The organism is Carboxylicivirga mesophila, from assembly GCF_018271975.1.
GTDB classification, from domain to species: Bacteria; Bacteroidota; Bacteroidia; order Bacteroidales; family Marinilabiliaceae; genus Carboxylicivirga; species Carboxylicivirga mesophila.
The window spans coordinates 1-56,743 of sequence record NZ_JAGUCN010000032.1 but is presented as its reverse complement, the minus strand read 5'-3'; the positions used below and the strand labels follow the sequence as shown (position 1 = coordinate 56,743).

Below are 56,743 nucleotides of genomic sequence, written 5' to 3'. Positions count from 1 at the left end.
CGATAGCGCCGATGGTACTGCGTAGAAGTGGGAGAGTAGGTCGCCGCCTTTTTTTAGAAGAGTCCGATATTCGAATAGAGTATCGGACTTTTTGCGTTTAATACTTATTTTTACCGAAAAAACTGATTATGCGCTTCTATCTATTCTTTCTATTATTTATTTCTCAATTATCTATAGCTCAGGATGGCTCTATATTATCTCTTGTTTTTATGGGGGATGTTATGGGGCACGACTCACAAATAAAAAGCGCACGCATTGGAAGCAGCGATAAGTTTGACTATAACAGTTGTTTCAGGTATATAAAAGATGATATTAGGAGTGCCGACATCGCTATAGCTAATCTTGAAGTAACACTGGCCGGTCCGCCGCATAAAGGTTACCCGGCTTTTTCATCGCCAGATACTTTAGTAGATGCCTTAAAGGGAGCCGGTATTGACGCATTGGTGATGGCCAATAATCATTGCGTGGATCGGCGAAAAAAGGGCTTAAATCGCACTTGTGATATTTTGGATTTAAAAGGTATGCCGCGCACAGGTGTATTTAAAGATTCGCTTGACAGGGTAAAGCATAATCCAATGATCATTGAGAAGAAAGGATTTCGAATTGCATTTTTGAATTATACTTATGGTACAAACGGCATTCATGTTCAGCTTCCAAATATCGTCAATCATATCGACACAGTCATTATAGCAAAAGACATTCAGGTAGCCGAGGCCATGCATGTAGATGAAACTATTGTATGTATGCATTGGGGGTGGGAATATCAGACCAAGCCAAATCCTGAACAAAAGCGTTTGGCAAATTGGCTTCAGTCAAAAGGCATTAATATCATTATAGGGTCGCACCCACACGTGCTGCAACCAATGGAATTTAAAGTGCAGGATGAAAAGACGAGTCTTGTGGCCTATAGCATGGGTAATTTTATTTCTAATCAACGGCCGGCTCCTCGCGATGGATCGGCTTTATTGTTTGTTGAATTAGAAAAGAAGGATGGAATTACAAAAGTTGTTAATGCCGAGTATCAGTTAACGTGGGTTTATACACCAATAATTGGCGGAAAGAAGCATTTCTATGTAATGCCGGCAGTTCGTCACAAGAATGCAAAATGGATGCAGGAAACAGCTCGAAAGCGAATGAATGAATATGTGACAGAAGCGAGAGAGATATTGAAGTACAATAAGGCTGTTGATGAAAAGAAGTTTAATCAAACGTTAAGCAGGCTTAAGGGCTTTCAAATGGATGTTGCAAATGTACATCCTGGTGGATTGGTAAGTTTATAAAATTAAAAAAATGGTGGTTGTTGCATATTTTCTAAATTTGCATCCAACTAAAATGAAATGATGCACAATAAAAAATCAATAATTGCTATCGATGGTCACTCGTCGTGCGGGAAAAGTACAGTAGCGAAAGATTTAGCCAAAGAACTTGGGTACGTATATATTGATACAGGTGCCATGTATCGTTCTGTAACGCTTTTTGCCATGCAAAATGGCCTAATTCAGAATGGTAATATCGATGAAGCCACATTAAAAGACCGTCTTGGAGAAATCAACATTTCTTTTAAATATCAGCCGGAAGAAAAGAAGAATGAAGCATTTTTAAATGGCGTTAGTGTGGAAGATGAAATTCGTAGTCTGGAAGTAAGCAGCAACGTGAGTGCTATTAGTGCCATTGGTTTTGTCAGGAAAAAGCTGGTAGAGCTGCAGCAGGAAATGGGTAAAGAAGGTGGCATTGTTATGGATGGCCGGGATATCGGAACAGTTGTTTTCCCAAATGCCGACCTGAAATTATTTATGACTGCTTCACCTGAAATCAGGGCTCAGCGACGCTACGATGAATTAACAGCCAAGGGAGATATGGTAGAATTTGATGCTATCCTCGAGAATGTGAAGCAGCGTGATTACCTGGATAGTACACGCGAAGAGAGTCCGTTGATTCAGGCAGAGGATGCTGTTGTACTGGATAATAGCCATCTGAATAAAGAAGAACAGCTTGAATGGATCATTAAGGTGCTTAAAGAGCGTAAACTGCTATAGCTGATGATAACCGTTGATATTGATAAGTCATCTGGTTTCTGCTTTGGTGTAAAAAAAGCCATTGAAGCGGCAAGTCAACTGCTCAGTGATGGTGAAAAAGTATACTGTGTTGGCGATATTGTGCATAACGAAGCGGAATCGGCCAGGTTGAATCAACTGGGGATGCGCATCATTGAGCATAATGACTTAGAGCAACTTCAAGATGGAACAGTGTTGTTCAGGGCGCATGGCGAACCTCCGGCATCTTACGATAAAATTAATGCGTCTGGCTTGAGGCTGCAGGATGCAACCTGTCCGGTGGTACTTAAGTTACAACAACGAATCAGACAAGCCTATCTGGAACAAAAGGCGGCTGGTGGCCAGATTGTCATTTTTGGTAAACCGGGTCATGCCGAAGTGATAGGCTTAATGGGACAAACTGAAGATGAAGCGATAATTATTGAAAGCGAAACAGATATTCACCTCATAGATGCTGAACGGCCTGTTGAAATATTTGCGCAAACCACAAAGGACCCCGATAAACTGACAAGGCTGGTAAAGCTTATCCAAACCAGATGTCACAATGAAGTAAAATGGCACAATACCACTTGTAAGCAGGTAACAGGACGTGTTCCGCGGATAAAGGAGTTTGCTAAAGCTTACCCGCTTATAATTTTTGTAGGAGGAAGGAAAAGCAGTAATGCCAAGGTATTGTTTGATGCCTGTAAACAAGTGAATCCCCATAGTTTTTTTGTATCCTCAGCTGATGAAGTGAGGCCAGAGTGGTTCAATCCAGGCACTTCTGCAGTAGGTGTATGTGGTGCCACATCTACCCCCAACTGGCTAATGGAACAAGTTGCCAACTATATCAGAACAATATCAACGCCATGATGATTAATGAACTGATAGCCCTTGCCCCGATGGTAAGGGCTTTTTTCATAAACTCTAAAACCAATTAGTAATGAATTATTTTATTGCAGCATTGAAAAAGTATGCTGATTTCTCAGGAAGAGCAAGAAGAAAAGAGTATTGGATGTTTGTTTTATTCTATACACTTTTTGCGATGATTGCGGGAATTCTTGATGTCATGATCATCAGCACAGCTGGTATTTATTTCACTCCAATACTTACATTGTTTTTATTGGGAATGATTATCCCAACATTGGCAATTAGTGTGCGCCGCATGCACGATATTGGTAAAAGTGGCGCAATGATTCTGATTCCGATGGTGCCATTCATTGGCAGTATATGGTACCTTATTCTAACCGTAACAGAAGGTACGGTAGGAGATAATCAGTATGGACCCGATCCAAAAGCAACATCTTTCTAATAGGGTGATTATGCTATGATATTTACAAGTCATTTGTAATTGACTTTGCCCGGATAGAACTTCTATTCGGGCTTTTTTATTTAAAAAAGGTAAAAATTACTCGTTTTGTGATTTAACCATGTAATTTGAACACAATTATACCCTTAGGATTAAAAAGCATCTGTTATTTTTGTGGCAACCTGAAAGTATTTGGTCTTAGAGGCCGGTTTCAACACTAAAATCTTATGAATCGATCGATTATTCTGCACAGTCTAAAAGTTGCATCTTTTTTTACATTGGTAATATGTCTTACTGCTTGCCAGGCTAAATCCGGCACTGGTACCTACGAAACCTACGTGGTTGATAAAGGCAATATTGAAACATGGGAGTCAACAGCAGGTTTTGTTGAGCCTGCTAATGAAGTATTGCTGCTCAGTCCAACTGCCAGTATTATCACCAGTATTCTTAAGGAGCCTGGCCAGGAAGTGAAAGAGGGTGAAACAATATTGGTGTTAAACACCAAAGAAGTGGAAGATAAAATAGAACAGCTCAATGATAATTTGGCTGTTATGCAGAATAACCTTGAAAAAACCCGTTTGGCAGCGCGCAGCAATAAAGCCGATCTGTCACACAACCTCGAAACAAAGAAACTTAAGATATCATCAATCAAAGCCACCTTGGCCGACCAGGAACAGCTGCTTGAAGTTGGAGGAATTTCACCTGCTAAGTTCGATGAAACAAAGCAACAACTGGTTTTAGCCGAGAAAGAGTTACAACTGGTACAGCAGAAGAGTGCTATTAAATTACAGCAACTGGAAGCCGACGAAAAAGGATTGTTGCTGCAAATTGATATTAAGCAGAAGGAAATCCAGCATCAACTTGAACTTTTGCAAAATCTGCAAGTTAAAGCACCTTCAGATGGCATAATATTGGCCATACATGGAAAAAAAGGAGAGAAGATTCAAGGGGATAAATTGTTGGTTAGCCTGTCGGATTTAACCTGTTTTAAAATACAGGCTACGATAGATGGTAAATTCCGCGACATGGTAAAAACAGGTAAGCGCGCATATGTGGTTGTTGATAATACTAGGCTTGAAGGGCGTATTGGTACCATCATGCCCCAGCTAAAAGATGGTAATTTAGAGTTCTCGGTTCATCTGACCAATAGCCAGCATCCAAAGCTTATTCCTAATCAAAAGGTAGACATTCAAATAGTAAAACGTGCCCGATACGACGTGCTTCGAATAAAGAAAGGAGCCATGATCAGCAACAAAAAAGTGCAGCAGGTATATGTTGTTAACGGCGATAGTGCCAATCAAAAAGAGTTGAAACTTGGTCTGGCAACCGATGATTACATTGAAGTGCAGGAAGGACTGGAAGAGGGTGATGAAGTGGTGATATCCACTGTATCGGCCATTGGAAAAGAGAAATCGGTAAGTTTAGAAAAATTAAAAAAATAGAAGGATGAGACGTGTTGGAATACTATTGCTGGCTGTCTTTATCGTTAACAACAGCAGGGCGCAGTCAGAGGAGAAGGATACATTTAGCTTAACACTACAAAATGTGGTTGATTTAGCCATCAATCAATCATCATCAGTAAAATATGCTCAAAACCGCTATGAAAATTACTATTGGCGGTGGAAGAACTTTCAGGCACAGTTCAGGCCACAACTGGTGGTAGAAGGTAATTTGCCCAACTATTATGAAGGCACAGAGCCGGTAAAGCAAGGGGATGGTAGTATTGAGTTTAGAGAAGTGGGCCGATTCAATAATAACGTGGCGCTTTCGGTCAATCAATCAATTCCTCAAACAGGCACAAGAATATATGCCAGCAGTTCGGTCATCCGAAATCAGGATTTACTTAAAGATGAAGTCAGTTTCTCAGGAGACCCCTATAAAATTGGATTCACACAACCGGTTTTTGCCTATAACTGGATGAAGTGGGCACTAAAAACAGAGCCAATGGTGTACAATGAGGCTCAGAAAGATTTTGTTGAGACCATTGAAGAAATATCCCGCAATGCCACCTGGCGATTCTTTAAGTATTTAAGGGTACAGACCAATTATAAACTTGCCGAAAATAACTTGGCGAACAGTAAGGACAATTTGCGTATTGCAGAGACAAAGCGTAAGCTGGGAACTATCTCTGAGAATGATTATTCCCGCATTCGGCTGTCTGTGCTAACTGCTCAAAAGTCACTGACACAGGCTAGTATGGATTTAAAGAATGCTGACTTTGAACTGAAGTCCTACATAGGTCTGGACCAGCATACCCAGATTGAATTGGTGATGCCCCTGAATATGTTTTTATTCCAGGTCGATCCCGATATGGCATTAAGTGAAGCACTCGAAAACCGTAAGGAAACTACCCAATATAAACGTCGCCTGGTGGAAGCTGAGCGTGAATTGACCAAAGCTAAGCGGGGGAATGGTTTATCCGCGACCCTTCATGGTAGTTACGGAACGTCAAACATAGCCTACGACTGGCCTGGTGTGTATGATGAACCGGCCAACCAGAAGTATCTGCGATTATCATTCTCCATTCCGATTCTAGATTGGGGCAAATCATCATCCAATGTTAAATTGGCAGAAAGCAGACGCGACCTGGTGGTATTTGATGTGGAGCGCGACAGAGAAAATTTTGAGCGGACCGTTGTGGTGCAGGTCGAGCAATTTAGCCTGCTGAAGGCACAGTTAGAAATTGCAGAAGAAGCTGATTTGGTTGCTGATAATGGCTATAAGATTGCGCTTAAAAAGTTTCAGAATGGAGAGATAAGTATTGCGGATCTGAATATTTCACTGTCGGAGCGGGAGAAGGCTAAGCGTGACTATATAAACTCGTTGGAAACCTATTGGGTGGCCTATTACCGATTACGAGAACTAACCCTTTATGATTTCGAGAAAGGGCAGAAAATCATGTATGATAATCCGCTTCTGGGAGGATTGCTCAAAAAGGCAAAACCAGTCGATGAAATATAATAACGCAGCTCATGGATGGCCGATATAGAACTAACATCAAGCCGGGAGACAATGTAAGTATTGTTCTCAAACAGCACCAGCGAACAGGTCAGTTGACCGAGGGTGTTGTCAAGAATTTATTAACCAAAAGCAGCTTTCATCCACATGGTATAAAAGTACGTTTAGAAGATGGCCAGGTGGGAAGGGTGAAAAAGATTGTATCAATCAGCTAAACTTTAACCACTTGAAGCCTCACAAACTCTTCCATCACGGGCAGGTCAGCATCTGCCCAATTGAGTGACTTTAGTTCTTCAGGGGAGAACCAGCTAACCTTTTCGTGTTCTACCGCAGTAACGGTGCCTTCTGTTATTGAACAGATAAACGGGATTAGTTTAATTGTTTTATCCGGGTAGGAGTGAATAGTTGGAGTAAGCGACTCATTAACTGTGATAAGGATATTTAACTCCTCCTTAATTTCCCGGATGACACATTCTTCCGCAGTTTCGCCTTTATCAATCTTGCCGCCAGGGAATTCCCATTTCCAGCTTTGACTCATTTGCCTGCTGCGTAAAGCAGCCAGTATTCTGCCATTATCAACAATAATAGCACAGGTTACCTGTATTAACTCATTTGTAGTAGAACTCATTTCCAATAGCAATATGCTAACCTTCAATAAATGAAGATTTGTGTGTTTTGGGTTTAGACGGGCATAAAAGTAATAAAACTCATTAAACCTGCAAGTGCATAGTTAATTAGTCATAAAGATTGATATTGAATAGCTTTAGTGCTCAAAAAGGGAAAAGTCGCATCAAATTGCTCAAGCAACATTACCTGCTAATAAGTATGCAGAATCGGATAATTAAGATTTGTTAAGTCGCATAAAAAGGTAGGAAATGGTAAAAATTAAAAATAAATTTGGACAAATGCAGCCAGGTGAATGGCCGCTCATAATGTTAAAAACATGCTATTACTTTTTGTTTATTTATTTCTGGCACTGTTCATTTCCTTCCTCTGTTCAATTATGGAAGCAGTGCTGCTATCAACACCCCAATCTTTTTTATTTGTCAAAAGTGGCGAAGGTAAATCCTGGGCAGCTTATTTTGCCGGATTGAAGAGTAACATTGATAAGCCACTCTCAGCTATACTATCGCTAAATACAGTTGCGCATACTGTTGGAGCAGCCGGTGTGGGTGCCCAGGCCATTAAAGTGTTTGGTGAAGCTTCATTTGGCATTGTTTCGGCCATATTAACCATCCTTATACTGGTTATTACGGAGATTATTCCAAAAACCATTGGGGCTAATTACTGGCGAAATCTGGCCAGGTTTTCGGCGATAGTCATTAAGGCCATGATGTTTGTGACCTATCCTTTGGTGGTGATGTCTGCTGTAATTACCCGTGCCTTATCTGGCAATAAGGATGAAAAAACCACCAGTAGAGAAGAGATTGCAGCATTGGCTACCATTGGTGCCGACGAAGGTATTTTTAATGCCAAAGAGCACAAAATAATCCAAAACCTGCTGAAGCTGAGAAATATAAAGGTGAAGGAAATCATGACGCCACGGATTGTAGTGGCTATTGCCAATGAGGAGATGCTGCTACAGGATTTTCTTAATAACAAGGAATACCTCAATTTTTCGCGTATACCTGTGTATTCAGGTCACGATGAAAACATCACTGGCTATGTTTTCAGGCAGGAAGTGTTCGAAAATCTGGCTGAAGATCATCATGAGTTAAAGCTAAAAGATATCAGGCGAGATATTGTTATGGTGGCTTATTCTACTGTATTGTTCGAAATATGGGAGAAGCTGATGAAACAAAAAGAACACATTGCTTTGGTGGTTGATGAATACGGTGGTATGGATGGCATCGTAACTATGGAAGACATTATTGAAACGCTTCTGGGGCTTGAAATTGTTGATGAAAAAGACACAGTAGCTGATATGCAGGAATATGCCCGTCAGCGATGGAAAGCCCGTATGGCTAAATACCAGCAGGCGGGTAATCAAAATAAGAGCAATGAGCCCCAATAATGGCCATTATCTGTTTGTGTACGGCACCCTGTTAAATAATTCGGATCACCCAATGGCTACCTATTTGAATCAACAGGCAAAGTTTACCACATCGGGCTTTTTAGTGGGCAAATTATACAAAGTGGATGACTATCCGGGAGCTATCGTTACCCAACAAATTGATGAAAGGGTGTATGGCCAGATCTACAGCCTGCAAAATGAAGAACAAGTGCTGAATGAGTTGGATAAATATGAGGAGACAGGAGTTGATTTTTCTGAGCCCTGTGAGTACATTAGGGAGGTAGTCGAGGTATTTGATGACTTTGGAAAAGTATTCAACTGTTGGGTGTATCTGTATAACTGGCCGGTTGACGACTTGGTTCATATCCCATCAGGTAATTATCAGGCATATCTTACCCAGACTTTATAAGCAATTTGTATTGAATTATTGCGATGAATTATACCGAGTTTGCATTAAGGTTGGTAATAGCACTGGGAGCCGGATTTCTCATTGGTTTTGAGCGAAGTTGGCACCATAAGTCAGCTGGTTTAAGAACTATTACGCTGGTGACGATAGGTTCTGCTTTGTATGTGATGTTGTCTATTTATATAACACAAACCGAAGGTGATGTTACCCGTATTATCGCACAAGTGGTTTCTGGCATCGGGTTTTTGGGTGCGGGCATTATATTTAAAGAAGGCGTTAATGTACATGGTCTGACGACCGCTGCAACAGTCTGGTGCAGCTCAGCTATTGGTTGCCTGGCCGGTGCAGGCTATCACATCGAAGCAATTGTTTCTACCGTATTGGTTTTGGCTATTAACTCAGTGATGTTAATACTCGATAAACACCTTGCAAGCAGGGGAGAGGGAGAAAAAGAATAGGGGTATAACCTAAAAGATAATACCCCTTTGATATTTTATTCTGCAAGCTCGTTGTAAGTTTTCCGTACTAAATTATCCAGCCAGGTATATACCTCTTTTATTTCTTTGATGGTTGGTGCGCTGGTGCGCCATTGCTCCAGTTTCTGCTTTGTTGTTGAAAAAACGGATGCTTCAACTCTCTCAAGTTGTTGAATAATGCCACTTCCCTCACTGTTAATTAATTCAGAAACATTGAGGTATTTATAGCCGGCTGAGCGCTCAATGGGATAGCATCGCTTTTTAAGTTGAAGCGATAGCTCATTCAATTCGCAGTTGGCTTCACCCGCTGCTGTTAGTATGGCAGGTAAGTTATTTCCTCCTTTCACCCAAACTGGTAGAGACAGACAGGTGTTTGGAAATCCAACCATGGTCCATATGGTTGATAAATCAGGTACTTCTCCTTTGGTCACCCCCTCTATTAAAATGGCTGATGAGGATCCATGGCGTGTGATCATATCTCCTGAATTTACAAAGTGCTGACCTTTGGGAACTGCCGAGTATTGTTGACGATAATCCACATCCAGAACCGCATGCTTGAGACAGCGCGAAAAATCCTGTAAGATGGTTTGGGAAGTTAGCTCTCCCATTGATTCGGCCTTATAGAAGATATCCTGAGCCGTTTGGTAACGAATAAAACCATAGCCAACATCTTTTTTACCGGTGAAAGAGTAATTGGTGCGAATGATATAGCCGTTTGGTGCCTGGGCAGGATCGTTGGCATCAAATTTTGTATAGTTGTAATTATTCACTTCATAAAACGCTACGCCCCCTTTGGCATCCAATACGCCAAAATGCGCAGCCAATCCTTTAGGTGCTGGTCTCTCATTAATGAGTGCTTCAAAATCTTCCAAACTGGCACATTTTTGCAATGCCTCTTTCATAAAGTAGCCTTCCTGATCTTTAAATGAAGTGGTATCATCGAGGTTGACGTTAAAGGATGCACTATTCATAATGGCAAATCCAGCGGCATTTGAGCCACCCCATACTTGCTCACCGTTGGCATCAGATGAGTTTATCAAACCGATGTAATCGTATTTTCCATCACTAAAGTAGCGTAACTTGTTCTCAAATGTTTCAGTATCACGCAGCTTCCAGATGATTGGGCGGCCATTAGCTGTGTATTTGCCGGATACAATTGCGGTGGTACAGGCATTAACTGAAAGATGCCCGATGAGCAGAGCCATCAGGGCAGTGAGTAGCTGTTTCATAGATTTGTTGTTGGATTTAGAAAAGCAAGTAAGCTCTTTGCAATTAATAAAACAAAGAGCTTTGTCAGTATCAGCTAAGTCAACTAATTGTAGTGGCTAATGTGTGTGACATACCCGGTTGAATCACAATTGTATCATCAAGGCTGTTGGCAGCTTCCACGCATAGCATGTTTTTATAGTGTTCAGCCAAATCGCCCATTTGCATGGCTAACTCAGCACCGGGATTCCAAACCACTGTTATGCCACTACCTGACTTTTTCACACTGATATCGCGCTTGGAATCATGAATAATGGCCTTTCCCGACGTACGATAGCGTCGATCGGTACGTTGACCAAAAGAAAGCAATTTAGCTGTTTGATGTCCATTTGCATTAGTTACGTCATCCAGGTAATTGACACCGGATAGCCCTTCAAGCGTAACAGTGTCAATATCAGAAATATTAAAGTAACTGTGTAAGGCCGCGCTTACCTCAAAAGGTTTGTTGTCGCTATTCCTGGTTGTCAGTTCAACTGTTAGCTCTTTACTCAATTTTATGAGGAGACTGGCTTCAAATTGATAGGGCCAGAGCCGCATGGTTTCGGCATTGGAGGTAAGGCCTAACTCAATGCTTACTTCTTCATCGCTGGCTGAAGTGTTGATTACGGCCCAGTTGGAGATGCGCGCGAAGCCATGTGATGGTAGCGAGCTATCTACCGGATGAGGACCAAACCAGGGCCAACATACAGGAATACCGCCACGGATCGCTTTTTCATCCTTATATATGGCTTTGGGGCTTACAAAGAGTACATCATCCTGGTCCTTCGGGATGAAGCTTAATACATGAGCTCCATATAACGATACTTTTGCTGTTGCAAACTTGCTTTGTAGCTCAGCTGCAATGGAGTGCTCAAATGGCTGAAAAGTTATTTTACCGGCGATGCCAAATTGTTTGTTTAATAATTCTGGATTCATTGCTTGTGTTTTGATAAACACAAAAATACCGAATATGCAGGGATAACAAAAAGGGCCCACGCATTAAATGCGCAGACCCACGGCTGTATTTAATAATCCAAATGTTTAGTTGACAGACAAAACACCTTTAATGCTATCCTCGAAGGCTGACAGTGCCGCTTTGGAACCTTCACCCATGGCAATAACGATTTGTTTGTAGGGAACAATAGATACATCGCCTGCTGCATATACACCTTTTACGTTGGTACGGCAATGTGCGTCAATCTCAATTTCACCCATACGGTTAGTGGGTACCATGTCAGCAAATACTTTGCTGTTCGCCTGCAGACCAATCTGCACAAATACTCCATCGGTTTGTATGGCTTCCTCTTGTTCTGTTGCTCTGTGTTTAAGTGTTAATCCATTAACCTGACTACCATCGCCATCCACACTTAGTGTTTGGGCATTGGTAATAATCTTCACGTTGGAAAGTTGTTGCAGCTTATCCTGCAACACCTGATCACCTTTCAGGCTATCCATAAACTCCAGAACAGTTACCTCTGAAGCAATTGTAGAAAGGTCAATAGCAGCTTCCAAACCAGAGTTACCACCACCTACGACTACTACTCTTTTGCCTTTGTAGAACGGACCATCGCAATGTGTACAAAATGCCACACCATTTCCAATGTAATCACTTTCACCTGGTACACCCAGTTTACGCCAACTGGCTCCGGTGGCTATGATCAATGCCGGAGTAATAAGTGTTTCTCCAAGTGAGGTGGTTAAATGTTTTTTACCATCAATTAGTTCTGTTTTCTCAACCAGTCTGTTTTCCAAAATATCAATCGGATAATCGTTTAAGTGACTCATCAGATTGGCTGATAGCTCGGCACCAGTTGTTTTTGGCACCGATATCATGTTCTCAATAGATACGGTTTCAGTAACCTGGCCGCCTACTTTTTCAGCCACCAATGCTACAGAAAAGCCTTTACGGGCAGAGTAAATGGCTGCTGAAACGCCGGCCGGCCCGCCACCAACTACCACTACATCGTATGTCTTCGATTCTGATGCTCCTGGTTTAAATGTGCTACCTAGCTGCTTTTCAATCTTGGTCAGCAATTCACCTAATGATGAGCGCCCCACATGCAGCTGCTGGCCATTGGCGTAAACGGAAGGTACTGCCTGAATATTTAGAGCGTCTACTTCTTCTTTATTGATGGCCCCGTCAATTATTTCATGTCTGATGTTGGGATTCAGAAATGCCATGATGTTAAGTGCCTGAACAACATCGGGACAGTTGGTGCAGCTAAGTGAAATATAGCTTTTCAGCTCAACCTTCTGATTAATGCCTTTGATGCGCTTTGTTAGCATCTCGTCGGGCAGGTTTTTACCAATACCATCCAGGTTAAGAATTGCCAATAGTAAGGTTGTAAATTCATGGCCGGTTGGCACAGCCCTAAAAGTTACATTGCTTGGTTCGCCATTTTTAAGGATGGTAAAGCTAAGGTTTGGCCCAACAGTAACCTCTGTTGTAATACTATTGGAACAAGCTGCAACGTCTTCAAGCAAGCCTGTTAATTCGTTTTTGTTAGGGTGGTTGTCGGCTATTGCCACCTGAAATGTAAACTGACTTTTCAGGTTGGAGAATACCTGGGTTACTTGATCTTTAATAGCTTGTTCTAACATGTTTGTCTGTTTTAAAAGTGCGGATTGAGAGAGAAGAGAGGTAAGTCAGAAGACCTTAAGGATGGCCTTCTGACTTTTGGTGCCTGATTATTAAATTTTACCTACAAGGTCAATATTTGGCTTCAGTGTTTCGTTGCCTTCCTTCCATTTAGCCGGACACACTTCAGATGGGTGTTCCGCAACAAACTGCAAGGCTTTTAATTTGCGTAACAGCTCATCGGCATTTCGGCCAACATTACCTGCTACCACTTCGTACGATACGATTTCACCCTGAGGGTTCACAATAAATGTTCCGCGTTCTGCCAGACCAACTTCTTCAATCATTACGTCAAATCCGCGAGATAATACACCTGTAGGATCGGCCAACATTGGGTATTTAATTTTCTTGATTGTATCAGAAGTGTCGTGCCATGCTTTGTGTACAAAATGTGTATCGGTCGATACAGAATAGATTTCGGCACCGGTTGCTTTGAACTCATCATATGAGTTGGCTAAATCTTCCAGTTCGGTTGGGCATACAAAAGTAAAATCTGCAGGGTAGAAGAAAAAGACTGACCATTTGCCTAATACATCTTCTTTTTTTACTGCTTTGAAATCATCGTTTACGTATGCTTGTACTTCAAAATCTACAATCTGTTTTCCAATCTGTGACATAGTTATAATGTTTAAATGTTAATATATTTTGTTGTTTGATTTTTACAGAAGCAAAACTACATACTGCGATAACATCAATCAAATAGATAGTAATTATCCATAAGATAGATGCAGACTATAATGACAGAATATGAGTTAATTATATGGCATGTGCATGATTGCTGGATAGGAGAAAAAATATATTGGAATACTTAACGATCAAATAAAGTGCTGTTTGTGTGCAGTGAAACCATCCTTCACTACCTTTCCTGAATTAGTGTGAATAGGTCTTACCAAGAGCTTATACACAAATCATTTTTACTTATCTTTAATCCCTGTGGATTGATAATTATTCGTAATTGTGCTGTTGATAGAGGAGATGAAAGAATTATTTATTGCTAACCGATAGATTTTATATGCCCATACTGAGTTCAATTATATCACTGGTTAATGCCCGGAGACTATCTCAAATAGATCACTTTAAGAAAAACCCTGAAGAGGTGCAGCAAGCAGAGTTACGTCGTTTGCTCGATTCGGCCAAGCATACAACCATAGGGAAAGAATTTGAGTTTAAAAGTATAGCAGGCTATGGTACTTTTGCAGAACGTGTGCCTGTTCAGGACTATGAAGGTTTACGTCCTTATGTTGAGCGATTAAGAGAGGGGGAGAGTAATTTGCTGTGGCCCGGTGATATTAAGTGGTTTGCCAAGAGTTCCGGCACCACCTCTACCAAAAGCAAATTTATTCCGGTGACCAAAGAAACACTGGAAGATTGCCATTTTAGGGGAGGTAAAGATGTACTGGCATTGTACCTGCAAAATAATCCTGATTCGGATATGTTTAGTGGTAAATGCCTGACGTTGGGGGGTAGTCATCAGATCAATAATTTCAGTAATGAAAGTTATTACGGCGATTTATCAGCTATCTTGATTGAGAACCTGCCATTTTGGACGCACTTTGCCCGCACGCCCGAACAATCCATTGCACTAATGGATGAATGGGAGGCCAAGCTGGAGAAGATTACCGAGACAACCATTAAGGATAATGTAACCTCGCTGGCGGGTGTACCCAGTTGGTTTCTGGTGCTGATTAAGCATTTGCTCAAGCAAACCGGAAAATCCAATTTATTGGAAATATGGCCAAATCTGGAGTTGTTTATGCATGGAGGAATTAATTTTACACCTTATCGTAAGCAATACAAAGAATTGATACCAACGGATAAGATGAATTACTTGGAGACCTATAATGCTTCAGAAGGATTCTTCGGTATTCAGGATGATCTGAATGATCCGGGTATGCTGCTGATGCTTGATTATGGTGTGTTTTACGAGTTTATTCCCTTAAATCAGATAACCAGTCCTCATCCGGATGCCAGAACCATTGAGGATGTGGAAATAGGCGTTGATTATGCCATGGTGATTACAACCAATAGCGGATTATGGCGTTATATGATTGGCGATACGGTGCGGTTCACCTCATTGCGCCCCCATAAAATCATCATCACCGGCAGAACCAAGCATTACATTAATGCTTTTGGCGAAGAGTTGATGATTGAAAATGCAGAGCGCGCCCTGGAAAAAGCTTGTGCAGCCACAAATGCGGTTATTAAAGAGTATACCGCAGCGCCAGTTTTTATGGGTGAAGAAACTAAGGGTGCCCACGAGTGGTTAATTGAATTTGATACCATGCCTGTGTCGCTTGAAAACTTTACCGAACTGCTTGATAAAACATTGCAGGAAGTGAATAGCGATTATGAGGCTAAGCGTTACAAAAACATCACGCTTGAAGGACCAAAGGTGACCGTGGCCAGACACCATTTATTTATGGATTGGCTAAAGAGTAAGAATAAACTGGGCGGGCAGAATAAAATACCTCGTCTGGCCAATAACAGAGAATATATTGATGAATTATTGAAGTTAAACCACTAGAAACGAAAAGATATGCACATTGCGGTAGCAGGGAATATTGGATCAGGTAAAACATCGTTAACCGAATTGTTAGCCCACCATTTTGGATGGGAAGCGCACTTTGAAGATGTGGATGAAAATCCTTATTTACCAGATTTTTATGAAGATATGACACGCTGGTCCTTCAATTTGCAAATCTATTTTCTAAAGAGTCGTTTTTCATCGGTACAGGAAATTCGTAATGCCGGGAAAACGGTTATTCAGGATAGAACTATCTACGAAGATGCCTACATCTTTGCACCCAACCTGTTTGATATGGGCTTGATGAGCCGTCGAGATTTTGAAAACTATGAATCGTTATTTGAGTTAATGAGTAGTTTGGTACAGCCACCTGATCTATTGATTTACCTGCGCGCTTCAATTCCTACTTTGGTCAACCAGATTCAGTTACGCGGACGGAATTACGAGAACAATATACGTCTCGAATACCTCAAGCGACTCAACGAGCGTTACGAAGCATGGATTGAAAAATACAATAAGGGCAAACTGCTTATTATTGATGCTAATGAAATTGATTTCATTAAAAATAAGGCTGATCTGAGCATGATCATTGATAAGGTAAATGCTCAGTTACATGGCTTGTTTTAAAGGCCGAATAATAGACCAACATTGATACTTATCTGGTTCTGCTTCTCATGCGGATTCTCCGTGTAATCTGGTTCAGCATCCGGATAGTAAATGGCTTGCATGTTAGTGATGATATCCATTTGCACATGAATATCCAGCATCGTCTTTTTAGTTAATTCAACCAGAAGACCAAGTTGTGGTGCTACACCTGGCTTCCATACTTTTGCAGTGTATTTCACCGACTGGTTAGTGAGTCCATTCGAGGCAAAATCAATGGTGTTAATCATATAGTAAGCGCCAAATGATAAACCAATGTAAGGCCGCACTTCATCGTGACTAAAATAATAGGTCCCATTGGCCAGCAAACGAATAGTCTGGTACGAAGCGCTTACTTCGCCATATTGCTGAACATCCCAAAAGTCGCTGCCATCCTGAAGCTGATAGCCAAAATCGCAACCCAAAGAAAGACGTTCGTTGTAAAACCATCTGCCCATAACTGCAGCCTGCCATCCATTTTCAGCGACATCCTTAAAGCCTAATTCATCCGATGAACGACCAATGTTTGTTGGAAATGAATAGCCAATTTTTCCACCAAGAAAATAATCCTGAGCCACAGAATGACTGATGAACAAAATAAAAAGTAACAGAATAGCTGATATTCGCATAACGTCGTTTGAAGCATTAGCTGTGAAAATAAAAAATGTTTATTAGTTTTAGTCAATATTATAACTAAAAACCTAAGGGATTCACTAATTGAATCCCGAATTAAATCTTTAACCTATGTCAGTTTTAGGAAATATCATCTGGCTGCTGTTTGGAGGCCTGTTAACAGCTATTGAATATTTTGTGTCTAGTCTAATATTGATGCTCACCATTATAGGTATCCCTTTCGGATTACAAACCATGAAGTTGGGTATTCTGGCACTTTGGCCATTTGGCAGTCAGGTAGTGGATAGGCCACATGCCAGCGGGTGCTTAAATACACTTATGAATGTCATCTGGATTTTTATAGGTGGCATCTGGATATCTATATCTCACCTGATTTTCGGAATTCTATTAGCTATCACCATTATTGGCATTCCATTTGCGCGCCAGCACTTTAAACTGGCCCATATTGCACTGGTGCCGTTTGGCAAGGAGGTGAGGTAAACATTCTAATACTAGAGACTACATTGGTGTGGCATGCAATCGGCATTGTGTGCTGGATTATTGCGCTTCAGAGATTGATGCTATTGAAGATTATGAAATACTGTATAAAGAAAAGTTTATTACTGGGCTGTTTAGGTTTGAGCATATTTGCTTGTAAGGTTTTTAAGATGGAACAGGTGCCCGATAGTTTTGCCTATATATATCAAAGTGAGCAGGAAAAACCATTGTATGCAGGTCAGACGGAGATAGAAGTGGAGCCAGATGCTTTTTCTATACGGTTTGTGTGTGGCAGATTTGATGAAGTGGAGCAGCAGTTTTATAGTATGCGTATAGCGGCTTTTTTAAGCGAAAGCCAAATGCCCTGCATATATCCAGGCATACCTGCAGATTCGCTGCCCTGTTTTGGGGCTGGTACAGGAATGGCTCCGTCGCAAAACGGGAAGTATAAAGTGCTAAACATTAACTCCAATGCACATCATTATCTTTTTTATCAGGATGAAACCAGTAACAGAGTTAAGCTTCTTTCAGTGAAGGACGAGCAGCTTATGCTCGAATTTGAAGTGGATTCATTAGGCTTTTGGGGGCATAATGAGGAAATGTCGCAAGCTCGTTTGAGCGAGTTTTATTTATTGCTGTATAAGGATGCGAACCTCAACAGGCGAATTGACGAAGGAGAGTGGAGTAAGGTAACCATTCGTTTAAAGGGTAATTACCGGGGGTGGAGTCAGCCATTCTGGAATCAGCAGGATAGTTTGGGACAAACGCCGCTGCATCATTTGTTTTTATTGAATCAATGGGCTGATTGTGGTGATAGGCAAAGGCTCACTATACTTGAGCAGGCTTGTGGGTTGCCTGAAGTCAATCTGAATTTACAGGATGCATATGGTAATACAGCTTTGCACTATGCGGTTGGGAACTATTATATGCATGATGCGGAAACAGGCAGACGCCATAATAGAGGGCATGACTTAAGACTTATTCAGGCTTTACTTCATTACCAAGGATGCGATGTGAACCGCACCAATTACTACTATGGCAATAATCCTTTACAAGAGTATCTGATGGCTTATGAAACTGGGGTTAATCGCATAAGCCCGAGAGGTATTCAGCTGATTAAGCTTTTTCTGCAACGAGAAGATTTAAACCTCATTCATCAAAACAATGTGCTTTTTACTGCTTATGACTATGCCGAACGTAAGAATTGGCTGGATGATGTCAATGATGAGCTTATTGAGCAGCTTCAAGCGGATAAGGCTTTTCATAACGGGGCAACGTATGAGTTGTGGATGATGCTTAATCAGGTTAATTTTAACGTAACGGAATTAGATACTGCATTTTTTACTGAAAATATACAGCTTTGTTTGGATTACAAGGCCAATCCTAATGGACGGCAAGATGCATCAACACCATTGACGGCACTTTGCGATACCCGTCACAGGCCCTATGGCTATGATGAAAATGAAATTGCGTCTAACATGCGATTACGAGCCGTGTTAATCAAGCAACTCATGAATGCAACCGGATGTGATGTTAATGCCCATGATGGAGAAGGACTAACAGCTTTGCACCATGCTGTAAGAAATGATAATGCAGAGCTGGTTAAAACGCTCGTTGAGAATAGCAATACAGACCTGAATGCTCAAAATACTTTGGGTAATACCCCCTTGATGGATGCTTTACAAAATCTGCGTTTTCGATTGAGTGATGCTGAGCAAACAAAGGTTTGTATAAGGTATCTGGCGAATGAGCTGGAGCGCACTAATTTGCATTTAATCAACTATAAAGGTCAAACTTTAAGTGATTTGCTGAAAAGTCAGGTTGTTGATAATGCCAAAGTTAGCTCTACCTTATATCCTGAATTGCATCAACTCTTAGTTGATTTAAATGAGAAATTTGCACGATTATTATAATCAACAAAAAGGGCACTCGTTGAGCGCCCTTTTTTAGTATTGTATAGCTGTAGCAACAGAATTTACTCTATCACCTTTAGTTCTTTACCAATCTTAATGAAAGCCGCAATGGCTTTGTCAAGATGGTGCTGTTCGTGAGCTGCTGACAGCTGAATGCGGATACGAGCCTGTCCTTTTGGTACAACAGGGTAGTAGAAGCCGATGACATAAATACCTTCTTCTAACAGACGCACAGCAAATTCTTGCGACAATTTTGCATCGTAAAGCATCAATGCAACAATAGCTGATTCGGTTGGCTTGATGTCAAAACCGGCCTCAACAATCTTCGATTTGAAGTATTCAGCATTTGAAATTACTTTGTCGCGTAATTCTGTTGACTCCGTCAGCATATCAAAGATCTCTAATGCTGCACCAATAATTGATGGCGCCAATGAGTTAGAGAATAAATATGGACGTGAGCGCTGACGCAGCATGTCGATGATCTCTTTCTTACCGGTTGTGTATCCACCCAATGCTCCACCTAATGCTTTACCAAGTGTACCAGTAATGATGTCAACACGATCCATGCAGTTATGGTATTCATGAGTTCCACGACCTGTTTTGCCGATGAAACCTGATGAGTGACTGTCATCAACCATTACCAGAGCATCGTATTTGTCGGCTAAATCACAAATCTGATTCAGTTTGGCAATATCACCGTCCATTGAGAATACCCCGTCGGTAACAATGATGCGGAAGCGTTGCGCCTGAGCAGCTTTTAATTGCTCTTCCAAATCAGCCATATCGGCATGCTTGTAACGGTAACGGGCTGCCTTACACAAACGCACACCATCAATGATAGACGCGTGGTTCAGTTCGTCTGAAATAATAGCATCTTCAGATGTAAATAATGGCTCAAATACACCACCATTAGCATCAAAGCAGGCTGCATACAAAATGGTGTCTTCCATGCCAAAAAATTCGGCAATCTTTCCTTCCAGCTGTTTGTGGATATCTTGTGTACCACAAATAAAGCGTACCGATGACATACCATAACCGTGTGTGTCTAATGCTTTCTGAGCAGCTTTTACAACACGCGGATGAGAGGACAGTCCAAGGTAGTTGTTGGCACAAAAGTTAAGTACCGGCTCACCGCCCTGAACATTAATCTCGGCACCCTGAGGCGTAGTAATAATGCGTTCGTTCTTATACAGACCAGATTCCTTGATGGCTTCAATTTCCTTGGTCAGAAAATCCTGAAATTTACCGTACATGACTATCGTTTTTCGTGTGATTAATCGATTTTAATTTTCAAAAGTACGGGCATTGAAACTAAAGAACAATGACTAAAAGCACTTTTTTGCTTACGAATTAATTTAATTCGTCTTTTATAAGCTTTTGAATGTTAGTCCATGTGCTTTCATTCATTTTCGGTCCGATTACCTCAATAACATGTCCCGAAAGGATAGAACCGATTTTACCACATTTTTCCAAGGGTAATTCCTGGATAAGACCGAATAAAAAACCAGCGGCATATAAGTCACCAGCCCCGGTTGTGTCAATGCTTTTAGCGGGTATAATACCTACTTTAACTATTTCGTTGGAGCGTTTAATCATTGAGCCTTCTTTGCCAAGCTTAAGAATGGCTACCTGCGTGCCTTGCGCCAGTTGCAGAAGTGCCTCTTCACCTTCTTTACCTGTATAGGCTTTGGCTTCCTCTTCGTTGGCAAATACAATATCCACATAGTTATGGATGAGGTTAGTCAGAAACTCCAGATTATCCTCAACTACATTGAAACTTGCTAAATCGATGCTGGTAATTAAGCCATTGGCTTTGGCCAGTTGGTAAGCTTTTTCAATCAGTGCTTTGTTCTGCACCAGGTAGCCTTCTACATGAAAGTATTTATAACCTTTGAACAGGTCCTCGGCCAAATCATCCTGCGATAATTCAACAGCGGCACCCAGGTAGGTGGCAAAGGTGCGTTCAGAGTCAGGACTTATCAGCGCATTGGCGTGTCCGCTTTGTGTATCTGATTCCAGCAAGTGAGGAGTAATGTTATGGGCTGTCATGTCGGCTTTAAATACCTGCCCCAGCTCATCTTTACCTATCTTACCAATGAAGCCGGTTTTTACACCCAGGCTGGCCAGACCATGAATAGTATTAGCAGCAGAACCACCACTAGCCAAATCTTTTTTAATATGAGAGGTTGCTTCCTTCACTTTTAGGGCTGCAGCTTCATCTACTAACTGCATACTTCCCTTTGGTAAATTCAATTCATCTAATAATTGGTCGTTTTCCAGTATTGCCAGCACATCCACCAACGCATTTCCTAATCCTAATACACTGCTCATCCTTAATCGTTTAATATTTTCGGGTAAATTTATTCTAAAAATTTTCGACAAAGATATTGCATATTTTGAAGATTCCTTATAGTTTTGCAACGCATTTGACGAAAATGCCTCCTCAAGAAAGGAGTTCAAGAGATCTTGAAATTCAAATTCCCTAGTAGCTCAGTTGGTTAGAGCGGCGGACTGTTAATCCGTAGGTCGTAGGTTCAAGTCCTACCTGGGGAGCTTTAAGAAGCTTAAACGAAAGCTTTGTTTCAAAATATTTTCCCTAGTAGCTCAGTTGGTTAGAGCGGCGGACTGTTAATCCGTAGGTCGTAGGTTCAAGTCCTACCTGGGGAGCTGAAAAGCCATCTCAATAGAGGTGGCTTTTTTGTATAAGTATATTTAGGTTGTAATTAAATGAAGTTGTCTTAATCTATGGCATTTCTGGCAAAGGAAAAACATTGCATTCACGAGCTTTATCAATAGCATGCTTTGGATGTATTAGTTTTATGCCCTCTTCAGATGTTGATGATGTAGATGTTATAATATCAATCACTTCTGGGGGACTTAATTTAGGATTGATGCTGAGCATTTTTGCTGCCAGATTTGTCACTTGGGGTGAAGCCATTGAGGTTCCTGAAAATGCAATTACATCTCCGCCAGGCACTACACTTTCCACTTCATATCCATTGGCATATACATCAACGCTTTTACCTTCTGTGGTAAATGAGGTTTTATTGCCTGCTTTATCCACAGCCCCAACAGTAATAAGGTTGGGGTAGTTTAAGCTGGAAGGAAAATCTGCAGTGAAGTCAACATCATTGTTACTGTTTCCAGCAGCACAGATAAAAAGTATATCCGGATTTGAGGCTACAGCTTCCATAAATGCTTTTCTTTGGATTTCAAATAATTTCTGACCATAGGTTTTTCGCTCTTCATCGCTTTCTCCATACCCATGCATTTCAAGGGGTTCAATAAATTCCTGATTAAGGTCAATGCCCCAACTCATATTTACCACTCTTACATTGTTTGTTTTAAAATATTGGATTGTCTCAGTATACATTTGCGCCCAATTCAATGTTTTTTCTTCGCTTGGCATTTCTGGCATAAGCTTATGGTCAAAGGTTAATCGGGCAGAAAGTACTTTTGCTGCAGGATTGCCATCAACTGCAATTCCGGCCACATGTGTCCCATGTGCATAATTGGAGTACAGTATAAGTTGTTCGAAGTAGGCCTCAAACTCTTCAGGAGGCACCGATGAGAATTCCTTTTTCAATGCGATTGCTTCATCAGACGATATATTGGCAAAAATATCCATAAGCCCTTTCAGTGATGCTTTTGACTGTTCTTTATTGGCTGTATTATGGCCTTGTGAGTGCAGTATAGATGTAGATTTTTCTCCGTTAAGATCATAAGCTATCCCATAAACATCATCAATAAAACCATTGTTGTCGTTGTCTATATTGTCTGTCTTCTCATTTGTATTTGTCCATCGCTTGTTCTCTGGCATAGCATTCATGTCTACACCTGTATCCCATATACCTATTGTTACACTATGGTTGTTTGCACTGCCATTTAAAGACACATTTCTGTCTGTCCAGATGTCAGCCATCACCGCTTTGGTTCCGTACTTTTCCAAATTGCTTGTATAGTTTGTGTAAATAATGTCCTTGTAAGGAAAGAAATAGTTTAGGTCAGCATACGCACCAATTAAAGCAAAAGCAATTTCTTGAGGAACATTACCTTTGTTTTTGTTCAGTGCTGTTTGAACCGTTCCTTTTAGTGGCGCTATAGCAATATTTTTACTCCATATCTCAAGGATGCCCTTAAATTCTTCCACATCTTCCTGAACAACCTCAAAGTTGATGGTTTGGAAAAAATCATTAAGAAACAGATTGATAGATTTTTCGCAGGCTTCAAGGTCTTTTGCTTCGTTTGTAAGCATGGCATTGGCTATGGCCTCCATGCTTTTAGCTCTAATAAGTTTTGCAGACTCTTTGTCAGAATATGTTCTTTCTCTTTTTATATATTCAATGACAGTTTTATAATCATTTTCAATTAATGCGATGTCTCGAAGTTTAGTATAAATGCTTCGAAGGCTGGCATTGTCATTTATTTCATAGGTATCCAGATCATTAAGCAAATCGGTTTTAATTAGCTGTGCTAAATCTAATACCTTCTGGTCATCCTGAATAAATATTAATGCATCATCAACTATTAACTCGTATGAGTGTCTAGGTAAGTCCTCGGCCTTATTGATTACAATCTTGTCCTGTGCCAACAACCCAAATGGCCTGATGTGGATTAATATCAGCACGAATAATACAACGGTTCTCATGATAATAATTTTTAGTGATACCAGGGTGTTTAAAATCGAAGAAAAAAGAAAGTACAAAATTACACCTGTGCTTGTGTGTTGTCAATGTATTAGGCTGCTAATGTGAGTAGTAAAGAATTTCTTTTGTGGGGACAATAGCTAATGAAAAAGCCACCTTATTTAGGTGGCTTCATATTTGTTTTCGTATAATTATTATATATCCAGGTAGATGCTTAATCCCACCGAAACCGGATACAATTCGGGCCCTTTGTTCTCTTCAAACAAAGTAGAGAAGTAATAGGTGCCATATAGATTGATGGCCCTGTAGCCGATGCGCACCATGCCACCATACCTGAATTTCTGCAGATTGTAGGCGCTTTTTTTCTTTTGTTTATGTGGGTCCTCGCTGTCATCATAGACAATGCGATTGTACGAGTTAATGCGCATGCCACCAATACCACCTGCTGAAATATAGAAAGGCTGACGTCGGTGGTTAGTCGGTATTTGAAACTCCATCAGTAGTGGCACATTCAGGTGTGTTGTCACCAGTTTGTTTTTATCCAGTGGGCGAGTCGCATCCTCATAGCTGATGTTGCCATCTGCATCTTTGGTCAGGATAATGGGATTCGAAAAGTGATAGTTGTTCCATTCTATTCCCAAGCCAGTTACAAGACCTAAATTACCCCTTCGATCTAAACCAATGCTCCATTGCAGGGCATTAATGGCAAAGCTGTTGGAGCGCCCGCTGTTGAGTTCCATAAATGAATCGTCGGTTGGTAGATTGGTGCTGCCACTATAGGTGACATAATTGTTAAAGCCAAATTCAACACCTGTGTAATGCCCTTTAAATCGGCGATGGTATTCCCGGTATTTGTCCCTGTTTCTTCCTCCTATTTCGATATAAGTATTTTTGCCTTTTTCATTGATTACAATGTCGCTGCCTAGTACCTTAATATGCGTTTTATTGCCATCTTCATCTTCAACAATGATTTCTTTTTCATTCTGATTAGTCACCGATGATTGTGAATCATTCTGGGTATAGTCGTTTTCAGGAGCCGGTAAATCAAGCGGATGCCCCATTTCATCAATCCAAATCATTTGACCATCGAGCAGGGCTTTGGCCTTACCATCTTCATAGGCCCAAATGTGAGTATAGATGGGTGGGATTATTTCATTGCCGGTGCTATCAATATAACCTACTTTGCCATTTTTAAGCACACGGGCCTTGCCATTTTCAAAGGCCCATATCTGCTGATATTCGCACGGGATTATTTCATTTCCATGGCTATCGATGTAACCCACCTTGCCATTTTTGAGTACGCGTGCTTTACCATTATCAAAAGCCCATATCTGCTGGTATTGGCACGGAATGATTTGTTCGCCCTGCCTATTAAAGTAACCCAGCTTGCCTTGTTTTAGTACTTTAGCCAATTCATTACTAAAAGGCCATACCTGATCATATTCGGCTGGGATAACTATCTGTCCACTGATATTGTAAACGCCGGCTTTACCTGATTTGAGTACTCTGAAAAAGCCATCATCATCGAGGTTCCACACTTGATTGAATTCGCATGGTACAATAATCTGACCATCTGCCTTGATGATGCCCACTTTACCATTCTTCATTACCCGGTATATGCCTGATTCAATCTCCCAGTGGCGCTCGTAAATGGAGGCGACCTCAGGTGTGATGGTTTGGGCACTCAGACTAAGAGATGTCAATATTAGCGTTAACAGTATGGCAGCAAATTGCTTCAGCATAGTACAGCTTGTTTTAGAATTGAACTAATGATAAACCAATGGTAAACGGGTATAATTCGGGTCCGCGATTTTCGGTGTAGAAGGTAGAGAAATTATAGCTTGCATATAGGTTAATGAAGCGATACCCCACTCTTACCATGGCACCATATTGAAATGGCGTCAGATTAATATCATCTTTTCCTTTGTCTTTGGTGCGGTTGCCATTTTCTTTATATACCAATTTAGTGTGCCCCCCAATTTTAAAGCCACAGTAGGGGCCTGCTGATATATAAAACCGATGAAATGGTTCCGACGATGGAAACTGGTATTCGAAGAGCAGGGGAATATTAATAAATGAGGTTGTTATCTTATTCTTTTCAACACTTCGTTCAGCTGGCACAGGTGCACCTATTGTTTGACCGGTTTCAGTATCGCGCTCAAAAGTATATGGTTGGTCGGTGCGGTAGTTGTAGAATGTCCAGCCGGCGCCTAATACCATACCAAAATTGTTTTTGTTACGCTGCAAGCCAATGTTATACTGCAGAAAGTTAATGCTGAAGGTCACCGATTTAGAACCATTCAAATCCATAAACAAGGCATCTGAGGGGAGATCTGTTGAAAAATCGGATGTCATGTAGCCGTTAAAGCCGATATCACAGCCTGCCCAGTGGCCCTTAAATTTTTCGCGTGGTACACGCACCATGCGAATACGTGCGCGGTTATAGTCCTCAATAACCTCGAAACGACGACTACCAATGGTTATTTTAGTGATGGTATCATTGAACTCATCTACTTCAACTTTAACACCTGGCGCTTTTACAATGCTTTTGCCATTACTTTCTTCAACACTTACAACACTTTTGCTTTTTTCTTTTTCCTGGGCATTGCTATTGCCAAGAACAGCTAGGGTAAAGGCTGCCAGCAATATTATTTTGAGTGCTTTCTTCATAGTTATTTGTGTTTAATTCATTAATCAAAAGTAGGACGACGGTTGCGGTTTATTTGTTACAGCGATATTGTTGACTTGCGATAGCTAAAGTGATAAAACATTAGTATATTGTATTTTATACCTCTAAATAAATTCTTATGCACGTCGCTATATTCATCGGAAGTCCACGCTATAATGGTAATACCTCTACCATGGCATCCATCTTATCCACCTCACTTATTGAGAAAGGAGCTGAGTGCCGCAGTTTTCATTTGTACAAACACAAGATAGAGCCCTGTCTCGATTGCAGGCTTTGTAAGCTGGATGACATGACCTGCGCCCAATTAGATGATATGACAGTACTTTATGAAAACATTGAGTGGGCTGATGTCATTATTTTCGGAACTCCGATTTACTGGTTCGGGCCTTCGGCACAGACTAAGTTACTCATTGACCGGTTCCGACCTTACTTTGCCAATAAAAAGTTGTATGGCAAGCGGGCCGCACTTTTATTACCAGCAGGTTCTGGTATGGGTGATTGTGATGTGACCATAGAGCAGTTTCAACGGATATTTAAGGCCTTGGGTATGATTTATATCGATACGGTGGCTATACAAGCCTATGATGAAAATGATGTGCGTGATGACGAAAAACATCATGACCAACTTCGTGATTTGGTAGATAAAATTATGACCGAAGAAATGGCTTAATAGCTCTTTCAACTAAAAAAGTAGTGAAAAGTTTTTGCAGTTGAGAATTAAGCCATATATTTGAACTAACAATTTAGTTGAATAGAATGAAGGAATTGACCAAAGCAGAAGAACAGGTGATGCAGAAACTATGGGAACTGGGCAAAACCAATGTAAAAAGCATCATAGACCTCATGCCGGAACCCAAGCCGGCATACAATACCGTATCTACCATTGTGCGCATTCTCGAGAACAAAGGCTTTGTCGACCATGAAAAGTTGGGCAAAGGATACGTGTATTTTCCTATTGTGTCGAAAGAGAGTTACAAGAAAGTGTTTATGAAGCGCTTTATGTCTAATTATTTTCAGGATTCATTTAAAAACATGGTGTCTTTCTTCGCTAAAGAAGACAAGATGGACATTAATGATCTGGAAGAATTACTGAATGATGTAAAGAAGGATTTGGATAAAGAAGACTAACACATTATGAACCTAATCGTTAATTACTTATTTGAATCGTCGCTGATATTAGGCCTGCTAACAATCTTCTACAGACTAGGATTGCACTATGAACCAAGGTTCAAATTTAATCGCTTCTACTTGCTGCTATCGTTATTGGTGGCAGCCGTGGTGCCATTGCTCACATTTAGTTTTTATCGTACAATTACGCCTGAAGGCGATGTGTATGTAGGTAATGTACTGGGAGCCATTACGGTTTATGCCCAAAACACGAAAGAAGCGGTGGTGCCGGTGGTAGCACAATCATCAGCTTTTAGATGGTTGTATATGGTTGGTTGCCTTGGTTTGTTGCTGCGCTTGCTGTATGGCTTTGTCCGATTGGGCGGATTAGCCGGTAAAGTGAAATTGGTTAGTTTCAAGGGATACAAAGTGGCTGACTTGCCCGGTCAGTTTAATCCATTCTCATTCTTTAATGTGGTGTTTGTGAATCAGTCGCGTTACTCCGAAAAGGAGCTGGAGCAGATTATGATACATGAGCTGACACATGTTCGGTTAAAGCACAGTTGGGATGTACTTTTACTCGAATTACTGCTAATTGTTCAATGGTTCAATCCCTTTGCGTGGTTCCTGCGCAGCATGCTAAAGGAGCTACACGAGTTTCAGGCGGATAAGCAGGTGCTCGATAAAGGTTATTCAGCTAAAAGTTACAAGGAGTTGTTGTTGTTTCAGGCGACTGGTGCCCGCTTGTTGCCGGTTAATAACTTCAACCAGTCGCTTACTAAAAAACGATTTACCATGATGAAAAAAGATAATATTCAAAAGCTATTGAGTCTTAAATCAGTGTTTGCCATTGTTACGATGACGATGGTAGCTGTTCTATTTGCCTGCGAGCTGCGCGATGAGGAGCCCGCCATGACTGAAGAGGAAATAGAAATAAAAGAAGCTGTGGAGAACACCAATGCCCAACTAAAAACGGTAACAGGTGATGTGTTTTTTGTAGTAGAAGAGATGCCCGAATACCCGGGTGGAGAAGATTCTTTACGTCATTACATCGCATCTTCGGTTAAATATCCGGAAGTAGCTCAAAAAGCCGGGGTAAGTGGTCGTGTTTATGTGACGTTTATTGTTGCCGATGATGGTTCGGTAAAGGATGCTAAGATTGCCCGGACAAGTGGCTTTAGTGTGTTGGATGATGAGGCGCTGCGCGTAGTTTCTGAAATGCCGGAATGGCAACCTGGGAAACAAAGCGGGAAAGCAGTTAATGTGAGCTTTACGGTACCAATTAACTTCCAGTTGAATGATGGTCAAGTTCAACAAGGTACAACTCAAAAGAAGGGTGTTGCCTATGAGGACATGACCGAAGAACAGAAAGCCCAGGTTATTGAGCAATACAGGAAAAAAGGATGGGAAGTGAGCTTCAACGATGACGGTTCTCTCAATCTAAAACAGATTGTAACGGAAAAGGGGACCGCTACGCCAATCAAGTAACAGACAATTTTATAATGTAAAGGACGTAATGTGCAGAGACTTCTCATGTGCATTACGTCCATTTTTTTGTGCTTGGGCATCTAAACGGTGCTAACGAAGTGCAGATGGCTTTTCCACCGGCAACTCACAGGTCTTATTTTGGCACTTATAAATTAACGTTGCACCTGCTTTAAAACGGTCCTGTAGTAGCGCCAGTTTTGATACTCCGTCAACTGAACCGGCATAAATGGCACCTGGTCGCAAGTGCTGCTGTAGCTCCTTTCTGTAGGCTGCTGCCATCCCGCCTGCAATTACCAGCTCCTGACGTTTATCCTGCAGATAGGCCAGCAATGCCCACTGTGCATAATAGGTGGAGTGTTCTTCCGCTGTTTTAGTCATCCTGGCGATTAGCCCTTTGGCAATCGCTTCATACTCCGGCAGGTGAAAGAGCTGGTGTAGGCGTATCAGGTTATTGGCCATTGAACCCACCGATGAGGGGATAACATTATCCTGCACATCTGTTTTGCGGGCAATCAGTTGTTCACCACTTTTGGCGGTATAATAGAATACCTGCGCAGTGGCATTGTAAAACTCACCAATGGTATAGTCCGACAATTCCTTGGCTGTATGCAGGTAAGCCTCATTAAAAGTTACTTCGTACAGACTGATTAGTGCATCAAGCATAAGGGCATAATCATCGAGGAAGGCTGTTATTTTACTGACGCCATTTTTGGTGGTGCGCAGCAGGCTGCCATCGGTTTGGCGCACCTGATCAAGCAAATATTTCATGGCGCTTTCGGCCATTTGCAGATGGGCCTCTTCTCCAAAAGCCTGGTAGGCTTCACAAAGGCCGGCAATCATCAGCGCGTTCCACGAGGTGAGGGTCTTATCATCCAAACCGGGTCGAACACGATGCTTTCGGGCTTTTAAGAGTTTCTCCAGGGCGGTGTTAATGTGGCTGTCAAAATGTTGCGGGTCCAGCTGGTACTGGCGGGCATAGGCTTCGCGTGTTACATCGCCATGCAATATATTTTTACCGTTTTCCCAGTTACCACTTTCGGTAATGTTGAAATAGCGAAAGAAATGCTCATCGTCGCCCAGGAGGGTTTTCAACTCAGAATACTCCCATACATAAAAAAGGCCTTCTTCGCCCTCGCTGTCGGCATCCAGTGCCGAATAGAAGATGCCTTCGGGCGATGTTAGTTCGCGTTTCACAAAGGCGATGCTTTCTAACACTATTCGTTTATACAGTTCATCATGCGACGCTTTATAGGCTTGGCTATACAGGGCAATGAGTTGCGCATTATCGTAGAGCATCTTCTCAAAGTGGGGCGCAAACCAGCGTTCATCCACCGAGTAACGGGCAAAGCCGCCCCCAGCCTGGTCGTATATGCCGCTCGATGCCATGCGGTTAAGTGTGAGGTGCACAAACGAAAGCAGTTGCTTATCTTCTTCCATAACGGCTGTCTGATGGATTAGCTTAAGGGCTACTGGCATCGGGAATTTTGGAGCACTTTCAAAGCCACCATGCTGTTCATCGAAGCGGGTACTGCTTTTTTGCACCGCCTGGTAGATGTTGGGTGTGACATCAGTGTTTGCTACTGGTATCTCCAGCTGTTGGATGCCTTTGGTCAGGCCTTCGGCTTGTTGTAGCAGCTTGTCTTTGCCATTGGCATTTAGTTCGGCCAGCTGTTGCAATACAGCCATCCATTGAGCTTTTGGGAAATAGGTGCCACCCCACACCGGACGGCCATCGGGCAGTGCGAAACAGTTTAAAGGCCATCCGCCTCTGCCGGTCAGCATCTGCACGGCTTCCATATAAATCTGGTCCACATCGGGCCGTTCTTCTCTATCCACCTTAACACAGATAAAATGCGCATTCATCAATTGGGCGACCTCTTCATTCTCAAATGATTCATGCTCCATGACGTGGCACCAATGGCAGGCCGAATAGCCCACGCTAATCAGCAGGAGTTTGTCTTCATTTTTGGCTTTTTGCAATGCTTCATCGCCCCAGGGGTACCAGCTGACTGGATTGTGGGCATGCTGTAATAAATAGGGGCTGGTTTCGTGTATTAATTGATTAGTGTGCATAGATGTATTATTTTGTGGTAACGAACAGCTCCATACTATCGCGATGAGATTGAGTACTGATATGGCAGTTCTGTTAGTCATTAAAGAACAACAGATGGCCGTATCCGAAGTTCACTCGCTTTAGAGGATATCGCTTGGCTGTTGGGGCAATAAGTTTGTAATAAATAAGTTAGTATAATGAAGTGCAGTCTGGTGCTGCTTATCGACCAATCTATGATTTCACGATGCACGATATTGTTATTTATTCTGATGGTATTGGCCGGATGCACCGGCATTGATACCGATAAACTGTCGGATGACCTGGAGTATCGGCCCAACCTGTCGGTACCGCTTGGCAAACTGACGGCGCAGTACGATGAGGTGTATGAGCTGCCGGTTGACTTACCCGATCCTATTGACTCAGAACCGGTGAGTTGGGAAGAGAGGGAAATAATGTATTTCGATTTGGAAGCCTCCATCTCAGAGCGAAAATACATCCTGTCGATGCTCCTGCAGTTTGATATCGTCAATCGTTACCCCGCAGCCATGGCCGTTGAGCTATACCTGGTTGATGCATTGGGGGAGATAATAGCGCTTACTACATCACCCATTGAACTGGAAGCGGCACAGATAGATGAAAGTGGCGCCATAGTGCAGCCGGCAAGTACCGACCCTTATCCTTATCAGCTGCCCTTAAGCGACGAACAGATTGATGCTTTGCTGGACGCCCGGGCATTGATTGCTGAAGGCGTGGTGAAAGACATCCTGCTCAGCAACGCCATTGTCAACAGTTTTTCATCGTACCAGCTGGATGCTGCCATAGGCGTGCAGGCACAGGTGGATTTCAGTATTAACAACAACTAAATGAAGCAGCTGTCCTACTATATTGTTATTCTTGGGCTGCTGGCTTTTGGTCATGTGGCTAAGGCACAACAAAATCTCACCCTGTTTCTGATGCACGATGTGCCGCAGGCCAACTTTGTGAACCCGGCTGTTACCTACCAATGCGACTGGATTGTGGGGGTGCCGGCTTTAGCATCGCTGCACAGCAACTACAACAACAGCGCGTTTACAGTCAATGATGCCCTGCGCTACGATGCTGCTACTGACTCCAGCTATGTGAATTTTGATAAGGTAGTGAATCAGCTCGATAACACCGAGATAGTGGCATCCACTGTGCATTACACCCCTTTGTATGCCGGCTTCTGGTTAAAGAATAACTGGATAACCTTTTCGGTAACTGAGAAGGTGACGGCCTTTAATACCATGCCCAGGGAGGCAGCCGAACTGCTGTGGTATGGCAATACGCATTTTGTGGGGCGCAAAGCCTCGCTGGATGGCCTGCGCCTGAGTGGTTATCATTACCGCGACTATGCCCTGGGTATTGCCCGAAAGGTATCGGAGCGATTACAATTAGGTATGCATGCCCGATTACTATTCGGCAAAGGAAGCATGTATACACCCCAAACGCTGGGCGGACTAACGACCAATGCCACCAATTTTAATCTGTTGATTGATTTAGATACCAGAGTGCATACCTCATTTCCGATAGAGGTGGAGCTAGATGATGAAGGATATGTTAACAACATTGACCTGCAGGATGATATTGACTGGCAACAGTATATGATGAATGCCAAAAACCTGGGGGTTGGGTTCGACTTTGGTTTTATCTATGAGCTGGATGAGCGCACAACCCTCTCGGGCAGCCTGCTAAACCTGGGTGTGATAGGCTGGAAAACCGATGTAAATACGTTTGTGTCTGACGGCACCTTTGAGTTTACGGGGACTGATTCATCTACCGATTTTAACAACGGCGATTATTGGCAGGAGCTGGGCGACAGCCTGCGCCACCAGTTTTTGCCTGTGCCTGATAATAATACCTTTACTACCCACCTGACACCTGAAATGTATCTGGGTGCCACCCGCACTTTCACCGACCACCTGAATGCCGGTGCGGTATTCTACAGCCGCATATATCGTAACCGCATCATGCCTGCATTTACCTTGTCGGCCAACACCTATAACTACAAAAGGCTGAATGGCTCCTTGTCGTACACCGCAATCAATGGCGATTATATGAATATTGGGGCCGGACTGGGGCTTAAGCTGGGTGTTTTCCACTTGCATGCGGTGAGCGATAACCTGCTTGGTTTTTTAAAGCTTGAGAACCAGCGCAACCTCAACCTGCGTTTTGGGCTGAGCATTGTACCCCGCTGCGATGAACCGCGCAATGAGGCGCAAAAAAGCAAAAAGGGCATCAGCGCTCTGCCGTGCTACCAGGATCCGTATACTAAAGGCCGCCGGAAAAGGCGCTAGAGCTTGGCTTTAAGTTTATCTGTACTTTTTACACAAAGTTGATAATCTTCTTTTTTCTAAAAGGCAATCCCCCTAATTATTAATTTATTATGCGAATCAATAGTTAAAAATTGCTTAATATACACTTTCAACCCATATCAGGGTTGTTTTCTCACCATATTGATAACCCCGCGCTTCGCACGGGGCTATTATTGTTAATGTCCTACGGACATTCTTTTATCCCGAAAGGATTTAATCTTAATAACCATGGGTGCAACCCATGGTATATTAATATATTACAAACAGAACCCCGGAGTGGGTTCAACTATTGATTCGCATGTATTATTAACCTCCATAAACCGTCCTCCCCAAGGTGGAAATGCCTTAGGTCATTGAATAGTGCGCGAAGGTGTATGGGTACAGATTTTTTAAAACACAAGTTATATCACTCTACAAAGCACCTTCATGATTTTCCCTCACTATGTTTATACTTTTTTGTAAGCAAGGGTTTGAATTTTCTTCATTAAGTTTCTTGACTTTAACCCGGGTTAAAACTATCTTTTAACTGGGGTCAAATATTAATTATAACCCGGGTCAAAAATGTAAAACCACAGTAGATTTGATGAAAATGATACTGTCGAAAGATCATCAACCTGCTGTGGTGTCAGCATAAAACTAGTGTTCTATGTCATTAAAGTACAAGAAAGTCAGACAAGCTGTTGCCGATGCCGATGGCAAACAGCGCGAAATACATTATGCCAGGGCCTGTAAGCGGCGGCGGGTTAAGCTCGATGAGGTGGCAGAGCACATTGCCGGCTATACCACTCTTTCGCGGGGGGAGGTGCACAGCGTACTTATTGCCTTAACAGATTCGATTCCAGGCTACCTGTTGGATAACCAATCGGTTGAACTGGGGGACTTGGGTACGCTTAGCCTGCACTTTACCAGCCACAGCGAAGAAACTGAAGAGGCGGTAACATGGCGTTCCATAAAGGATTTGAAGGTGCAGTTCAGAGCTGGGGTGCGTTTTAAAAAGATGCTCAAGCATGCCAGTTTTAAGCTGGTGAAAGAGTGAAGTTATCGGCACATTATAATACACACAAATAGTCGTTAGCATAATCATAAAAGCAGATCAAGCTATGAAATATTTATTGTGGATTCTTCTGTTAATACCTTCGTATAGCCTGGCGCAGGAAGTGGCTGAAAGAAAGGGAGCATTAAAGGCAGGCATAGGATTAGGGTATAACGAAGGGGATAAAGAATCAGGGCTGGGGCTGGTTTACACAATTGGCTGGCAAAAGGCGATTGATAGTCGGGAGCGATTACGAATCAATCCCAACATATTGTTTGGAGGATTTACACCCCTAATGATGACTGATAAACGCGATCAGTATATACGCTCAGGCAGCTTTGGGTGCCATCTGTATTACGATATGCTGAAAGGTAAGCACCTGTCGTTATTTGCTATGGTGGGAGCTTATGGCAATTACACCAGGGGATTGCTGGGCGATGGCGAATTTAATACTGGCTCAGAGTACTATCATAAGTTTTATGCTGGTGGTACAGCTTCATTGGGGATAAGGGTTTATAATCCGTCAAAGCGGATAGGTTATGAAATAAGGCCACTGACCTTTCAATATGGCAGCAACCAGCATTTTATGGGCTATGTAATGGTCAGCATTGATTTTGAAATCAGGCGATAACTGTTTGTGGTGAAATGCAAAAAAGGCTCGCACCTTATTGATCTAATGTACATCAAGATGCGAGCCTTATATTTTGCGTATAACAAATCTTCTTACTTCAGCAGCTTATCCATTCTGGCTGCATCGTCCTTTTGTTCCAGTCTGAGGTAGGTGTTTTTCAGGTATCTGATATAGGATTGGTCCTGTGGATTCATCTGGCGCAGCCTGATAAAGGTGTCGCGTGCAATACGAAAATCAGCTGATACCTTTTTAAGGTCGCGGCGCAGGTATGCATAGGTAGTGGCATTTTTGTTTTTATTGTACTTAGCCATTTCATACTTATATCTGTCTTCGGCTTTGTTGTAATAATACTTGGCTTTCCATTCCAGGGCCGCTTCATAATCTGGTTGTTCTTTAATGAGTTCATTGCAGGTTTTAACAGCTCTGCCTGCATTACCGGTTGCTTCCAGCGCTTTAATGTAGGTGAGTTGTGCTTCCTTCGAAAGTACGGCTTCTCCTTTGCTCTCATAGGCTGCAACAACTGCCTCACTATTTTCGTTGGCAGCATTCAGAAACACCTGACGTTCAGCTTTCAGCTTCAGCAATTCCGGGGTAGTGATTTTATCTGCATACGATTGCCACAGGGCTAACTCCTGGTCGGTGCGGCCTTCGCGCTGTAAAAGTTGTGAGTATTCGGCTAATAATCCAATATTAGCATCATCTTTCAACAGCTGGTCATAAATGGCAGTTGCTTCATCGGCTTTATCTATCTGGGCGCAGCTTTGTGCCTGTTTAATCAAGAGGTCTTTACTGACCTCTACATTGTTGCTAGTGGCTAATTGGATATATTCAGCGTAGAGCGTATATGCTTTGGTGTAGTCTGCCTGGTTAAAAGCAGCATCCGCATCTGAGAGAATAGTGGGTAACTTAGCAGTTGGGTTACAAGCCGCTAATATAGCAATGGATAGTATGAATAATACCTTCTTCATTATAAACGTGTTTTGGTGTTTGTGCAACGAAGATACAATCAAAAGCCGTGCCTGACAAATACAGTAATTTGGCAAAGGGCTGAGAAATGCCCTAATGCAGCATAAATTCATGACCCATTTTATGCAGGATAAGCCGTGGTTGATGATAGACTTTCTGCAGCAGGGAATCAGGAGGTAGTGGTTGGTGAAGCGATTCAATACTGACATTGGCAATGCCTTGCCGGTAAAAGTCAAGCTGGCGGGCAGCACGTTCGCTAACATCGATGATGCGACCTTTGATAAAAGGGCCCCGGTCGTTGATGGTAACCACCACACTTTTCTGATTCTCCAGGTTGGTGACGACCAGCTGTGTGCCAAATGGCAGGGTGCGATGGGCGGCTGTCATGGCGCTATTGGAAAAGACCTCGCCGCTGGCTGTTAGCTTTCCTTCGAAATGACTCGCATAGTAGGAGGCTTTGCCGGTTTGGTAGAATGCTTGTGCCTGGCACCACAGGCTAACCAGCAAAAGCAGTAATACAACGAGTCCTCGCATCTTATTTAACTTTAGCCACACCGCCCGATACAATAAACTTCATCACATCGGCCGGATGGGCATCAATGGGTTTCACATTCTCACTTGGCACAACATACAGCTCCCCTAAGATACCATAGGAGCTGGGCAGGTAAACTGCCAGTTTATTTTTAATACCCAGTTCGTTGAGGTCGGATGCAGTGATAAAGCCAAAGCGTTCCATAATGCCTTCTTTATCTAATGTGACCAGCACAGGGCGCTCAAACTTACGCTCTTTCCCCACAAAAGCCGATAATAAATCTTTCACCGAGGTGTAAATCACTTTAATCAATGGTGCTTTCTTCAGGCCACGTTCAAAGCGGTTCTCGATAGGCGCCGTAATCAGTATCTGCCCAATAAAACCAATGAAGGTGATGCACAGGATGATCACCAGCAAGCCCAGACCCGGGAAGTTAAACTGTGAATAAGGCTCGTGCTGAAATACCTCCAGATCGCGCAGCAGGCCATCGAGCCAGATAAAGGCAAATACAATCACGTAAATGGTTACAGCCAATGGTACCACATAAAGCAGACCCTGGAAAAAGAATTTGGCTAGTTTTTTCATTTCTTGAGTGTTTAACGCAGAGGTACAGAGCCGCTGAGTTATTAATAATTCATTCTTTTGTTTTTTTTACCAGTCAGACTTCAAATAATCTTTCTGTAAAACCTAAAGACACTGGTTGATAAATAAAAACCTCTGCGCCTCTGCGCCTTTGCGTCTCTGTGTTTATAACAATTATCTATAGATTATATTCTTCTCTCACTTTCTTTGTCAGACTTTTAACAATCAATTCGTAAGAATGGTCAATAAGTTCCCTAAGCAAGTCATCTTTGATGGAGCCGTCACCATATACGGTGTTCCAATGCTTTTTGTTCATGTGGTAGCCTGGCTGAATGGCCGGATATTCTTCGCGCAGTTCAATAGCACGTTCCGGATCGCACTTCAGGTTCATGCTAAACTCCTTGTCCAGACTGGTTAGTGCAAACATTTTACCGGCAACCTTAAATACAAGAGTGACTTCATCAAAAGGAAATGTTTCGCTCACAGCCGGTTTGGCCAGGCAATAGTCTCTGAATTCTTCAATATTCATAAGATACTCATTTAGCTTTGGCAATATAACGAATAAGTATTTAAACGCAGAGACGCAGAGACGCAGAGGAATAATTTGATTTCTTTCTTTGCGTCTCCGTGTCTCTGTGTTTAAATTTTTTAGCTGGATTACAAACCAGGATGAAAAGCTTCTTCGATATGTTCAATGTCCCAGTCCTCCCCATTGGGTATCAGCGTTACTACATCAAAGCGTACTTCATTATCTATATCAGTTTCATTAATGTAAGCTTCAGTGGCTTCTACAATAAAACGAATCTTACTATTGGTTATGGCTTCTTTGGGATTTTCCCAGCCGTCTGTTGTACGTGTTTTCACCTCAATCACCACCAGGTAGTTGTCGTGCATGGCAATCAGGTCCAGCTCTTTGTGGTTGTATTGCCAGTTACGCTCTAATATCTCAAAGCCTTTTTCTTCCAGGTAATCAGCAGCTATGGCTTCACCTGTTTTGCCCAGTTCATTGTGTTGTGCCATCTGTTAAAAACTTAATTGGCAGGAGCAGTTCTGGACGTTCAGATTCACACGTTTGCCTAGGATAAGGGGTTGGTTAAGGTGATTATGTCCGGCCGGAAATCCAAACATTACCGGATAATCGTATTCTTCTACAGCCTCTTTGATAATTTCATAAGCTGTTTGGCCGTATGGGTCATCATTGTCCTTCATATCGGTAAAGTCGCCAACGATAATACCGCTTAATTCTTTCAAAAAGCCGCTCAGCTTCAGGTTTTGCATCATGCGGTCGAGGTGGTAAAGGTATTCCGACAGGTCCTCGATAAACAGTATCTTACCATGAGGAGCAGGATCTAATTCTGTGGCACGCAAGGCATATATTAACGATAGGTTGCCGCCTATCAATATGCCATCGGCTTCACCCGTTCTGTTGAGCGGATTTGGTTTAAGCTGGTATTCTGGCAGTTCGCCATGCAGCAATTTAAACAGGTTCTCAACATCTTCCTCGTCTTCTGATTTATCCGGGAAGTTCTTGGGCATTAGTCCATGGATAGAAGCGACACCTGCTCTGTTTTGCAAAGCGGCATGCAGCACCGTAATATCGCTATAACCAATTACCCATTTAGGATGCTCGAGATAATGGGTGAAGTCAATCTCATCGATAATGCGGATGGTGCCATAACCTCCCCGGGCACAAAAAATGGCATCGATATCTGTACTGTTGAGCATGTGTTGCAGGTCGGCACGGCGGTGCTCATCGTTGCCCGCATACTGGTAAAAGCTATTATAAGCATGTTCGCCGATTACCACTTTATAACCCCGCTTGTGTAAACACTTTTCGGCATAATGAATGACTTCAGCATCCACCTTACCGGCAGGGGCAACAATACCAATGGTAGAACCTTTTTCGAGTGACTTTGGGAATATCATAACAGAAGTATCAAGATTTAAGATAAAAGTATCAAGATAATCTCTAAAACGAAAATAGTCTTGTGTCTTGATACTTAAATCTTATGTCTTTTATCTTACTTCTATAATAAATTACTTTGCATATCTTTGCGCCATTAAATTCAACCGTAGATTAGTAGGTTGTAAGCAACCATAAAATAATTCAAGCAGAATGAAGCAAGCTGGAGATTTCAAAAGAACATTGGTAACCACTGCGTTACCTTATGCCAATGGGCCTGTTCATATTGGTCACTTAGCGGGTGTGTATGTACCGGCTGATATTTACGTGCGTTACCTGCGCCTTAAAAAGGAGGATGTGGTGTTGATTGGTGGCTCTGATGAGCATGGTGTACCCATTACCTTAAAGGCCAAAAATGAAGGCATTACGCCGCAGGATGTGGTGGATAAGTTTCATGGCATCATCAAAGATTCTTTTGAGAAATTCGGTATTTCATTCGATGTGTATTCACGCACTACCAGCAAAAAGCATTATGAAACAGCTTCAGAGTTCTTTCGCACACTTTACGATAAAGGGGAGTTTGTAGAGAAGGAATCGGAGCAGTACTACGATGAAGAAGCCAAACAGTTTTTGGCCGACCGTTATATCACGGGTACTTGTCCGCATTGTAAGAGCGAAGGTGCCTATGGTGACCAGTGCGAGAGCTGCGGTACATCATTAAATGCTACCGACCTGATTGATCCGCGTTCAGTTGTGTCAGGTAGCAAGCCGGTCATCAAAACAACTAAACACTGGTATTTACCATTAGATAAACACGAACCATTTTTGAAAGAATGGATTCTGGATGGCCATAAGGAGTGGAAATCCAATGTGTATGGACAGTGCAAGTCATGGATTGACCTGGGATTGCAGCCGCGTGCAGTGAGTCGCGATTTGGATTGGGGAGTGCCTGTACCTGTTGAAGGCGCTGATGGCAAAGTCCTGTATGTTTGGTTCGATGCGCCTATCGGGTATATTTCAGCCACCAAAGAGCTGACGCCTGAATGGGAAAAGTACTGGAAAGATGAAGACACACGCATGTTGCATTTCATTGGTAAGGATAATATCGTGTTCCACTGTATTGTATTCCCTTCCATGCTAAAAGCAGAAGGCAGTTACATCTTGCCTGAGAACGTTCCTGCGAATGAGTTCCTGAACCTTGAAGGCGATAAGATTTCGACCTCTCGTAACTGGGCCGTTTGGTTGCACGAATACCTGGTTGATTTTAAAGATAAGCAGGATGTGTTGCGTTATACGCTCACAGCCAATGCGCCCGAAACAAAGGATAACGATTTTACCTGGAAAGATTTTCAGGCACGTAACAATAACGAACTGGTTGCCATATTAGGTAACTTTGTGAACCGCGCCATAGTATTGACACATAAATATTATGATGGTGTTGTACCTGCGCAAGGCGAACTGACTGATTACGACAAGGAAACCCTGAACGAGATTCCTGTGCTGGTCAAAAAGGTAGAAGATGCGCTGGATAACTTCAAATTCCGCGAGGCAGTGAAGGAAGCGATTAACTTAGCCCGCTTAGGTAACAAATACCTGGCCGATACCGAGCCCTGGAAACTGATTAAGACAGATGCAGAGCACGTTAAGACAATTATGAACATCGCGCTTCAGATTACGGCTAACGTGGCGATCTTGATTGAACCATTCCTGCCATTTACTGCGAAGAAAATGCAAGGTATGTTGAACCTGGATGGTTTGACCTGGGCAGACTGTGGTAAAGTAGATTTTCTGGCTGAAGGTCATGCGGTAAATAAGCCTGAGTTGTTGTTTGAGAAAATTGAGGATGAGACGATTCAGGCTCAGTTGGATAAATTGACTCAAACAAAAGAAGATAACGAAGCGGCTAATAAAACAGCGACTCCGGCCAAAGAAAATATTGAGTTCGATGACTTTGTAAAGATGGATATCCGTGTAGGTACTATCATCGAAGCTGAGAAAGTGGCTAAAACAAAGAAATTGCTTCAATTGAAAGTGGATACTGGTATCGATCAGCGCACTGTTGTATCTGGTATTGCAGAGTTCTTTAAGCCCGAAGACATCATTGGTAAGCAAGTGAGTATTTTGGTTAACCTGGCGCCGCGTAAGATCCGCGGTATTGAATCACAGGGTATGATTCTGATGGCCGAAGATGCCAATGGCAAGTTAGAGTTTGTAGCGCCGGCCAATGCTGTAAAGCCTGGTTCGGAGGTAAGATAGAGATTATCTAAAAGCACTATAAATTAAAAGGTTCTGATTAGTCAGAACCTTTTTTTGTGTAATTTTTTGATAAAAAACAGCTATACTTGAAACAATTATTTTGTTATTTCGAATAAGCACACTGTATATTAATCAATTATAATCTAAACTATGAAAAAACTCACACTGCTATGCATGCTTGTGATGAGCATTGCTGTCTTTGCGTCTAAGCAACCTGACTGGAAACTGCCAATTGATGGTAAACCAGTGGCTATCTTCAAACACAACTTTACGGGTATTCCTGTTATTGAAACATCTCGTTATTATTATGGGGTGAACTATGTTGAACAATCAATACTATGGGCTGTTGAGAAACCCTATCAGGATGAAACGGTGAAAGCTTTAACTGATGCTACTGCTATGGTTGGGGCAACTGAAGCACAAGAGGACGAATCTGGTTTTGTTGAAATTCCGATGACGCCATTTGTTAATATTCACAATAAACTGGCCGATGTGGGAACCGGCAACATTCTGATTGGTAATCCTGGTGATGAATTTATTGCGATTATCGAGCACGATATCATTCCTGAATTATATAAAATTCTCATCAAAGTTAAATCAATTAATAATGCCAATGTGCTGTATTGTATTGATTTAGAGAAAAGGCAGGTAGACTGGAAACAGACGCTGTCAACAACTGAGGACAATAAAAACATTAGCAAGATGGTATCAGTAGCCATGCAATCTATGTTCAGCACTTTTGCGCCAAAGGTAACGGCCCAAAAAGAAATTGTTTATAAAAACGATAATGACCTGTTGCTAATTAATTCTTCAAATGGTGAAATCATCTGGAAGAATGAGTGCAAGCCAGGTACCTTCTTCTTAGACAATAAGCAGGAAACGCTTGTAGTTGTTAAGCAAGCTTCAACTGCTGGTAGTTTAACCGGGATGAGTGCTTCATCATTTGGTAAAACAATTTTTGCACTTGACCTGAAGAACGGGAAAGAGCTTTGGAAGAAGCCTGTAAAGCTGGATAATAAGTTTACCATGCACACGAATTTTGATGACAAGCATTTTGTATGTGCGCATAACAAGGGGATTAACATCTATAACTATCAGACAGGTGAAACTCTTTGGAAAAAAGATTATGAGACCAAACGCGTGCAGGAAATCAATATTAAACCTGAAGGTGTTGAGGTGTTTTATGGCAATGAAATCATGCTGGTAGATGCCGGAACAGGCAAAAAAGCATGGAAGAAGCCAATTAAGTTTGATGATGTACCAGAAGACGATGAAGGTGATATGATTAAGAAAGACTACCAGAAAGGTACTTTCATTATGGGCGCTTCATTTGTGGGCTTATTTAATAAAGAGACTGGTAAGAAAATCTGGAAGATGGGCGTTTCTGCAGAGGCCAAAGCAGCTTTTGATGAAAGAAATACCAAAGTGGCTATATTAGATGGTAAAAAATTCTACCTGTTCAATCCGAATACTGTTGAGAAAAAGCCGGAAAAGATTAAACTGGACATCGAAAAGCCTGAAGAAATTGTTGGGTTTGAAACATTCGATTCGGGTTACTTTATTACAGGTATGAATGAGTACATAATGCTGGATAAAAACTGCGGAGTAATGAGCGCTAACTATTTTAAGCCGTTAAAGACCGACCGTTTATTAAAGGCGGCATTGATGGCTACTTCTGTTGCTTCAGGTATTGGTGGTGCTGAATGGACTGCCACTGATTCGCAGGGGAATACAGCTTCAGGAGGTGTGTTCACCAGCCGCGAAAATGCCAAGCAGTTGCAACAAACTTCTCAAGCTACCTATGAGGCTTATTCGAAGTTACGTCAGCAAGCCAAACTACGAGGTGCATCACGCTCAGGTAAAGACTATGCATGTTTCCTGAAAGGTGAAAAAACAGATGCTGGTGATAAGATGTCCATCATTAAAGTAGATAAGAAGTCGGGTAAAGAGGTAGACGCCTTTAATTTTGGCGACAACCGCAAGGTGATTTTTGAGCTGGACAATACAGCCAATTACCTCTACTACTTCGATGAAACAAACGTGAATGTATACAATCTGAATTAAGATATTTGTATTGCGTCTAAAAAGCCCTGAGAGTTATTCTTAGGGCTTTTTTCATTTCCTTTCCGCACTTTTTACCGTAAATTGCAACACAAATTTTAGTTGATGCAACTCAACTAATCGACCTGGATTTTATATGTATTTAAAGTATATTCTAACGGGCATTGCCTTGTTAATTGGTGGCCTGTTGGCTGTTCAAGGCAGTATCAATTCGCAATTGGGAGGTTTATTGAAGAATCCGCTGCAGGCAGCTTTTGTTAACTTTTTTGTAGGAACAATTATTTTACTGGCGATAAATGTATTTGCCAAAACCGATCTGCCGGCAAAGGAAACTATTAAAGCCATCCCGTTATACTTGTTTATTGGCGGTGTTATGGGGGCGGTTTATGTGAGTTCAGCCATTATTCTTATCCCTAAAATTGGTGTGGCAACCATGTTGGGTGCTTCCATTGGTGGTCAAATGATTGTAGCCTCAATAATTGACCATTATGGTTTTTTCAACATTACGGTTCATGCCATCTCACCCGGACGAATTGCCGGAATTATTCTTTTAATTATTGGCGTGTTTTTAATTCAGCGGTTTTAGAATTAAAGAAATTTAGCGTTAATAACTGACTGATTAAGTATAAGTTGGAGCGATATGAGACCTATCGAAAGTATGAAGATACTTGCATATGTTATTGATAATCATGCTCTATAACACCATTAAAAACAGTTAAAAATTAGTTCTAATATCAACAAAAGGTTTATTTTTGCGCCTTGGAAAAAAACAAACAGTTACATTATGGCAGATAAAACAAAACAACTGTTATTTAGTGATTTTCCACCAGTTTCTACTCAAGAGTGGATGGATAAAATCACGGCAGATCTTAAAGGAGCAGACTTTGAGAAAAAGCTGGTATGGAGAACCAACGAAGGGTTCAATGTACAGCCTTTCTATCGTTCTGAAGACCTTGAATCAATTAACTACCTGGAAAGCCAACCTGGCGAATTCCCTTATGTAAGAGGTAATAACGCGAAAACCAACAAATGGTTTGTGCGTCAGGACATTTTGGTGAAAGATGTGAAAGCGGCTAATGAAAAAGCATTGACCGTTCTAACAAAAGGTGTTGACAGTATTGGTTTCGTAATTGAAGACAAAGCGCTTATTACTGAGGCTAACGTTGAGGCTTTATTGAAAAACATCATTTCTGACGATGTGGAAATTAACTTCAACGCTTGCTGTGGCAACAAGGAGTTAATTGAGGCAGTTGTGGCAGTTCTAAACAAGATGAACCGCACACATGCTGAAGTTAAAGGTTCAATCAACTTCGACCCGATTGGTGATTTAACCATCAATGGAAAAGCTTGTTGCGATATCGAGAAAGCTTTAGACCGTGTGAAAGAAGTGGCTGAGGTAGCTAAAAACTTCCCACAATTCAAAACGCTTGCAGTTAATGCTCGTCATTTTAACAACGCAGGTGCTTCTATCGTTCAGGAGTTGGCTTTCGGTTTAGCTATGGGTAACGAGTACCTGTCGCAGTTAACTGAGCGTGGACTTTCAATCAATGAAGCAGCAGCTAAGATGAAGTTCAACTTCGGTATTGGTGGTAACTACTTCATGGAAATCGCTAAGCTACGGGCAGGTCGTTTGTTATGGGCCAAGATCGTTGAAGCTTACAAGCCAACTGGTGTTGAAGTATGCAAAATGCATGTACACAGTGAAACTTCTGAGTGGAACAAGACTATCTTCGATCCAAACGTAAACATGCTTCGTACGCAAACTGAGGCCATGTCGGCTTCTATTGGTGGAACACAGTCCTTAACTGTAATTCCATTCGACGCGCTTTACAAAGAAACTACTGAGTTATCAGAGCGTGTAGCACGTAACCAGCAGTTACTGTTGAAAGAAGAATCTCACTTTGAGAAAATTGTTGACCCGTCAGCGGGTTCATATTATATCGAAAACCTGACAAACAGCATCGCTGAGCAAGCGTGGGCTTTGTTTGTTGAGGTGGAAGAAAAAGGTGGTTACCTGGCAGCTATGAAAGAAGGCTTTATTCAAGGCCTTGTGAAAGAAACTGCTGAAAAACGTCGTAAGGCGGTAGCTACTCGTCGCGAAAATCTATTGGGTACTAACCAGTTCCCTAACACAGGCGAAATCATCTCTGGTAACATTGATGCCAGCAAATTAGTTAAGTCATGCGCTTGTTGCGAAACAGGAAGCGATGTTGAGCCAATCACATTGTTCCGCGGTGCACAAGACTTCGAAGAGTTGCGTTTGGCTACCGAGAAAGCAGCTAAGCGTCCAAAAGTATTTATGTTGACTTACGGTAACTTAGCTATGCGTTTAGCGCGCTCACAGTTCTCTGGTAACTTCTTCGGATGTGCCGGTTACGAAATTCAGGATAACCTTGGTTTCAAAACTGTTGAAGAGGGTGTTGAAGCAGCCAAAGCAGCTAATGCTGATATCGTTGTACTTTGTAGCTCTGATGATGAGTACACAGAAGCAGCTCCAAAAGCATTCGAATTACTGGGTGATATACCTTTGGTAATTGCTGGTGCTCCTGCATGTGCTGATGAACTAAAAGCCAAAGGCATCACAAACTTTATCAATGTTCGTTCGAATGTGCTTGAAACATTGCAAGGCTTCAACAGTTTGCTAAATATTTAACAAAACACAGAGACGCCAAGACGCAGAGTATTATGAATGAGGAAGCTTATAATGAACTAACAAGTGCAGTAATTGGTGCAGCGATTGAGGTGCATAGGCAACTTGGCCCAGGTTTATTAGAAGCGGTTTACGAAGAATGCCTTATTTCCGAATTGAAAAACAAAGGTTTAAAAGTGGAAAACCAGGTAAAGCTTCCAATCATTTATAAAGGTAAAGAACTGAGTAAGCATTTTATTATTGATATAGTAGTGGAAGATAAGTTAATAGTGGAACTTAAAGCTGTTGAAGACATTCTTTCAGTTCATGAAGTTCAATTAGTGACTTATTTAAAGCTTTCAGGAATGAAACTCGGGTTATTAATCAATTTTAATGAGACCGTTTTAAAGAATGGGATTAGACGAAGAATTAATAGTTAAAACCTCAGCGCCTCAGTGTCTCAGCGTTAAATTTTAAAATTATGCGACCAAAATTTAATAACATAGATATCAAAAACAAGCCTTGCGGAACGACTGATGCTAAGGCTTGGGAACAAAAGCACGGGGTGAAGAAAGACTGGGTGACACCAGAGCAAATCCCTGTGAAACCAGTTTATAGTAAGGACGATTTAGAGGGCATGGAGCATTTGAACTATGCGGCCGGTTTACCTCCATATTTACGCGGACCTTACTCAATGATGTACGCTATGCGTCCTTGGACGGTTCGTCAGTATGCAGGTTTCTCTACTGCTGAAGAGTCAAACGCATTCTACCGTCGTAACCTGGCTGCTGGTCAGAAAGGTTTATCAGTAGCATTTGACTTGGCTACGCACCGTGGCTATGACTCAGATCATGAGCGTGTAGTAGGTGACGTTGGTAAAGCGGGTGTGGCGATTGACTCTATCCTGGATATGAACGTATTGTTCGATGGTATTCCATTGGATAAAATGTCTGTATCGATGACTATGAACGGTGCTGTATTGCCGGTAATGGCTTTCTACATCGTAGCTGGTTTAGAGCAAGGCGTTAAGTTGGAGGAGATGGCTGGTACTATCCAGAACGACATTTTGAAGGAGTTCATGGTGCGTAACACATACATCTACCCACCACAATTCTCGATGAAGGTAATTGCCGACATCTTTGAATATACATCACAGAACATGCCTAAGTTTAACTCAATCTCTATCTCAGGTTACCACATGCAAGAAGCAGGTGCTACCGCTGATATTGAGTTAGCATATACTTTGGCTGATGGTTTGGAGTACTTACGTGCCGGTGTTAATGCTGGTTTGGATATTGACGCGTTCGCGCCTCGTTTATCATTCTTCTGGGCTATCGGTATGAACCACTTTATGGAGATTGCCAAGATGCGTGCAGCGCGTATGTTGTGGGCTAAAATCGTGAAGCAGTTCAATCCTAAAAATCCTAAGTCGTTAGCGCTACGTACGCACTCACAAACTTCAGGATGGTCATTGACTGAGCAGGATCCTTTTAACAACGTTGGTCGTACTTGTATTGAGGCGATGGGCGCTGCCCTTGGTCACACTCAGTCGTTACACACTAACGCATTGGATGAGGCAATTGCATTACCAACAGACTTCTCTGCTCGTATTGCTCGTAATACGCAGATTTTCATTCAGGATGAAACGCAAATCTGTAAGGCGATTGACCCATGGGCCGGTTCTTATTACGTAGAGTCGTTGACTAATGAGTTGGTAGACAAAGCCTGGGCTCACATCCAGGAAATTGAGTCATTAGGTGGTATGGCTAAAGCGATTGAGTCTGGTATTCCTAAGATGCGTATCGAAGAGGCTGCTGCCCGCACACAGGCTAAAATCGATGCGAAGACACAAACCATTGTGGGTACTAACAAGTACCGTTTGGAGAAAGAAGATCCAATCGATATTTTGGATATCGATAACGCTGAAGTTCGTAAGTCACAGATTGAGCGCTTAGCTAAGCTACGTGCTAACCGTAACGAAGAAGAAGTACAGGCTGCTTTAGCTGCTATTACTAAAGCGGTTGAAACTGGCGAAGGTAACTTGTTGGCCTTAGCTGTTGATGCAGCACAGAAGCGTGCTTCGTTAGGTGAGATTTCTGATGCTTGCGAAAAAATCGTAGGTAGATATAACGCAGTAATCAGATCAATTTCAGGAGTGTACAGCGCAGAAGCAGCAGACGATAAAGAGTTTGCAAAAGCACAGTCATTAGCAAAACAATTTGCTGAGAAAGAAGGTCGTCAGCCACGTATCATGATCGCTAAAATGGGTCAGGATGGTCACGACCGCGGAGCTAAAGTGGTAGCAACCGGTTATGCTGATATCGGTTTCGACGTGGATATGGGACCATTGTTCCAGACTCCAGCCGAAGCGGCTAAGCAAGCTGTTGAAAATGACGTTCACGTAGTGGGTGTGTCTTCATTAGCTGCTGGTCACAAGACCTTAGTTCCTCAAATAATTGAAGAGCTTAAGAAGTTGGGTCGTGAGGATATCCTAGTAATCTGTGGTGGTGTAATTCCAGCTCAGGATTACCAATTCCTTTACGATGCAGGTGCTGTGGCCATCTTCGGTCCTGGTACTTCAGTTGCTAAAGCAGGTTCTGACATCCTGAACATGCTGATTGAGCAGCATGCTGAGTAATTTGTAAATAGTGCGCAGTGCATTGAGCACCGTGCAATAGATATAAGAAAGCCACCTCGTTTTTGGGGTGGCTTTTCTTGTATTTATTGCCAGGTTATATTGAAATATTTTGTCTCTTTCAGATGCTTCTAAACAGTTGAACCATAGTATTTACTTATACTTCAATGTTAATTTTTCTTTCCTTTCGTAACTATTCCAGTAGATGCCAGTAGAACAGCCTATAACCTGAAAGAGTTAGTTGGAATAGGGGAGCGTTTATCCTTAGGGAAAGGATAAATGTTAAGCCGGTTAGCTCTATAAAAATCGTATAAATGAAAAAATTAGCGTTGGGAATGATGCTGGGACTATTCTGTCTTTCAGCTACGGCACAGAGGATTGATGAATTTAAAGCCGAAACATCTTATTTAACTTATCCACGAATCCCGGTAAAAGATATCGACTGGAATCAGATTAAGGCTGAAGTGGCTCACACAGACATCTCATTGGGTGATAAAACCGTGCACAAAGGGGCCAATCTTTGTAAGGCCAAAGGGGCGAGCATTAAAGATGCCAAAGTCATTGAGAATTATTACTACGAGGTAAAGCACCAAACCCCATCAGGTATTTTGCGCATTACAGACAATACCGGTATGGTGTTGTTTAGCAAAAGAACTTCGGAAGCCGGTAATTCAAGCACCATGTTTGGTAAAGACGATTGTTATTTTCTGGAAGCCATACTGGTAGATGTATGGAAAAAGCAGGCAGATACTTACAAAGAAATAGTGGCGGAGGATGAGTTTGCTAATGTGCAGGCCAAGGCGCAGGATTTTGTTGATAAGGCCGTGATGTTTCGCTATGTTGATGAAGAAGTAGAGGTATTCTATCCTAAAACCAGTAAAGAGCATAATTACGATGCCTTACAAGCGGTAGCCCAAGAGGCTGCTGAGGCTTATAAGCTGATAAATGCCGATTATCAGCATGCTGAGGCGAAAGCTAAACTGGAGACGGCCATTGCTGCCTGGGAAAAGGAATTGGAGCAGACGGATCTGAATGATCGTAAATCACGCATCAATAAAAAAGTGGCGGCTACTTTACGGGCCAATATGGCTTTAGCCTATGCTTATCTTCAACAGTATAACGATGCCATTGTGCAGGTTAATAAGGCACTGAATATGTATTCGGGCATGTCCAATAATCGCACCATGAAATGGGAAGTACTGCGCGATCGTTGCAATGAGCAAAATGGATACTACCTTTTAAATAAAGATACTAAAGTGGATTTGTCAGCGCGTCAGGTGGAAGTGACCAACCGCGGAATGGCAGCTTATGAAGAATTTAAAAACGACTATAGTGCCTATGCGTCAAAGCAGCAAATGAACGAATACGCTGCAGCGAAAGATGCGCACGATAAAGCGGTTGAATCGGGAGAATTAAACCCATATGAGTCCATGGTAACCCATACATCAACACAGGGCTATATGCTGATGTATATGTCATTTAACAAGCTGGGCGAGTTTCCGGTAGAGGTGTGCGAGCTGACCCAGTTAAACCAAATTTACTTTAAGAACCAGGACATTGAGAGTATTCCAATTGAAATTGGCCAGTTGGTTAATCTGAAGCGTCTGGATCTGTCAAAGAATCGTATTAAGCTCATCCCCGATGAAATTGGTGCCTGTAAGGAATTGAAGACAATTATTCTGAAAGGAAATCCACTTCCTCAAAGTGAGTTGGATAAATTGACGAAGCTATTGCCTGACTGTAAAGTAAAAATGTAATTCAATCCATACGTCATTTTGAAGCCATCTCATTTTAGGGGTGGCTTTTTATTTTTTACCGCAGAGTCGATAGAGAAGGCAATTGAGAGGGTAGAGACTATCCTACATTTCCCGATACGACCTAATAAAAGCGTATCGGCTTACTCAATCCTTTGTGTCAAATAGTGTTCTCGTTTTTTTAAAATACACCTGAATACCCGCCGAAATAAGGTGGTAACTGTTGCTAAACAGCTTGGTGTCGATATCGGCTTCGAGCATAAAGGTCATGTTCTCTTTGATCCATATTTCCAGGTTGATGGGAATCCATACCGGCACGCGGGTAGTGTTGGCAAATACAATATCGGCATCCAGGCCGGTGGCCAGGCGCGCCCCTTTACCCACATTAAACGATAGCAAACCCGTGAGGTCGAGAGCCACATCATTAAAGGAATGGATACCGGCTGCAAACGAAAAGTTTTTGCTTTTGCTGAACTGCACATCCATACCAACAAAATTGCTGTTGCCAAATACGCCCAGCTTCATGCCTAAATCAACGCCCTGGGCAATGCCATAGCCGCCGTTCATAAACAGCATCAGCTGATCATTGCCATTATTCACCAGTAGGGTGGGCATCATGCCAAAGTTTCCTTTGCCTTTACCCAGCATCTGCGGTGAGCCAAATACCTGTGCCTTAGTGACCCATGCCGTGCCAATAAGCAGGGCTATTAATATTAGTTTCTTCATCCGTCCAAAATTGTTTTCGCGCTGCAAAGGTAATGGATGGTTGTCTACCCAATACCTAATAATCCTTAACTTTTATCAAATGGCAAAGTAGCTTCTGGTCGTTATGACAGCTTTTCTTCATTTTGTTGTCCGGAACTGTAACCTTGGCTTCCTTTTTGTAAGGCAAAGCCTTCAATCTGTTTATTTCAGAAGGGAATATTGTGTTAGAGTAATTGGTACAGGACTAGTGCAATGCTTATTTGTGCCAAGAAAGGAAGCGTTATGACCATCAGTAAAGATTCAAAATATTTTATACCAGCCATCACCATATTACTGGCTATGCTAACGGCTATGTCGCCGCTGGCCATCGATACCTACCTGTCATCCATGCCTATTATGGCCGATTATTTTGGGGTGACCATTAACCTGGTTGAGATAACTTTAACGGTCTATTTTCTGGGGTTTGCTATGGGTAATTTCTTTGGCGGACCATTGTCCGATGCCTTTGGCAGAAAAACCCTGGCCATGACAGGCATTACGCTATACATCTTGTCGGCACTCAGCATTCCGTTTTGTCGCACCATAGAGCAGGTATGGGTCTTACGTGCTGTTCAGGCTTTTGGTGGTGGTTTTTCGTCGGTAACGGCCATGGTGTTTGTACGCGACTGGTTTAAAGGAGCCAAGGTCGCCCGGCTGGCCACCATGGTGGGCATGGTCATGATGTTTGCACCATTGGTGTCGCCCATCATTGGCACCGCATTGGGGCAATTAATCGGGTGGCAGTCCATCTTCTGGTTCCTGGCGGCCTATGGTTTGGTCTTATGGGTATTGTTTTATACGTTTATGCCCGAGTCGAGAGAGGCGCACCTGATTACCCGGCGTATTACCCCCGGGCAATTTTTCAGCAAATACAAGCTATTCTTTCAGTCGAAGCCAGCTGTGCTACTGCTATTGGCAACTGCCTTTTCTATGAGTGGCATGTTTGTATTCATCACCAGTTCATCGTTTATCTACCTCGAATATTTCGGCATGAAACCCGAGGTGTTTCCGATTTTATTTGCCGCCAATGTATTGCTCAACGTGGTACTGTCCTTACTTAATAACCGACTGCTAAAAAAATACTCACCCCAGCTGCTTCTAAAAACAGGTTTGTTTGCCGGATTGGTAGCGGCTACCCTTATATTTATCTTCACCGTTGATGGTGAAGCACATTTCATTCCGGTATTTGCCGGCGTGGTGTTTTATATTGGCAGTCTGGGCATGGTGTTTGGCAATGCCACCGCTACCATTCTGAACCTCTTACCAAAAATTAGTGGTGCGGCCAATGCCATGATTGGCGTTACCCGTTTTGTTGTCAGTTTTTTAATAGGTTCTCTAACTGCTGTATTTTATACAGGCAACCTGCTACCATTGGGTATCAGTATGTTTGTGTGTGCGGTATTGGCCAATGGCTTCTATTGGTTATATAAAAGGAGTGAACGCAACCTAATATGTCCCTAAGCTAATTTAGCTATGTGCATTTATGATCAGGCACTTATCAATTAATATATAGGTGTATGAAGAAGTATGCTTAATTCAATCTAAATTACAATTATATCCAGAATCTTTTCTCTAATAGTCATCATACCAATCAAATAGACTTATTTCCTGAGCTTCGAATCTGATTGTTTACCCAATTCATTTTCAGATTATTATAATAATTGACTATATTTCATTTGACTTTTAATTACACCTAATACCGTTGCTCGAATGAAAAGAGTTGCTTTGCTGGATTGTACCTTCTTAGGTACAGTACTTCTGGCTCTGTTTGATTGTGGGTACAACATAATTCAAACAGGCATCGAAGATTTAAACAGGACGAGGTCCGGCCTGTTACCTGCCTCTCATTTGCTTTCCTCTGTTTTTATTGGGATTATCGTTAATTGCCCAATGGCCATTTTGCTCCGACCGAGAAGGTGTACCACTGCATTACCATTACAATCCAAACATACATGAAGAATTTACTTACTCTTGCCTTTACAATTTTTATTGGGCTTTCCACAATGGCCCAGGATGTTGTTCCACAAAACACTATTGAGAAAGACTTACCGGTAAGCGAACCGTTTTTAAGTGGTCTACTGGTCGATAACCAAACCACCTTTATACCTGTTAAGAAGACTTTCGAATTTATGATTCAACATAAGTTTGGAAATATGGATAATGGCATAAAGGATGTTTTCGGGATATATGCGCCGGGTGCTTTCATCAGAACCGGGGTCAACTATGTACCACTTAAGAATATGCAGGTTGGTTATGGCTTGCATTTAGTGAGGATGTACAGTGATTTTTCGCTCAAATATACTTTGCTGGAGCAAACCCGTAAAAACAGGATTCCGGTGGCTGTAGGCTTTTATGGCAATATGGCTATTGATGGCCGCGAAAAGGAGGTGTTCGGTACGGATTATGCCTTCTCTGATCGCTTATCTTATTTTGCCCAACTTATTGTTGGGCGTAAGTTTGGTGAGGTGGCCAGTATTCAGGCCAATACCAGTTTTTCGCATTTTAATGCAACAGAGCCGGGCATGGATCATGACAAAATAGCCGTTGGATTGAATGGCCGCATCACCGTTAACTATAAGCATGCCATATTATTTCAGTGCGATGTGCCACTGGAACTGAATTCAATTACCGAGCACCGTGAGTTTACCAGTACGCCCTATGCAAATATTGGCCTGGGTTGGGAAATAAGAACCAGTGCACACGTATTTCAGCTGTATATTTCATCATCCGACGGATTTTTGCCACAGCACAATATGCTGTTTAATCGCAACGATTTCAGGGAGGGCGAAATCAGGTTTGGATTTACTATTACACGTTTATACAACTTCTTTTAATACTAAATAATCATAACTACTATGAAAAAACATCTGTTTAAACTCGCGGTTATAGCGCTTTGGGCTATCATCCACATCTCGTTTACGACTAAAACGACCAAGCAGGAGCACACTAAGAAAGAAGTGCCTGCCGAATATCAAAACAAAGAAAATCCATACAAGGATGATGCCTCATTGAAAATGATTGGTCTTCGCAATTTTAATCGTCATTGTGTATCATGCCATGGCAAAAAAGGCAAAGGCGATGGCGTAATGTCTAAGAATATGAAAACACCTCCGGGCGACTTGTCAGCCAAATACATGGAAGAATATACCGATGGAGAACTTTACTATTTGTCATTTGTGGGCATTGCCGACCGGCCAGATTTTATGAAACTGATTCCGGAGGAAGAAGCCAAATGGGCCGTTGTAAACTATGTGAGAGCACTCCAAGACCAATAAACAGACAATTGGGCAAGCAAAGCTGATTCGAGACATCAAATGCAGTATCTAATGAGGGAATTACCGCAGAAGGCAGGAAGTTTTGCTAATAGCTGCATGCAGCTAATGAAAATTACTTAATCGGGATAAGCAATTTTTATAAAACTTAAATGATTAATTAAACACTTTTAACCACAAGCCCATGTCATTAAAAAGAAAATTACTTTTACTCGTTATACTTCCGGTTCTATCATGCGGGGTTATTGCCTTGCTGGTATCATCCATGCGCATTTATTCACAAGGAATTGATGACCTTGAAAACAAGAGCAATTCCATACTTGATTTGTATACCATGCATTTCTTACGATACCATACCGATGGGAGTATGTCGGAAGATAATGCCGATGAAACAGAAGACCTATTGGAAGGCTCGTATAAATTCAGGATTGTATCACAGGAAGCCTTAAATAAGAACCACCAGGCAACTGCGGAAGAAGTTGCATATGAAAACACATTGAAGGAAAACAATCTTCAGTCGCTAAAGGTATTTGATGACCAAACCAGTGAGCTGCGGATTATTCGGCCAGTGTATTACAGTGAGGAACTCAACTGCGCCTTTTGTCATAATCAGGGGCAGAGTCAAACAGCCATGCATGCTGGCGATATCAGAGGCCTGTTTATTGTATCTACCAGCACCGAACCGGTTTACAAAAGTGTCAAATCATCGGTATTACAGATATCGGCTTTTACGCTCTGCATTATTGTGATTGCCATTTTAATTAGTTTTATCATTATCCGGCGCATTAACAATTCATTTAAAGGCATTCTGCTCACCAGTAAACGCATTGCCAATGGCGACCTGACTGTTGATATTGATGCACAAAGCAATGATGAACTTGGAGAAATAGGCAAGAGTCTTCACCAGATGATTGAGAGCATACGCAAAATAGTAACCTCAATCACCACAGGTGCCAACAATATTGCCGTGGCAAGCGAAGAGTTGAGTATTAGTTCCACCCGGGTTTCGGAGGCCGCCACTCAGCAGGCCAGCTCGTTGGAGGAAGTTTCGGCCTCCATGGAAGAAATGCTTGCTTCCATTCAACAAAACACGGCCAATTCTGATCAGACACGCACAAAGGCAGCCAAAGCTGCCCAATCCATGGTCAACGTTAGTAACTCAACCGATAAGAGCCTGAATGCCATACAGGGTATTTCCTCTAAAATTGGTATTATCAATGATATTGCTAACCAAACCAACATACTGGCGCTGAATGCAGCTGTGGAATCAGCTCGTGCGGGGTCTGCAGGTCGTGGCTTTGCAGTAGTGGCCAACGAGGTTAAAAACCTGGCCGAACTAAGCAAAAGTGCAGCCGAAGAGATTGTGAAGCTATCTGGCTCAAGCGTCGAGGTCTCGGAGGAAGCAGTGCGCCTGGTTTCAGAGACAATACCCGAGATTGAGCGGACGGCTGAACTGATGCACGAGGTTTACACGGCAAGCAATGAACAAAATGTAGGTTCTGAGCAGATTAACGCAGTATTGTCGGAACTTAACCGCTCAACGCAAGTAAATGCTGAAACAGCCGAAGAATTAACCAGCAATGCTGAAGAGCTGAAGATGCAGGCACAAGAGTTTAAGCAGTTGGTGGCATTTTTTAAGTTGGCTAAGCAACAGGGCTAATACGCCATAACATACTATTGTATAAGATATTTTTAAGGCCACCCCAAAGCGGGGTGGCTTTCTTTTAATAGCAGATGGATACGTATATGTGATCGAGTATTTCTTAGTGCTGATGCATCAGCTCACACGTTCGTAAATTATGCTTTGAGTTAAAGCAAATTTCTTGTTTGCGAATAGAATATATCACTCAAGAGCACTGTAATTAATGATAGCATATTAATTAACTATTAAGATTAAAAAAATGTCAACCGACCATTTGGTCTAATGTAAAGAATTACATTACTTTGTTACCGCCGAAGGGAAAGCTACTTATAAGTGTTTTTGCTAAGAATAACCTGACCCAAACAGTGGTTTATTCAAGTGCTTGAGCATTTTTTATGTAGATTATGAGATAAAGAATAGTGAACCTACATCTATAATTTAAACGCAATGAATAAACCAGTCTATTGGATTTCTTGTGCACTCTTTATTCTTAGTTGCTTCGCCTGTGATAAGGACGAG

The 56,743-nt window shown here is 42.1% G+C and carries 51 protein-coding genes and 2 tRNA genes; 34 read left to right on the top strand and 19 right to left on the bottom strand.

The features are described from left to right. The first annotated feature begins 128 nt into the window (after positions 1–128). From KEM09_RS20085 to KEM09_RS20055, 7 genes are all read left to right on the top strand, one after another. The gene (locus KEM09_RS20085) at positions 129–1,280 is read left to right on the top strand and encodes a CapA family protein (protein ID WP_212231297.1); all 1,152 of its coding nucleotides are present in this window, start codon (positions 129–131) and stop codon (positions 1,278–1,280) included. Positions 1,281–1,337: 57 nt separating this feature from the next. Further along, positions 1,338–2,036: a (d)CMP kinase gene (cmk, locus tag KEM09_RS20080; protein ID WP_212231295.1), complete on the top strand. Its 699-nt coding sequence runs from the start codon at positions 1,338–1,340 to the stop codon at positions 2,034–2,036. Between the two features lie 3 nt (positions 2,037–2,039). Then, positions 2,040–2,906, top strand: coding sequence for a 4-hydroxy-3-methylbut-2-enyl diphosphate reductase (locus KEM09_RS20075; protein WP_212231294.1), 867 nt, complete (start codon positions 2,040–2,042; stop codon positions 2,904–2,906). 70 nt (positions 2,907–2,976) lie between these two features. Then, positions 2,977–3,345 carry a DUF805 domain-containing protein gene (locus KEM09_RS20070; protein WP_212231285.1) on the top strand — a complete coding sequence of 123 codons (369 nt, stop codon included), beginning with the start codon at positions 2,977–2,979 and terminating at the stop codon, positions 3,343–3,345. 224 nt (positions 3,346–3,569) lie between these two features. Then, complete coding sequence (locus tag KEM09_RS20065) at positions 3,570–4,784, top strand: efflux RND transporter periplasmic adaptor subunit (RefSeq protein WP_212231277.1); 1,215 nt, start codon at positions 3,570–3,572, stop codon at positions 4,782–4,784. Between the two features lie 4 nt (positions 4,785–4,788). After that, entirely contained in the window at positions 4,789–6,303 is a 1,515-nt protein-coding gene (locus tag KEM09_RS20060) for a TolC family protein (RefSeq protein WP_212231275.1), read from the top strand. Positions 6,304–6,314: 11 nt separating this feature from the next. After that, complete coding sequence (locus tag KEM09_RS20055) at positions 6,315–6,515, top strand: YwbE family protein (RefSeq protein WP_212231273.1); 201 nt, start codon at positions 6,315–6,317, stop codon at positions 6,513–6,515. Here the strand turns inward: KEM09_RS20055 and KEM09_RS20050 are convergent. Next, a complete protein-coding gene (locus tag KEM09_RS20050) occupies positions 6,512–6,928 on the bottom strand; it encodes a (deoxy)nucleoside triphosphate pyrophosphohydrolase (RefSeq protein ID WP_212231271.1) in 417 nt (138 codons plus the stop codon). The genes KEM09_RS20055 and KEM09_RS20050 overlap by 4 nt on opposite strands. Positions 6,929–7,243: 315 nt before the next feature. On the opposite strand from KEM09_RS20050, the gene KEM09_RS20045 reads away from it, so the two are divergent. The 3 genes from KEM09_RS20045 to KEM09_RS20035 are packed head-to-tail and all read left to right on the top strand — an operon-like array spanning position 7,244 to position 9,178. Then, positions 7,244–8,314 (top strand): CNNM domain-containing protein, encoded by a 1,071-nt coding sequence (locus KEM09_RS20045; protein ID WP_212231269.1) that lies wholly within the window; start codon positions 7,244–7,246, stop codon positions 8,312–8,314. Continuing rightward, positions 8,301–8,723: a gamma-glutamylcyclotransferase family protein gene (locus KEM09_RS20040; protein ID WP_212231267.1), complete on the top strand. Its 423-nt coding sequence runs from the start codon at positions 8,301–8,303 to the stop codon at positions 8,721–8,723. The genes KEM09_RS20045 and KEM09_RS20040 overlap by 14 nt, the downstream gene beginning before the upstream one ends. 23 nt (positions 8,724–8,746) lie before the next feature. Continuing rightward, positions 8,747–9,178: an MgtC/SapB family protein gene (locus tag KEM09_RS20035; protein WP_212231265.1), complete on the top strand. Its 432-nt coding sequence runs from the start codon at positions 8,747–8,749 to the stop codon at positions 9,176–9,178. Between the two features lie 35 nt (positions 9,179–9,213). Here the strand turns inward: KEM09_RS20035 and KEM09_RS20030 are convergent, their stop codons facing one another. The 4 genes from KEM09_RS20030 to ahpC form a co-directional block, all read right to left on the bottom strand. Continuing rightward, positions 9,214–10,425: a C45 family peptidase gene (locus tag KEM09_RS20030; RefSeq protein ID WP_212231264.1), complete on the bottom strand. Its 1,212-nt coding sequence runs from the start codon at positions 10,423–10,425 to the stop codon at positions 9,214–9,216. A gap of 79 nt (positions 10,426–10,504) precedes the next feature. Further along, positions 10,505–11,377: a D-hexose-6-phosphate mutarotase gene (locus tag KEM09_RS20025; RefSeq protein ID WP_212231262.1), complete on the bottom strand. Its 873-nt coding sequence runs from the start codon at positions 11,375–11,377 to the stop codon at positions 10,505–10,507. 105 nt (positions 11,378–11,482) lie between these two features. Continuing rightward, the gene (gene ahpF, locus KEM09_RS20020; protein WP_212231260.1) at positions 11,483–13,042 is read right to left on the bottom strand and encodes an alkyl hydroperoxide reductase subunit F; all 1,560 of its coding nucleotides are present in this window, start codon (positions 13,040–13,042) and stop codon (positions 11,483–11,485) included. A gap of 90 nt (positions 13,043–13,132) precedes the next feature. Then, positions 13,133–13,696: an alkyl hydroperoxide reductase subunit C gene (gene ahpC / locus KEM09_RS20015; protein ID WP_212231258.1), complete on the bottom strand. Its 564-nt coding sequence runs from the start codon at positions 13,694–13,696 to the stop codon at positions 13,133–13,135. Positions 13,697–14,091: 395 nt separating this feature from the next. Between ahpC and KEM09_RS20010 the strand changes: the two genes are divergently transcribed. Together KEM09_RS20010 and KEM09_RS20005 are read left to right on the top strand one after the other, a co-directional pair. Then, positions 14,092–15,603: a GH3 auxin-responsive promoter family protein gene (locus KEM09_RS20010; protein ID WP_212231256.1), complete on the top strand. Its 1,512-nt coding sequence runs from the start codon at positions 14,092–14,094 to the stop codon at positions 15,601–15,603. A gap of 12 nt (positions 15,604–15,615) precedes the next feature. After that, positions 15,616–16,230 carry a deoxynucleoside kinase gene (locus KEM09_RS20005; RefSeq protein WP_212231254.1) on the top strand — a complete coding sequence of 205 codons (615 nt, stop codon included), beginning with the start codon at positions 15,616–15,618 and terminating at the stop codon, positions 16,228–16,230. On the opposite strand, the gene KEM09_RS20000 is transcribed toward KEM09_RS20005, so the two are convergent. After that, complete coding sequence (locus KEM09_RS20000; protein WP_212231252.1) at positions 16,227–16,874, bottom strand: hypothetical protein; 648 nt, start codon at positions 16,872–16,874, stop codon at positions 16,227–16,229. The genes KEM09_RS20005 and KEM09_RS20000 overlap by 4 nt on opposite strands. 115 nt (positions 16,875–16,989) lie before the next feature. Here KEM09_RS20000 and KEM09_RS19995 point away from each other — a divergent pair, with 115 nt between their 5' ends. Together KEM09_RS19995 and KEM09_RS19990 are read left to right on the top strand one after the other, a co-directional pair. After that, complete coding sequence (locus KEM09_RS19995) at positions 16,990–17,358, top strand: YccF domain-containing protein (RefSeq protein ID WP_212231250.1); 369 nt, start codon at positions 16,990–16,992, stop codon at positions 17,356–17,358. A gap of 92 nt (positions 17,359–17,450) precedes the next feature. Further along, a complete protein-coding gene (locus KEM09_RS19990; RefSeq protein ID WP_212231248.1) occupies positions 17,451–19,268 on the top strand; it encodes an ankyrin repeat domain-containing protein in 1,818 nt (605 codons plus the stop codon). 62 nt (positions 19,269–19,330) lie between these two features. Here the strand turns inward: KEM09_RS19990 and kbl are convergent, their stop codons facing one another. Further along, complete coding sequence (gene kbl / locus KEM09_RS19985; protein WP_212231245.1) at positions 19,331–20,521, bottom strand: glycine C-acetyltransferase; 1,191 nt, start codon at positions 20,519–20,521, stop codon at positions 19,331–19,333. Positions 20,522–20,618: 97 nt separating this feature from the next. Next, the gene (locus KEM09_RS19980; protein WP_212231243.1) at positions 20,619–21,599 is read right to left on the bottom strand and encodes an adenosine kinase; all 981 of its coding nucleotides are present in this window, start codon (positions 21,597–21,599) and stop codon (positions 20,619–20,621) included. A 148-nt stretch (positions 21,600–21,747) separates the two neighbouring features. Here KEM09_RS19980 and KEM09_RS19975 point away from each other — a divergent pair. Next, positions 21,748–21,821, top strand: a tRNA-Asn gene (locus tag KEM09_RS19975). A 40-nt stretch (positions 21,822–21,861) separates the two neighbouring features. Then, a tRNA-Asn gene (locus KEM09_RS19970) sits at positions 21,862–21,935 on the top strand. Positions 21,936–22,011: 76 nt separating this feature from the next. Here KEM09_RS19970 and KEM09_RS19965 read toward each other — a convergent pair. From KEM09_RS19965 to KEM09_RS19955, 3 genes are all read right to left on the bottom strand, one after another. After that, on the bottom strand, positions 22,012–23,916 hold the full coding sequence (locus KEM09_RS19965; protein WP_212231241.1) for a S8 family serine peptidase: 1,905 nt from the start codon (positions 23,914–23,916) through the stop codon (positions 22,012–22,014). Between the two features lie 192 nt (positions 23,917–24,108). Beyond that, a complete protein-coding gene (locus KEM09_RS19960) occupies positions 24,109–25,656 on the bottom strand; it encodes a WG repeat-containing protein (RefSeq protein ID WP_212231239.1) in 1,548 nt (515 codons plus the stop codon). Positions 25,657–25,669: 13 nt separating this feature from the next. Continuing rightward, the gene (locus KEM09_RS19955) at positions 25,670–26,584 is read right to left on the bottom strand and encodes a porin family protein (protein ID WP_212231237.1); all 915 of its coding nucleotides are present in this window, start codon (positions 26,582–26,584) and stop codon (positions 25,670–25,672) included. A gap of 137 nt (positions 26,585–26,721) precedes the next feature. Here KEM09_RS19955 and KEM09_RS19950 point away from each other — a divergent pair, with 137 nt between their 5' ends. The 3 genes from KEM09_RS19950 to KEM09_RS19940 all read left to right on the top strand — a co-directional run bounded on the left by KEM09_RS19950 (position 26,722) and on the right by KEM09_RS19940 (position 29,198). Further along, positions 26,722–27,273 carry a flavodoxin family protein gene (locus tag KEM09_RS19950; protein ID WP_212231236.1) on the top strand — a complete coding sequence of 184 codons (552 nt, stop codon included), beginning with the start codon at positions 26,722–26,724 and terminating at the stop codon, positions 27,271–27,273. Between the two features lie 86 nt (positions 27,274–27,359). Next, complete coding sequence (locus tag KEM09_RS19945) at positions 27,360–27,731, top strand: BlaI/MecI/CopY family transcriptional regulator (RefSeq protein WP_212231234.1); 372 nt, start codon at positions 27,360–27,362, stop codon at positions 27,729–27,731. Between the two features lie 6 nt (positions 27,732–27,737). Then, entirely contained in the window at positions 27,738–29,198 is a 1,461-nt protein-coding gene (locus KEM09_RS19940; protein WP_212231232.1) for a M56 family metallopeptidase, read from the top strand. A gap of 90 nt (positions 29,199–29,288) precedes the next feature. Here the strand turns inward: KEM09_RS19940 and KEM09_RS19935 are convergent, their stop codons facing one another. After that, positions 29,289–31,271, bottom strand: coding sequence for a thioredoxin domain-containing protein (locus KEM09_RS19935; RefSeq protein ID WP_212231231.1), 1,983 nt, complete (start codon positions 31,269–31,271; stop codon positions 29,289–29,291). Positions 31,272–31,448: 177 nt separating this feature from the next. On the opposite strand from KEM09_RS19935, the gene KEM09_RS19930 reads away from it, so the two are divergent. From KEM09_RS19930 to KEM09_RS19915, 4 genes are all read left to right on the top strand, one after another. Further along, a complete protein-coding gene (locus tag KEM09_RS19930; protein WP_212231230.1) occupies positions 31,449–32,114 on the top strand; it encodes a hypothetical protein in 666 nt (221 codons plus the stop codon). Continuing rightward, positions 32,115–33,566: a DUF5723 family protein gene (locus tag KEM09_RS19925; protein ID WP_212231228.1), complete on the top strand. Its 1,452-nt coding sequence runs from the start codon at positions 32,115–32,117 to the stop codon at positions 33,564–33,566. Between the two features lie 664 nt (positions 33,567–34,230). Beyond that, the gene (locus KEM09_RS19920; RefSeq protein ID WP_212231219.1) at positions 34,231–34,620 is read left to right on the top strand and encodes an HU family DNA-binding protein; all 390 of its coding nucleotides are present in this window, start codon (positions 34,231–34,233) and stop codon (positions 34,618–34,620) included. Positions 34,621–34,684: 64 nt separating this feature from the next. Continuing rightward, positions 34,685–35,248: a hypothetical protein gene (locus KEM09_RS19915; RefSeq protein ID WP_212231217.1), complete on the top strand. Its 564-nt coding sequence runs from the start codon at positions 34,685–34,687 to the stop codon at positions 35,246–35,248. 92 nt (positions 35,249–35,340) lie between these two features. Here KEM09_RS19915 and KEM09_RS19910 read toward each other — a convergent pair whose 3' ends face one another. From KEM09_RS19910 to KEM09_RS19885, 6 genes are all read right to left on the bottom strand, one after another. Beyond that, positions 35,341–36,216: a hypothetical protein gene (locus tag KEM09_RS19910; RefSeq protein ID WP_212231215.1), complete on the bottom strand. Its 876-nt coding sequence runs from the start codon at positions 36,214–36,216 to the stop codon at positions 35,341–35,343. A gap of 91 nt (positions 36,217–36,307) precedes the next feature. After that, complete coding sequence (locus tag KEM09_RS19905) at positions 36,308–36,748, bottom strand: septal ring lytic transglycosylase RlpA family protein (RefSeq protein WP_212231206.1); 441 nt, start codon at positions 36,746–36,748, stop codon at positions 36,308–36,310. A gap of 1 nt (position 36,749) precedes the next feature. Next, entirely contained in the window at positions 36,750–37,331 is a 582-nt protein-coding gene (locus KEM09_RS19900) for a DUF502 domain-containing protein (protein WP_212231204.1), read from the bottom strand. A gap of 175 nt (positions 37,332–37,506) precedes the next feature. Next, entirely contained in the window at positions 37,507–37,857 is a 351-nt protein-coding gene (locus KEM09_RS19895) for an MmcQ/YjbR family DNA-binding protein (protein WP_212231202.1), read from the bottom strand. A gap of 128 nt (positions 37,858–37,985) precedes the next feature. Further along, on the bottom strand, positions 37,986–38,348 hold the full coding sequence (locus KEM09_RS19890) for a YraN family protein (protein WP_212231200.1): 363 nt from the start codon (positions 38,346–38,348) through the stop codon (positions 37,986–37,988). A gap of 3 nt (positions 38,349–38,351) precedes the next feature. Further along, complete coding sequence (locus KEM09_RS19885; RefSeq protein WP_212231198.1) at positions 38,352–39,254, bottom strand: S66 peptidase family protein; 903 nt, start codon at positions 39,252–39,254, stop codon at positions 38,352–38,354. Between the two features lie 190 nt (positions 39,255–39,444). On the opposite strand from KEM09_RS19885, the gene metG reads away from it, so the two are divergent. The 7 genes from metG (at position 39,445) to KEM09_RS19850 (ending at position 50,569) form a co-directional block, all read left to right on the top strand. Further along, a complete protein-coding gene (metG, locus tag KEM09_RS19880; protein WP_212231196.1) occupies positions 39,445–41,487 on the top strand; it encodes a methionine--tRNA ligase in 2,043 nt (680 codons plus the stop codon). 150 nt (positions 41,488–41,637) lie between these two features. Continuing rightward, the gene (locus KEM09_RS19875; RefSeq protein ID WP_212231188.1) at positions 41,638–43,551 is read left to right on the top strand and encodes an outer membrane protein assembly factor BamB family protein; all 1,914 of its coding nucleotides are present in this window, start codon (positions 41,638–41,640) and stop codon (positions 43,549–43,551) included. Positions 43,552–43,684: 133 nt separating this feature from the next. After that, a complete protein-coding gene (locus KEM09_RS19870) occupies positions 43,685–44,134 on the top strand; it encodes a DMT family transporter (RefSeq protein ID WP_212231186.1) in 450 nt (149 codons plus the stop codon). A 198-nt stretch (positions 44,135–44,332) separates the two neighbouring features. Beyond that, complete coding sequence (mutA, locus tag KEM09_RS19865) at positions 44,333–46,201, top strand: methylmalonyl-CoA mutase small subunit (protein WP_212231184.1); 1,869 nt, start codon at positions 44,333–44,335, stop codon at positions 46,199–46,201. Positions 46,202–46,233: 32 nt separating this feature from the next. Further along, positions 46,234–46,617 (top strand): GxxExxY protein, encoded by a 384-nt coding sequence (locus KEM09_RS19860; protein ID WP_212231182.1) that lies wholly within the window; start codon positions 46,234–46,236, stop codon positions 46,615–46,617. Between the two features lie 41 nt (positions 46,618–46,658). Then, positions 46,659–48,815 (top strand): methylmalonyl-CoA mutase, encoded by a 2,157-nt coding sequence (gene scpA, locus KEM09_RS19855; RefSeq protein ID WP_212231180.1) that lies wholly within the window; start codon positions 46,659–46,661, stop codon positions 48,813–48,815. Positions 48,816–49,126: 311 nt separating this feature from the next. Next, positions 49,127–50,569 carry a leucine-rich repeat domain-containing protein gene (locus KEM09_RS19850; RefSeq protein WP_212231179.1) on the top strand — a complete coding sequence of 481 codons (1,443 nt, stop codon included), beginning with the start codon at positions 49,127–49,129 and terminating at the stop codon, positions 50,567–50,569. 144 nt (positions 50,570–50,713) lie between these two features. Here KEM09_RS19850 and KEM09_RS19845 read toward each other — a convergent pair whose 3' ends face one another. Further along, positions 50,714–51,292, bottom strand: a complete 579-nt coding sequence (locus tag KEM09_RS19845) for a hypothetical protein (RefSeq protein WP_212231177.1) — start codon at positions 51,290–51,292, stop codon at positions 50,714–50,716. A 261-nt stretch (positions 51,293–51,553) separates the two neighbouring features. On the opposite strand from KEM09_RS19845, the gene KEM09_RS19840 reads away from it, so the two are divergent. From KEM09_RS19840 to KEM09_RS19825, 4 genes are all read left to right on the top strand, one after another. Further along, entirely contained in the window at positions 51,554–52,771 is a 1,218-nt protein-coding gene (locus KEM09_RS19840) for a multidrug effflux MFS transporter (RefSeq protein ID WP_212231175.1), read from the top strand. Between the two features lie 491 nt (positions 52,772–53,262). Then, complete coding sequence (locus KEM09_RS19835; protein ID WP_212231173.1) at positions 53,263–54,144, top strand: DUF5777 family beta-barrel protein; 882 nt, start codon at positions 53,263–53,265, stop codon at positions 54,142–54,144. Between the two features lie 21 nt (positions 54,145–54,165). Next, entirely contained in the window at positions 54,166–54,585 is a 420-nt protein-coding gene (locus KEM09_RS19830; RefSeq protein WP_212231171.1) for a c-type cytochrome, read from the top strand. 181 nt (positions 54,586–54,766) lie between these two features. After that, positions 54,767–56,242, top strand: coding sequence for a methyl-accepting chemotaxis protein (locus KEM09_RS19825; RefSeq protein ID WP_212231169.1), 1,476 nt, complete (start codon positions 54,767–54,769; stop codon positions 56,240–56,242). Positions 56,243–56,743 lie beyond the last annotated feature (501 nt).

What these genes read in the sequence shown, in the direction of transcription:
- KEM09_RS19925 (WP_212231228.1), top strand. Translation starts at nt 32,115, where the DNA reads ATGAAGCAGCTGTCCTACTATATTGTTATTCTTGGGCTGCTGGCTTTT.
- KEM09_RS19955 (WP_212231237.1), bottom strand. Translation starts at nt 26,584, where the DNA reads ATGAAGAAAGCACTCAAAATAATATTGCTGGCAGCCTTTACCCTAGCT.
- KEM09_RS19860 (WP_212231182.1), top strand. Translation starts at nt 46,234, where the DNA reads ATGAATGAGGAAGCTTATAATGAACTAACAAGTGCAGTAATTGGTGCA.
- KEM09_RS20040 (WP_212231267.1), top strand. Translation starts at nt 8,301, where the DNA reads ATGAGCCCCAATAATGGCCATTATCTGTTTGTGTACGGCACCCTGTTA.
- scpA (WP_212231180.1), top strand. Translation starts at nt 46,659, where the DNA reads ATGCGACCAAAATTTAATAACATAGATATCAAAAACAAGCCTTGCGGA.
- KEM09_RS20045 (WP_212231269.1), top strand. Translation starts at nt 7,244, where the DNA reads ATGCTATTACTTTTTGTTTATTTATTTCTGGCACTGTTCATTTCCTTC.
- KEM09_RS19960 (WP_212231239.1), bottom strand. Translation starts at nt 25,656, where the DNA reads ATGCTGAAGCAATTTGCTGCCATACTGTTAACGCTAATATTGACATCT.
- KEM09_RS19900 (WP_212231204.1), bottom strand. Translation starts at nt 37,331, where the DNA reads ATGAAAAAACTAGCCAAATTCTTTTTCCAGGGTCTGCTTTATGTGGTA.
- KEM09_RS19930 (WP_212231230.1), top strand. Translation starts at nt 31,449, where the DNA reads ATGAAGTGCAGTCTGGTGCTGCTTATCGACCAATCTATGATTTCACGA.
- KEM09_RS20035 (WP_212231265.1), top strand. Translation starts at nt 8,747, where the DNA reads ATGAATTATACCGAGTTTGCATTAAGGTTGGTAATAGCACTGGGAGCC.
- KEM09_RS19890 (WP_212231200.1), bottom strand. Translation starts at nt 38,348, where the DNA reads ATGGCACAACACAATGAACTGGGCAAAACAGGTGAAGCCATAGCTGCT.
- KEM09_RS19950 (WP_212231236.1), top strand. Translation starts at nt 26,722, where the DNA reads ATGCACGTCGCTATATTCATCGGAAGTCCACGCTATAATGGTAATACC.
- KEM09_RS20025 (WP_212231262.1), bottom strand. Translation starts at nt 11,377, where the DNA reads ATGAATCCAGAATTATTAAACAAACAATTTGGCATCGCCGGTAAAATA.
- KEM09_RS20055 (WP_212231273.1), top strand. Translation starts at nt 6,315, where the DNA reads ATGGATGGCCGATATAGAACTAACATCAAGCCGGGAGACAATGTAAGT.
- KEM09_RS19835 (WP_212231173.1), top strand. Translation starts at nt 53,263, where the DNA reads ATGAAGAATTTACTTACTCTTGCCTTTACAATTTTTATTGGGCTTTCC.
- KEM09_RS19885 (WP_212231198.1), bottom strand. Translation starts at nt 39,254, where the DNA reads ATGATATTCCCAAAGTCACTCGAAAAAGGTTCTACCATTGGTATTGTT.
- KEM09_RS19915 (WP_212231217.1), top strand. Translation starts at nt 34,685, where the DNA reads ATGAAATATTTATTGTGGATTCTTCTGTTAATACCTTCGTATAGCCTG.
- KEM09_RS19840 (WP_212231175.1), top strand. Translation starts at nt 51,554, where the DNA reads ATGACCATCAGTAAAGATTCAAAATATTTTATACCAGCCATCACCATA.
- KEM09_RS19895 (WP_212231202.1), bottom strand. Translation starts at nt 37,857, where the DNA reads ATGAATATTGAAGAATTCAGAGACTATTGCCTGGCCAAACCGGCTGTG.
- KEM09_RS19845 (WP_212231177.1), bottom strand. Translation starts at nt 51,292, where the DNA reads ATGAAGAAACTAATATTAATAGCCCTGCTTATTGGCACGGCATGGGTC.
- KEM09_RS19965 (WP_212231241.1), bottom strand. Translation starts at nt 23,916, where the DNA reads ATGAGAACCGTTGTATTATTCGTGCTGATATTAATCCACATCAGGCCA.
- KEM09_RS19995 (WP_212231250.1), top strand. Translation starts at nt 16,990, where the DNA reads ATGTCAGTTTTAGGAAATATCATCTGGCTGCTGTTTGGAGGCCTGTTA.
- KEM09_RS19870 (WP_212231186.1), top strand. Translation starts at nt 43,685, where the DNA reads ATGTATTTAAAGTATATTCTAACGGGCATTGCCTTGTTAATTGGTGGC.
- KEM09_RS19850 (WP_212231179.1), top strand. Translation starts at nt 49,127, where the DNA reads ATGAAAAAATTAGCGTTGGGAATGATGCTGGGACTATTCTGTCTTTCA.
- KEM09_RS20085 (WP_212231297.1), top strand. Translation starts at nt 129, where the DNA reads ATGCGCTTCTATCTATTCTTTCTATTATTTATTTCTCAATTATCTATA.
- KEM09_RS20005 (WP_212231254.1), top strand. Translation starts at nt 15,616, where the DNA reads ATGCACATTGCGGTAGCAGGGAATATTGGATCAGGTAAAACATCGTTA.
- KEM09_RS19945 (WP_212231234.1), top strand. Translation starts at nt 27,360, where the DNA reads ATGAAGGAATTGACCAAAGCAGAAGAACAGGTGATGCAGAAACTATGG.
- KEM09_RS19905 (WP_212231206.1), bottom strand. Translation starts at nt 36,748, where the DNA reads ATGCGAGGACTCGTTGTATTACTGCTTTTGCTGGTTAGCCTGTGGTGC.
- KEM09_RS19990 (WP_212231248.1), top strand. Translation starts at nt 17,451, where the DNA reads ATGAAATACTGTATAAAGAAAAGTTTATTACTGGGCTGTTTAGGTTTG.
- ahpF (WP_212231260.1), bottom strand. Translation starts at nt 13,042, where the DNA reads ATGTTAGAACAAGCTATTAAAGATCAAGTAACCCAGGTATTCTCCAAC.
- KEM09_RS19910 (WP_212231215.1), bottom strand. Translation starts at nt 36,216, where the DNA reads ATGAAGAAGGTATTATTCATACTATCCATTGCTATATTAGCGGCTTGT.
- KEM09_RS19935 (WP_212231231.1), bottom strand. Translation starts at nt 31,271, where the DNA reads ATGCACACTAATCAATTAATACACGAAACCAGCCCCTATTTATTACAG.
- metG (WP_212231196.1), top strand. Translation starts at nt 39,445, where the DNA reads ATGAAGCAAGCTGGAGATTTCAAAAGAACATTGGTAACCACTGCGTTA.
- KEM09_RS20000 (WP_212231252.1), bottom strand. Translation starts at nt 16,874, where the DNA reads ATGCGAATATCAGCTATTCTGTTACTTTTTATTTTGTTCATCAGTCAT.
- KEM09_RS19920 (WP_212231219.1), top strand. Translation starts at nt 34,231, where the DNA reads ATGTCATTAAAGTACAAGAAAGTCAGACAAGCTGTTGCCGATGCCGAT.
- KEM09_RS20075 (WP_212231294.1), top strand. Translation starts at nt 2,040, where the DNA reads ATGATAACCGTTGATATTGATAAGTCATCTGGTTTCTGCTTTGGTGTA.
- KEM09_RS19940 (WP_212231232.1), top strand. Translation starts at nt 27,738, where the DNA reads ATGAACCTAATCGTTAATTACTTATTTGAATCGTCGCTGATATTAGGC.
- kbl (WP_212231245.1), bottom strand. Translation starts at nt 20,521, where the DNA reads ATGTACGGTAAATTTCAGGATTTTCTGACCAAGGAAATTGAAGCCATC.
- cmk (WP_212231295.1), top strand. Translation starts at nt 1,338, where the DNA reads ATGATGCACAATAAAAAATCAATAATTGCTATCGATGGTCACTCGTCG.
- KEM09_RS20065 (WP_212231277.1), top strand. Translation starts at nt 3,570, where the DNA reads ATGAATCGATCGATTATTCTGCACAGTCTAAAAGTTGCATCTTTTTTT.
- ahpC (WP_212231258.1), bottom strand. Translation starts at nt 13,696, where the DNA reads ATGTCACAGATTGGAAAACAGATTGTAGATTTTGAAGTACAAGCATAC.
- KEM09_RS20050 (WP_212231271.1), bottom strand. Translation starts at nt 6,928, where the DNA reads ATGAGTTCTACTACAAATGAGTTAATACAGGTAACCTGTGCTATTATT.
- KEM09_RS19830 (WP_212231171.1), top strand. Translation starts at nt 54,166, where the DNA reads ATGAAAAAACATCTGTTTAAACTCGCGGTTATAGCGCTTTGGGCTATC.
- KEM09_RS20030 (WP_212231264.1), bottom strand. Translation starts at nt 10,425, where the DNA reads ATGAAACAGCTACTCACTGCCCTGATGGCTCTGCTCATCGGGCATCTT.
- KEM09_RS20010 (WP_212231256.1), top strand. Translation starts at nt 14,092, where the DNA reads ATGCCCATACTGAGTTCAATTATATCACTGGTTAATGCCCGGAGACTA.
- KEM09_RS19980 (WP_212231243.1), bottom strand. Translation starts at nt 21,599, where the DNA reads ATGAGCAGTGTATTAGGATTAGGAAATGCGTTGGTGGATGTGCTGGCA.
- mutA (WP_212231184.1), top strand. Translation starts at nt 44,333, where the DNA reads ATGGCAGATAAAACAAAACAACTGTTATTTAGTGATTTTCCACCAGTT.
- KEM09_RS19875 (WP_212231188.1), top strand. Translation starts at nt 41,638, where the DNA reads ATGAAAAAACTCACACTGCTATGCATGCTTGTGATGAGCATTGCTGTC.
- KEM09_RS20070 (WP_212231285.1), top strand. Translation starts at nt 2,977, where the DNA reads ATGAATTATTTTATTGCAGCATTGAAAAAGTATGCTGATTTCTCAGGA.
- KEM09_RS19825 (WP_212231169.1), top strand. Translation starts at nt 54,767, where the DNA reads ATGTCATTAAAAAGAAAATTACTTTTACTCGTTATACTTCCGGTTCTA.
- KEM09_RS20060 (WP_212231275.1), top strand. Translation starts at nt 4,789, where the DNA reads ATGAGACGTGTTGGAATACTATTGCTGGCTGTCTTTATCGTTAACAAC.